Annotated in this window: 48 protein-coding genes and 1 tRNA gene (1 of these 49 running past the window's edge); 31 read left to right on the plus strand and 18 right to left on the minus strand. The window is 62.7% G+C overall.

Features of this window, described 5'->3' with window-relative positions:
* The 3 genes from arfA to ACWGTO_RS20930 all read right to left on the minus strand — a co-directional run.
* Nucleotides 1-1,054: arabinosylfuranosidase ArfA (gene arfA / locus ACWGTO_RS20920; protein ID WP_454576704.1), on the minus strand; the 1,054-nt coding region annotated here is incomplete at its 3' end.
* Between the two features lie 183 nt (nucleotides 1,055-1,237).
* Nucleotides 1,238-2,164: an ArsR/SmtB family transcription factor gene (locus ACWGTO_RS20925; RefSeq protein WP_454576705.1), complete on the minus strand. Its 927-nt coding sequence runs from the start codon at nucleotides 2,162-2,164 to the stop codon at nucleotides 1,238-1,240.
* 224 nt (nucleotides 2,165-2,388) lie between these two features.
* The gene (locus ACWGTO_RS20930) at nucleotides 2,389-3,567 is read right to left on the minus strand and encodes an OpgC family protein (RefSeq protein ID WP_454576706.1); all 1,179 of its coding nucleotides are present in this window, start codon (nucleotides 3,565-3,567) and stop codon (nucleotides 2,389-2,391) included.
* A 212-nt stretch (nucleotides 3,568-3,779) separates the two neighbouring features.
* On the opposite strand from ACWGTO_RS20930, the gene ACWGTO_RS20935 reads away from it, so the two are divergent.
* The 5 genes from ACWGTO_RS20935 (at nucleotide 3,780) to ACWGTO_RS20955 (ending at nucleotide 8,969) form a co-directional block, all read left to right on the plus strand.
* Entirely contained in the window at nucleotides 3,780-4,454 is a 675-nt protein-coding gene (locus ACWGTO_RS20935; protein WP_454576707.1) for an alpha/beta hydrolase, read from the plus strand.
* Nucleotides 4,455-4,575: 121 nt separating this feature from the next.
* Nucleotides 4,576-5,655: a toxic anion resistance protein gene (locus tag ACWGTO_RS20940; protein ID WP_454576708.1), complete on the plus strand. Its 1,080-nt coding sequence runs from the start codon at nucleotides 4,576-4,578 to the stop codon at nucleotides 5,653-5,655.
* Between the two features lie 11 nt (nucleotides 5,656-5,666).
* The gene (locus ACWGTO_RS20945; RefSeq protein WP_454576709.1) at nucleotides 5,667-7,238 is read left to right on the plus strand and encodes a substrate-binding domain-containing protein; all 1,572 of its coding nucleotides are present in this window, start codon (nucleotides 5,667-5,669) and stop codon (nucleotides 7,236-7,238) included.
* Nucleotides 7,239-7,242: 4 nt separating this feature from the next.
* A complete protein-coding gene (locus ACWGTO_RS20950) occupies nucleotides 7,243-7,860 on the plus strand; it encodes a 5-bromo-4-chloroindolyl phosphate hydrolysis family protein (protein ID WP_454576710.1) in 618 nt (205 codons plus the stop codon).
* Nucleotides 7,860-8,969 carry a hypothetical protein gene (locus ACWGTO_RS20955; protein WP_454576711.1) on the plus strand — a complete coding sequence of 370 codons (1,110 nt, stop codon included), beginning with the start codon at nucleotides 7,860-7,862 and terminating at the stop codon, nucleotides 8,967-8,969. The genes ACWGTO_RS20950 and ACWGTO_RS20955 overlap by 1 nt, the downstream gene beginning before the upstream one ends.
* A gap of 9 nt (nucleotides 8,970-8,978) precedes the next feature.
* Here the strand turns inward: ACWGTO_RS20955 and sthA are convergent, their stop codons facing one another.
* Entirely contained in the window at nucleotides 8,979-10,367 is a 1,389-nt protein-coding gene (gene sthA, locus ACWGTO_RS20960; protein ID WP_454576712.1) for a Si-specific NAD(P)(+) transhydrogenase, read from the minus strand.
* Nucleotides 10,368-10,569: 202 nt separating this feature from the next.
* Here sthA and ACWGTO_RS20965 point away from each other — a divergent pair, with 202 nt between their 5' ends.
* From ACWGTO_RS20965 to ACWGTO_RS20980, 4 genes are all read left to right on the plus strand, one after another.
* Entirely contained in the window at nucleotides 10,570-11,262 is a 693-nt protein-coding gene (locus tag ACWGTO_RS20965) for a methyltransferase family protein (RefSeq protein ID WP_454576713.1), read from the plus strand.
* A gap of 106 nt (nucleotides 11,263-11,368) precedes the next feature.
* The gene (locus tag ACWGTO_RS20970) at nucleotides 11,369-11,839 is read left to right on the plus strand and encodes an RDD family protein (RefSeq protein ID WP_454576714.1); all 471 of its coding nucleotides are present in this window, start codon (nucleotides 11,369-11,371) and stop codon (nucleotides 11,837-11,839) included.
* A 138-nt stretch (nucleotides 11,840-11,977) separates the two neighbouring features.
* Nucleotides 11,978-12,742: an arginyltransferase gene (locus tag ACWGTO_RS20975; protein WP_454576715.1), complete on the plus strand. Its 765-nt coding sequence runs from the start codon at nucleotides 11,978-11,980 to the stop codon at nucleotides 12,740-12,742.
* Between the two features lie 143 nt (nucleotides 12,743-12,885).
* Nucleotides 12,886-13,782: a DMT family transporter gene (locus ACWGTO_RS20980; protein WP_454576716.1), complete on the plus strand. Its 897-nt coding sequence runs from the start codon at nucleotides 12,886-12,888 to the stop codon at nucleotides 13,780-13,782.
* On the opposite strand, the gene ACWGTO_RS20985 is transcribed toward ACWGTO_RS20980, so the two are convergent.
* A complete protein-coding gene (locus tag ACWGTO_RS20985; protein WP_454576717.1) occupies nucleotides 13,770-14,984 on the minus strand; it encodes an AI-2E family transporter in 1,215 nt (404 codons plus the stop codon). The genes ACWGTO_RS20980 and ACWGTO_RS20985 overlap by 13 nt on opposite strands.
* A 198-nt stretch (nucleotides 14,985-15,182) precedes the next feature.
* Nucleotides 15,183-17,435: a DNA topoisomerase IV subunit A gene (parC, locus tag ACWGTO_RS20990; RefSeq protein WP_454576718.1), complete on the minus strand. Its 2,253-nt coding sequence runs from the start codon at nucleotides 17,433-17,435 to the stop codon at nucleotides 15,183-15,185.
* A gap of 402 nt (nucleotides 17,436-17,837) precedes the next feature.
* Here parC and ACWGTO_RS20995 point away from each other — a divergent pair, with 402 nt between their 5' ends.
* On the plus strand, nucleotides 17,838-19,028 hold the full coding sequence (locus ACWGTO_RS20995; RefSeq protein WP_454576719.1) for a hypothetical protein: 1,191 nt from the start codon (nucleotides 17,838-17,840) through the stop codon (nucleotides 19,026-19,028).
* Between the two features lie 119 nt (nucleotides 19,029-19,147).
* Here ACWGTO_RS20995 and aspS read toward each other — a convergent pair whose 3' ends face one another.
* Nucleotides 19,148-20,938 (minus strand): aspartate--tRNA ligase, encoded by a 1,791-nt coding sequence (gene aspS / locus ACWGTO_RS21000; RefSeq protein WP_454576855.1) that lies wholly within the window; start codon nucleotides 20,936-20,938, stop codon nucleotides 19,148-19,150.
* Between the two features lie 225 nt (nucleotides 20,939-21,163).
* Between aspS and ACWGTO_RS21005 the strand changes: the two genes are divergently transcribed.
* Nucleotides 21,164-21,583, plus strand: coding sequence for a hemin receptor (locus ACWGTO_RS21005; RefSeq protein ID WP_454576720.1), 420 nt, complete (start codon nucleotides 21,164-21,166; stop codon nucleotides 21,581-21,583).
* On the opposite strand, the gene ACWGTO_RS21010 is transcribed toward ACWGTO_RS21005, so the two are convergent.
* Nucleotides 21,580-22,338: a DeoR/GlpR family DNA-binding transcription regulator gene (locus tag ACWGTO_RS21010; RefSeq protein WP_454576721.1), complete on the minus strand. Its 759-nt coding sequence runs from the start codon at nucleotides 22,336-22,338 to the stop codon at nucleotides 21,580-21,582. The genes ACWGTO_RS21005 and ACWGTO_RS21010 overlap by 4 nt on opposite strands.
* Nucleotides 22,339-22,452: 114 nt before the next feature.
* Here ACWGTO_RS21010 and ACWGTO_RS21015 point away from each other — a divergent pair, with 114 nt between their 5' ends.
* The 3 genes from ACWGTO_RS21015 (at nucleotide 22,453) to rnd (ending at nucleotide 26,336) form a co-directional block, all read left to right on the plus strand.
* Complete coding sequence (locus ACWGTO_RS21015; protein ID WP_454576722.1) at nucleotides 22,453-23,658, plus strand: MFS transporter; 1,206 nt, start codon at nucleotides 22,453-22,455, stop codon at nucleotides 23,656-23,658.
* A 206-nt stretch (nucleotides 23,659-23,864) separates the two neighbouring features.
* Nucleotides 23,865-25,109: an MFS transporter gene (locus ACWGTO_RS21020; protein WP_454576723.1), complete on the plus strand. Its 1,245-nt coding sequence runs from the start codon at nucleotides 23,865-23,867 to the stop codon at nucleotides 25,107-25,109.
* A 75-nt stretch (nucleotides 25,110-25,184) separates the two neighbouring features.
* Entirely contained in the window at nucleotides 25,185-26,336 is a 1,152-nt protein-coding gene (rnd, locus tag ACWGTO_RS21025) for a ribonuclease D (protein WP_454576724.1), read from the plus strand.
* A 56-nt stretch (nucleotides 26,337-26,392) separates the two neighbouring features.
* Here the strand turns inward: rnd and ACWGTO_RS21030 are convergent, their stop codons facing one another.
* Genes ACWGTO_RS21030 through guaB form a run of 3 tightly spaced genes read right to left on the minus strand, consistent with a single transcriptional unit; the run spans nucleotide 26,393 to nucleotide 28,926 of the window.
* Complete coding sequence (locus ACWGTO_RS21030; RefSeq protein ID WP_454576725.1) at nucleotides 26,393-26,812, minus strand: MAPEG family protein; 420 nt, start codon at nucleotides 26,810-26,812, stop codon at nucleotides 26,393-26,395.
* A 22-nt stretch (nucleotides 26,813-26,834) separates the two neighbouring features.
* Nucleotides 26,835-27,404: a hypothetical protein gene (locus ACWGTO_RS21035; RefSeq protein ID WP_454576726.1), complete on the minus strand. Its 570-nt coding sequence runs from the start codon at nucleotides 27,402-27,404 to the stop codon at nucleotides 26,835-26,837.
* Between the two features lie 19 nt (nucleotides 27,405-27,423).
* Nucleotides 27,424-28,926 (minus strand): IMP dehydrogenase, encoded by a 1,503-nt coding sequence (gene guaB, locus ACWGTO_RS21040; protein ID WP_454576727.1) that lies wholly within the window; start codon nucleotides 28,924-28,926, stop codon nucleotides 27,424-27,426.
* Nucleotides 28,927-29,238: 312 nt separating this feature from the next.
* Between guaB and ACWGTO_RS21045 the strand changes: the two genes are divergently transcribed.
* On the plus strand, nucleotides 29,239-30,660 hold the full coding sequence (locus ACWGTO_RS21045) for an MFS transporter (protein ID WP_454576728.1): 1,422 nt from the start codon (nucleotides 29,239-29,241) through the stop codon (nucleotides 30,658-30,660).
* Nucleotides 30,661-30,849: 189 nt separating this feature from the next.
* On the opposite strand, the gene ACWGTO_RS21050 is transcribed toward ACWGTO_RS21045, so the two are convergent.
* Both ACWGTO_RS21050 and ACWGTO_RS21055 read right to left on the minus strand, forming a co-directional pair.
* A complete protein-coding gene (locus tag ACWGTO_RS21050) occupies nucleotides 30,850-31,560 on the minus strand; it encodes an RlmE family RNA methyltransferase (RefSeq protein WP_454576729.1) in 711 nt (236 codons plus the stop codon).
* A gap of 339 nt (nucleotides 31,561-31,899) precedes the next feature.
* Nucleotides 31,900-33,240 carry a Ppx/GppA phosphatase family protein gene (locus ACWGTO_RS21055; RefSeq protein WP_454576730.1) on the minus strand — a complete coding sequence of 447 codons (1,341 nt, stop codon included), beginning with the start codon at nucleotides 33,238-33,240 and terminating at the stop codon, nucleotides 31,900-31,902.
* Nucleotides 33,241-33,525: 285 nt separating this feature from the next.
* Between ACWGTO_RS21055 and ACWGTO_RS21060 the strand changes: the two genes are divergently transcribed.
* From ACWGTO_RS21060 to ACWGTO_RS21100, 9 genes are all read left to right on the plus strand, one after another.
* A complete protein-coding gene (locus ACWGTO_RS21060) occupies nucleotides 33,526-34,458 on the plus strand; it encodes a lysylphosphatidylglycerol synthase domain-containing protein (protein ID WP_454576731.1) in 933 nt (310 codons plus the stop codon).
* A gap of 134 nt (nucleotides 34,459-34,592) precedes the next feature.
* Nucleotides 34,593-34,666, plus strand: a tRNA-Gln gene (locus ACWGTO_RS21065).
* 375 nt (nucleotides 34,667-35,041) lie between these two features.
* Entirely contained in the window at nucleotides 35,042-35,572 is a 531-nt protein-coding gene (locus ACWGTO_RS21070) for a DnaJ domain-containing protein (protein ID WP_454576732.1), read from the plus strand.
* 236 nt (nucleotides 35,573-35,808) lie between these two features.
* Entirely contained in the window at nucleotides 35,809-36,438 is a 630-nt protein-coding gene (locus ACWGTO_RS21075) for a hypothetical protein (RefSeq protein WP_454576733.1), read from the plus strand.
* Between the two features lie 303 nt (nucleotides 36,439-36,741).
* Nucleotides 36,742-37,266 carry a hypothetical protein gene (locus tag ACWGTO_RS21080; RefSeq protein ID WP_454576734.1) on the plus strand — a complete coding sequence of 175 codons (525 nt, stop codon included), beginning with the start codon at nucleotides 36,742-36,744 and terminating at the stop codon, nucleotides 37,264-37,266.
* Nucleotides 37,267-37,606: 340 nt separating this feature from the next.
* Entirely contained in the window at nucleotides 37,607-40,948 is a 3,342-nt protein-coding gene (locus tag ACWGTO_RS21085; RefSeq protein WP_454576735.1) for a M10 family metallopeptidase C-terminal domain-containing protein, read from the plus strand.
* A gap of 191 nt (nucleotides 40,949-41,139) precedes the next feature.
* Nucleotides 41,140-41,532, plus strand: a complete 393-nt coding sequence (locus ACWGTO_RS21090; protein WP_454576736.1) for a hypothetical protein — start codon at nucleotides 41,140-41,142, stop codon at nucleotides 41,530-41,532.
* A gap of 34 nt (nucleotides 41,533-41,566) precedes the next feature.
* Entirely contained in the window at nucleotides 41,567-43,303 is a 1,737-nt protein-coding gene (locus ACWGTO_RS21095) for a type I secretion system permease/ATPase (protein ID WP_454576737.1), read from the plus strand.
* Nucleotides 43,300-44,610, plus strand: coding sequence for an HlyD family type I secretion periplasmic adaptor subunit (locus ACWGTO_RS21100; protein WP_454576738.1), 1,311 nt, complete (start codon nucleotides 43,300-43,302; stop codon nucleotides 44,608-44,610). The genes ACWGTO_RS21095 and ACWGTO_RS21100 overlap by 4 nt, the downstream gene beginning before the upstream one ends.
* 62 nt (nucleotides 44,611-44,672) lie before the next feature.
* Here ACWGTO_RS21100 and ACWGTO_RS21105 read toward each other — a convergent pair whose 3' ends face one another.
* From ACWGTO_RS21105 to ACWGTO_RS21115, 3 genes are all read right to left on the minus strand, one after another.
* The gene (locus ACWGTO_RS21105; protein WP_454576739.1) at nucleotides 44,673-46,106 is read right to left on the minus strand and encodes an aldehyde dehydrogenase family protein; all 1,434 of its coding nucleotides are present in this window, start codon (nucleotides 46,104-46,106) and stop codon (nucleotides 44,673-44,675) included.
* Between the two features lie 149 nt (nucleotides 46,107-46,255).
* Nucleotides 46,256-46,639: an ACT domain-containing protein gene (locus tag ACWGTO_RS21110; protein ID WP_454576740.1), complete on the minus strand. Its 384-nt coding sequence runs from the start codon at nucleotides 46,637-46,639 to the stop codon at nucleotides 46,256-46,258.
* Nucleotides 46,640-46,664: 25 nt separating this feature from the next.
* Nucleotides 46,665-47,129, minus strand: coding sequence for an N-acetyltransferase family protein (locus ACWGTO_RS21115; RefSeq protein ID WP_454576856.1), 465 nt, complete (start codon nucleotides 47,127-47,129; stop codon nucleotides 46,665-46,667).
* A 344-nt stretch (nucleotides 47,130-47,473) separates the two neighbouring features.
* On the opposite strand from ACWGTO_RS21115, the gene ACWGTO_RS21120 reads away from it, so the two are divergent.
* Complete coding sequence (locus ACWGTO_RS21120) at nucleotides 47,474-48,544, plus strand: YeiH family protein (protein ID WP_454576741.1); 1,071 nt, start codon at nucleotides 47,474-47,476, stop codon at nucleotides 48,542-48,544.
* On the opposite strand, the gene ACWGTO_RS21125 is transcribed toward ACWGTO_RS21120, so the two are convergent.
* Nucleotides 48,541-49,038 carry a GAF domain-containing protein gene (locus ACWGTO_RS21125; protein WP_454576742.1) on the minus strand — a complete coding sequence of 166 codons (498 nt, stop codon included), beginning with the start codon at nucleotides 49,036-49,038 and terminating at the stop codon, nucleotides 48,541-48,543. The two genes, ACWGTO_RS21120 and ACWGTO_RS21125, sit on opposite strands and share 4 nt — an antisense overlap.
* A gap of 182 nt (nucleotides 49,039-49,220) precedes the next feature.
* Between ACWGTO_RS21125 and ACWGTO_RS21130 the strand changes: the two genes are divergently transcribed.
* The 6 genes from ACWGTO_RS21130 to ACWGTO_RS21155 all read left to right on the plus strand — a co-directional run bounded on the left by ACWGTO_RS21130 (nucleotide 49,221) and on the right by ACWGTO_RS21155 (nucleotide 57,203).
* Nucleotides 49,221-50,117, plus strand: a complete 897-nt coding sequence (locus tag ACWGTO_RS21130; RefSeq protein ID WP_454576857.1) for a GlxA family transcriptional regulator — start codon at nucleotides 49,221-49,223, stop codon at nucleotides 50,115-50,117.
* A gap of 310 nt (nucleotides 50,118-50,427) precedes the next feature.
* Complete coding sequence (locus tag ACWGTO_RS21135; RefSeq protein ID WP_454576743.1) at nucleotides 50,428-51,732, plus strand: M24 family metallopeptidase; 1,305 nt, start codon at nucleotides 50,428-50,430, stop codon at nucleotides 51,730-51,732.
* Complete coding sequence (locus ACWGTO_RS21140; protein WP_454576744.1) at nucleotides 51,733-52,410, plus strand: isochorismatase family protein; 678 nt, start codon at nucleotides 51,733-51,735, stop codon at nucleotides 52,408-52,410. It begins immediately after the preceding gene.
* An 8-nt stretch (nucleotides 52,411-52,418) separates the two neighbouring features.
* Nucleotides 52,419-53,477, plus strand: coding sequence for an alpha/beta hydrolase (locus tag ACWGTO_RS21145; protein WP_454576745.1), 1,059 nt, complete (start codon nucleotides 52,419-52,421; stop codon nucleotides 53,475-53,477).
* A gap of 277 nt (nucleotides 53,478-53,754) precedes the next feature.
* The gene (locus ACWGTO_RS21150) at nucleotides 53,755-55,395 is read left to right on the plus strand and encodes an ABC transporter substrate-binding protein (RefSeq protein ID WP_454576746.1); all 1,641 of its coding nucleotides are present in this window, start codon (nucleotides 53,755-53,757) and stop codon (nucleotides 55,393-55,395) included.
* A 122-nt stretch (nucleotides 55,396-55,517) separates the two neighbouring features.
* A complete protein-coding gene (locus tag ACWGTO_RS21155) occupies nucleotides 55,518-57,203 on the plus strand; it encodes a hypothetical protein (RefSeq protein ID WP_454576747.1) in 1,686 nt (561 codons plus the stop codon).
* A 33-nt stretch (nucleotides 57,204-57,236) separates the two neighbouring features.
* Here ACWGTO_RS21155 and ACWGTO_RS21160 read toward each other — a convergent pair whose 3' ends face one another.
* A protein-coding gene (locus ACWGTO_RS21160; RefSeq protein WP_454576748.1) for a hypothetical protein crosses the window boundary here: on the minus strand, nucleotides 57,237-57,671 show its 3' end. 444 nt of this gene lie beyond the right edge of the window; only the last 435 of its 879 coding nucleotides appear in the window; its start codon lies off the right edge, out of view; its stop codon occupies nucleotides 57,237-57,239.

The raw sequence follows: 57,671 nt of genomic DNA on the forward strand, positions 1-57,671 counted from the left end.
GCGCCAGGCAGGCAATCTTGACGACATCGGAACGGCGGATGAAGGTGTTGAGGATCAGGCCGACCTGCAGCACGTCCTCGAAATTGTAGATGTCTTCGAGCAATGGCGGGGCGAAGGGCCAGCCGTCATTGCCGCCGAGTATCTTCTTGTCCTGCTGCTTGGAATGGTACCAGACGTTCCATTCGTCGAACGAGATGTAGACCTGCCTGCTGGAACGCTTCTTGGCCTTGATATAGTCGATGACGCCGGCGACCGAGACGATGTAGCCGTCGAGCTTCTCGTTCATGGCGAGGTAGTTCGCCGCATCGTTGGCTTCGTTGTCGAAATACATGTGGAGCGAGATGTAGTCGACCTCGTTGTAGGTATGGTCGAGAACAACCGCTTCCCATTCAGGATAGGTCGCCATTTTGGCATTTGACGAGCCGCAGACGACGAGTTCGAGCGACTGCGAAAAGGCGCGCATGGCCTTGGCGGTTTCATGAGCCAGGCGGCCGTATTCGTCGGCGGACTTGTGGCCGATCTGCCAGGGGCCGTCCATTTCATTGCCGAGGCACCAGAGCTTGACGCCGAACGGCTCCTTGCGGCCGTTGGCGATGCGCTTGTTGCTCCATTCGCTGCCGCCGGGATGGTTGGCGTATTCAAGAAGGTTGCGGGCCTCGTCGAGGCCGCGCGAGCCGAGATTGACGGCGAGCATCATCTCGGTGTTGGCGGAGGTGCACCAGTCGGCGAATTCATGCAGGCCGACTTCATTGCTCTCCGACGTGTGCCAGGCGAGGTCGAGGCGGACCGGGCGCCCCTCCCTGGGGCCAACGCCGTCCTCCCAATTGTAGGCGGACACGAAATTTCCGCCGGGATAGCGCACAACAGGAACATTGAGTTCCCTGACGAGATCGATGACGTCCTGCCGCATGCCGTTGGCATCTGCGGTCGGATGGCCAGGCTCATAGATACCGGTGTAAACCGCGCGGCCCAGATGCTCGATAAAGGATCCATAGAGCCTCGGATCGATTTCCGAGACGACATAACGAGGATGCGCCGTAACTTCTGCCTTCATCATTCCTGCCCTGAATATCAACAATGGTGATTTAAATCACCTTATCCGATATCAGAAGGGAACCAGCAGGCCCTCGTCAAGTCAAAATAGGCAAATGTCTGATAAATCAGATGATTATTTGGAGAGCCTGTGTGCCATTTGGCTGAAATTGCTGCACAATTTTTCAAACCCGATTTTACGATATCAACTGGTTTTGATCCTGAGCAGGATGTCCTGATCGTAATTTCCGAAACCCTTGCCGAAAATGTTGATTCCGCCGGGGCGCAGGGCGTCGTCCTTGACGCCGATACGGACGCGGATCGAATGATGGCCCATGAGGTCGAGGGCAGCGAGGCTGGCTTCGGAAATCCTGACGCCGTCGACATATGTGCCGTCGGTGGAAATTCGCCAGTTCTTCAGCTTGCCATATTGTGAGCCCTTGAGTTTCCACCACGAAGGCGTGAAGACGCCGCGCTTGTCGCCGAAGTCGCCGGGCGAGGTCCAGGTGCCGACATCGACGCCATTGATCGTCAGCGTGATGTCGGAGGGCCAGTCGGCGCTGGTGCCCGGCACTTCCGAGGACAGTTCTATCGCCACCTCAAGCTCGGTGATTTCCGCATTGGCGAGCTTGGCATTGTTGGGAAACTGGTATTCGACAAAGCCGCGCGTGAACCACAAGAGCCCGGCTTTCATGCGGTCCGGATCGAGAAATGTGTTCGGCACGTCGAGCAGGCCGATGATGCCGTCCGGCGAACAGAGGCCGCAGGGCGCGGTGACCTCGAAACCGGTGTAAAGCCCGATCGGCATCGACACTTCGATCGCGTCGTTCCTGACAGCGCGATACTCGCTCTTGAAAACCACGAGCACTTCCTCGGCGGTCGGATAACAGATCTTCTGACTGCCTTTCTTCGCCTTCTGGTTCTCGGTGCGGATCAGTCCTGCATCCTCGAGAACCTGAATATTGGTCGAGACCGTCGATTGCGGCAGCGACAGCACGGCGGCGATTTCGTTGACATTCATCGGCCCCTTCTCATGCAGCAGCTTAAGCATGGAGATGCGCGCCGAAGAGGCCAGCCCCTTGAGAACGGCAATGCCTTCCTCCGGGTCGATCACCAGAAAATTGGGACTCATGCGATTTGCCAGTCTGCGCGAAATCTATATCCGGAATCACATTGTATATCTGGATATTTGATTTAAACAATACGCCTGCCGAACCGCAGGCGCTGCAGCGATCAGCGGCAGGTGACAGGGTCTCGAGGCATCTGGCTGGCGGTTCAGCTATGCGACACGCTGGATGTCTGCCGCTCGAACTTCCATGCGCCTGAGGTTAACCATCCAGAACGGCTGGTCTGAATTCACCTGCTGAGCCTTACCACCGCCGGCGACATGGCGAAAGGCTGCGGAACGGCCGGCGCTTCGGTGCGAACCGGTTTCTTGCCCGACCAGCCGATGCCGGACAGCCATTCGAGATAGAAGGCGAGCGCGAACTGCATGGCGATGCCGGCCGAGATCAGCAGGGCGTCATAAGCAAAGCCGCCCGGATTGATCAGCTTCATCACCTGCGCCGCCATGGCGATCACCGTGCCGGCAAGGAACACCGGCAACGAGCGCTTGCCGAGCAGAGCGAGCGGATGATCGCGGCTGAGGCGGAACAGGTTCGAGAAAGCCGGCAGGGCGACGATCAGATAGCTGACCGCCAGGATATGCAGCAGCCGTGGCAGCGACAGGAATGTCTTGTCGAAGCCGCCGATCACCACAGGCAGGTCGAACCAGCTTATCTGGCCCCAGAGCGGACTGTGTACCCAGACCAGCGCTGCCGCCACATAGGTCGCGGCGGCACCCACCAGCCAGCGATTGACGGGAATTGTGCCGCCGCGCCGGACATGCAGCATGCCGGCCAGGCCAATGTTGAACAGGAACTGCCAGGACAGCGGGTTGAGGAACCAGAAGCCGGGCTCGGGATAGTTCGGCGGCGCGATCTGCCAGATGCCGGCAACGAGCCACAGCACACCAGAGAACACAAGCGCCGGCAGCGGCCGGTAACTGACGAAGAGCAGGAAGAGCGGCGCCATCAGCAACAGCGCCGCATAGACCGGCAGGATGTTGTTGTAGCCGAGCTGGTGGCCAAGCGTGACGATGCCGACCATCACCTCCGGCGTGTTTTTCATCAGCGGCTCGATGTTGATCAGTTTCAGCAGTTCGGGTCGATGGGCGAACACCGCCGCCATGCAGAACAGGGCCATCACCACCATGGTGGTGACGATGTGGGCGGTGTAGAGGACGCCGGCGCGGCGCCACATCTTCAACGTCGCCAGCAGCCGGCCGCCCGACTGGAATTTGTTGCCATAGGCGAGCGCGACCGACATGCCGGAGATGAGCACGAAGGCTTCCGCCGCGTCCGAGAATCCGAAATTCTTGTAGGTCAGCGTTTCGAAGACGGTGCCCGGCACATGGTCGATATAAATGGTCAGGAGAGCGAGCGCGCGGAACACGTCAATGCGCGTGTCGCGCTCATGCGGAACTGGCAGGGTCATCGACAAAAGGCCTCAAAGCGAGAGCAAGGGTGCTCGTGTTGTTCATGCCGGGATGCGACCATCGGCGCACACCGCTTCGATTCCTCCCGCAGGAAGCATATCGGCGCAGAAACGGTCTGAAATGAGCCTGGTTCAATCACATTTCGCGGAGCATGAAAATATTCCGTTTTGAAGCCGGCAAATGAACAATACATCCACAAAATCAAAGAGATATGAGCGTGTCCGAATATAGCGATAAGAACGGCTTTCTGCATCAGGATTTGGCCTTTCCCTACCGCCTGCTCAAGCCGGAAAATGCCGGCGGCGAGTGCCTGTTTTTGCTGCACGGATCGGGTGTCGGCGAAACAACGATGCTGCCGATTGCAAGGCAGATCGTACCCGACGCCACGCTCGTCGCGGTGCGAGGCCGCATCCCCCAGGAGGATGGCTTCCGCTGGTTCGAGCGTATTACCCCGACCCGCTTCGAGCAGGCGAGCATCCGCGCCGAGACCTCAGCCTTTGCCGCTTTTGCCAGCGAGGCGGCAAGGCGGCACCGGCTCGATCTCGCCCGGGCGATCTTCCTCGGCTATTCCAACGGCGCCAATCTGGTGTCCAGCCTGATGCTGCTCAACCCCGGCCTCGTGCGCAAAGCGGCGCTGCTGAGAGCGATGCCGGTGCTTGACGATATGCCGTCAACCGACCTCAGCGGAACGCGTGTGCTGATCGTCGCCGGCGCCGCCGACGAGACCTACGGACCGTTTGCGCCGGCGCTGGTGACGCTGCTTCACGGACGCGGCGCCGAGGTCGACGCCCGCATCGTGGCGTCCGGCCATGAAATCGGCGACCCCGATGCGGCAATCGTCCGGCAGTGGCTGGCGGGACCAGTCGTGGTGGCGGACGCAGGCTGAGCGGCCGGATTCAACGCGATTTCAGGCCGGGACCCGGGCAAGCTCTTCCATTGTCCACAAGGCGGACATATCTCTGTCACACATTGTGTATCGAGATACTGTTCACTTGAGGGGGGTCCGCATGGCCGACAAGAACAGCATCACTCTGCTCGACGACACCTCGAGATTGCCGGCGATCGTGGCCAATCCGTCCGAAGTGGCGAAGATTGAAAGCGCGATCGACGTGCGCGACCGCGCCGGCATTTCGGTCTATGGCGACCGCGCCCAGCAAGCTGTCAGCGACTATGCCGACAAGATTCTGGGACAGTTGCGCAACCGCGATCTCGGCGACACCGGCGATCTCCTCACCGATATCATCATGAAGGCCAAGAACCTCGATCCGGCCGCGCTGAAGGATCAAGGGTTCCTCAGCAACCTGTTCTCCTCCTTCAAGGCGCGGCTCGAACGCTTCAAGGAAAAATACGAGGACGTGGCGGGGCAGATCGATCGCATCGGCCTCGAGCTCGACCGCCACAAGGATACGCTGAGGCGCGACATAGCGGTGCTCGACGATCTGCATGAGCAGACCAAGGATTCCATCGTCAAGCTCGACGCCTATGTGCAGGCCGGCAAGAAGTACGTCGAAAACTACCGCGCCAATGAACTGCCCAAGCTAAAGGCGGCCGCGGACGCTGCCGGCAGCGATGTCGGCGGCACGCTTGAGGCGCAGACCTACCAGGACACCGTCCAGGCTCTCGACCGGTTGGAAAAGCGCATCTTCTATCTCATCCAGGCGCGCCAGCTCGGCATCCAGCAATTGCCGCAGATCCGCATCGTTCAATCCGGCGACGAAACGCTGATCGAGAATCTGCAGGCCACTTCGGCGCTGACCGTGCCGGCCTGGAAGCAGAAGATGGTCATCCTGCTTGGCCTCACCAACCAGAAATCAGCGCTCGACCTACAAAAGACGGTGACCGATGCCACCAATGAGATGATCCGCCAGACGTCCAAGATGATGAAGGACCAGGCCATCTCCATCGAAGAACAGGCGCAACGCGGCATCGTCGATGTCGAGACCCTGGCGCAGGCCAATCGCGACCTCATCGACACGGTGCAAGGCGTCCTGAAGGTGCAGCAGGAAGGCCGCCAGAAGCGCGCCGATGCCGAAAAGCAGATGGACCAGATGACCGTCGATCTCAAGAAGGCGCTGACCCAGGACTGATCGGAACCGCCATGCCGAAGACGCTGACGTCCGTTCTGGTGCTGGCCCTGGCGCTGCTTCTTGCGGCGTGCAGCGGCAGCAATGTGAAATTCTCCATCGTCTCCGGCTCCGAGAACACGGTGCTGGAACCGATCGTGCAGGAGTTCTGCGCCAAGCAGGGCGCCACCTGCACTATCACCTATCAGGGCTCGCTCGACATCGGCCTTGGCCTGCAGAAATCAGGCGGCCTCGACCAGGATGCGGTATGGCCGGCCTCGAGTGTGTGGGTCGATCTGTTCGACAGCGGCCGCAAGGTGCGCAACCTAACCTCGATCGCGCAGATGCCGGTTATCCTCGGCGTGCGCAAATCCAAGGCGGCCGAACTCGACTGGGTCGGCAGGCAAGTGTTCATGAAGGACATCCTTGCGGCGGTGAAGGACGGCAAGCTGAAATTCCTGATGACCTCGGCGACGCAATCCAATTCCGGCGCCAGTGCCTATCTCGCCATGCTGTCCAGCGCGCTCGGCGGCAAGGAAGTGATCGAACCCGGAGACCTCGACAGCCCGGCCGTGCACGACACGGTCGGCGCGTTGCTGCAGGGCGTCGAGCGCTCGTCCGGCTCGTCCGGCTGGCTGGCCGACCTCTATGTCGAATCCGCGCGCCAGGGCACGCTCTATGATGCGATGTGGAACTATGAGGCGACGCTCAAGGAAACCAACGACACGCTGAAGCAACTGGGCGACGAGCCGCTCTATGCCATCTACCCGGCCGATGGTGTCGCTGTCGGCGATTCACCGCTCGGCTTCATCGACCATGGGCGCGGGCCGGAGGTCGAGAAATTCTTCACCGACCTTTTGGCGTTTCTGCAGTCGGATCCGATCCGCAAGCGCATCGCCGACACCGGGAGGCGGCTGCCACTCGGCGGGTCCGCGATCCAGGCGACGGTGGAGCCGGACTGGAATTTCGATCCGGGCAAGCTTGTGACGTCGATCCGCATGCCCGAGCCGGCGGTGATCCGCACGGCGCTCAATCTCTACCAGGAGGCGCTGCGCAAGCCGTCGCTGACGGCGCTCTGCTTCGACTTTTCCGGCTCCATGGAAGATGAGGGCGAAAAGCAGCTGCAGGCAGCGGCGCAGTTCCTGTTCACGCCGGAAAAGGCCAGCGAAGTGCTGGTGCAATGGACGCCGTCCGACCACATCTTCGTGCTGCCTTTCGACAGCACCGTGCGCGACACGTTCGAGGCCAAAGGCGACGCTGCCGGCCAGAGCGAGCTCCTGGCAGATGTCGCCCGGCAGCATGCCGGCGGCGGTACTGACATGTATGCCTGCGCCGAGCAGGCCTTGCAGAAAATCACCGCCACGCCCGATCTGTCGAAATACCTGCCGGCCATCGTCATCATGACCGATGGCCGCACCGACGGCGGTCCCGATTACTTCCTCAGCCAGTGGCGCAGCGCGCCGATTCGGGTGCCGGTGTTCGGCATCACTTTCGGCGATGCTGACAAGAGCCAGCTCGACAGCCTCGCCAAGGGGACCTCGGCGCGGGTCTTCGACGGCGGTCGCGATCTGGCCGGCGCCTTCCGCGCCGCCCGCGGATACAATTAGAACAATGCGCGGCCTGTTCGGCAATGACTGGAACTGGATCGTGGCGGGCGCGGTGTCGGCAGCGCTTTTGCTCGCCCTGAGTTTTCTCACCCATTTTCCATTCCTGGTCTCGGCCATCATCGCCGGCTTGGTCTTTGCCGGACTGGTCTTCGTTCTGGCGCCGCGCCAGCTGTTCGAAGGGCTCGACCTCAGATCGATCAGCGGCAGCCGCGTGGCGTTCGCGCGCGAGTTGCTGGCGCAGGCGCAACCGGCGGCTGATCAGCTTGCCATGGCCGCCTCGTCGATCTCGGACAAGGAGATGAAGGCCAAGGTGAAGGACCTGTCCGACATTGCGGCCGACGTGATCGCCAAGGTCGAGGCAAAACCGGAAACCGCGCCCTCCGTGCGGCGGTTTCTCACCTACTATGTGCCGCAGGCGGCGGAAGTGGCCGAGGGTTATGCGACGCTGGCGAACCGGCGCGCGCCGAGTCGGGCGCGGCTGGCGAATGTCGGCGCGGTCATCACCAAGCTTCAGGACGCTTTCGTGCATTATGCCGACAGCCTGGCCGATAGCGAACTCGGCACGCTCGACGTGGACTTGCGACTCATTCAGGAGTCGCTGAAAGAGGATATCGGTCGCTGATGGCCATTTCGCGCCGCGCTTTCGGACTGGGACTGCTGGGTGCCGCCGCCGCCGGCACCGGCGGCTATCTGACGCTGAAGGACCGCCCCGAGTTTCGCGGCTATCTCGGCAACCGGGCGCATCTGTTCGGCTTCATCGGCGGCGAGAAGCAGGCGTTTCTTGCCGACCCCGATGTCGTCAGCGCGCTTGGCGGTTACGGCCTCGAGCTTGACGCGCGTGTCGCCGGTTCCGTCGAAATGGTACGCGAGCCGGCCCTTCTCTCGCAAAAGCCGCAATTCCTGTGGCCGTCTTCCTCGATCATGGTCGACCTCGCCCGCAAGAGCGGCGTGTCGATCCGCAACGACCAGGTGGTGCTCAACTCGCCGATCGTCGTCTACACATGGGGGCCGGTGGTCGAAGGCCTGAAGAAAAGCGGCCTGGTCACGGTCGCCGCCAAGGGCGGCTACAACCAGCTCGATCTCAAGGCGCTGCTCGACGCCATACTGGCTGGAAAGGCTTGGGCGGATCTCGGCATCGATGAGCTCTACGGCCGTGCCCGCATCGTTTCCACCGACCCCAACCGCTCCAACTCCGGCTTCATGTTCGCCGGCCTGGTGCTCAGCCTGATGAGCGGCGACGTGGCGACACAAGAACTGCTGGTGCAACATGGCGAGCAGGCCAGGGCGATCTTCCGGAGCATGGGGCTGAAATCGTCCTCGTCGGGCAAACTGTTCGACCAGTACATTGCCGGCGGGCTCGGCGCCGAGCCGATGGCGGTCGGTTATGAGAACCAGCTGGTCGAATGGGCGCTGGCCGATCCGGCTCGCTGGCAAAGGGTGCAGGCTGGAACCGGCGCCAAGCCGGAAATCCTCTACCCCCGCCCGACCGTCTATTCGGCGCATCCCATGATCGTCATCGACCCGACCGTCGATCCGCTGCTCGACGCGCTGACCAGCCCGAAGCTGCAGGAACTTGCCTGGTCCAAGCACGGGTTCCGCGGGCCGCTGGGCACCGTCGCCGCTGGAGCCGATGCGGCGATCGCCGGCGTGCGGCCCACCGAAATCGAGGCGGTGCTGCCGATGCCTTCGGCCGACGTCATGTTGTCGCTGCTTGCCCAGATGGAAGGCTAGCGCCAGCGCCTACCCCTGCCCCATCCGGTTCCAGGCATCGAGCCCTGCGATCTTGTAGGCTTCGGCCAGCGTCGGATAGTTGAAGGTGTTGTTGACGAAGAAGTCGACCGTGCCGCCGAGATTGATGACCGCCTGGCCGATATGGATCAGTTCGGTAGCGCCCTCGCCGACGATGTGGGCGCCGAGCAAGCGGCGCGTTTCGACCGAGAACAGCAGCTTCAGGAAGCCGGTGTTGACGCCCATAATGTGGCCGCGCGAGGTCTCGCGAAAACGCGCCACGCCGACCTCATAGGCAGCGCCCCTTTCGCGCACCTGCTCCTCCGACTGGCCGACGGTGGAGATTTCCGGCACGGCGTAGATGCCATAGGGAAAGGTTTCGGGCGGCGGCGGCAGATGCACGCCGAAGGCGTGACAGGCGGCCACCCTGCCCTGCTCCATCGAAGTTGAGGCGAGGCTGGGAAAGCCGATGACGTCGCCCGTGGCATAAATGTTGGGTACGGCGGTCTGGAAGGTCTGCGGATCGACCTTGATGCGGCCTCTGGAATCGGCCTCGATGCCGACCGCGTCGAGGCCGAGGCTGCCGAGATTGCCACTGCGGCCGGCGGCATAAAGCACGACCTCGGAGCGGATGGTCCGGCCGTCGGCAAGCGTCACTTCGGCATAATCCGGCTTCGACACGATTTCCTTGACCGTGCTGCCGAGGCGAATGGTCATGCCACGGTCGCGCATCTGGTGGATGAAGTCGTCGACGATCTCGCGGTCGACGAAATCGAGGATGGTGTTGCGTGGTTCGACCAGCGTCACCGGCACGTCGAGGGCCGAGAAGATGGTCGCATATTCGACGCCGATGACGCCGGCGCCGATCACCGTCAACGTGCGCGGCAGACGGTCGAGTTCCAGCATCTCGTCACTGTCGAAAACGCGGACCTTGTCGAAGGGCACGTCGCGCGGCCGGTGCGGCCTGGTGCCGACGGCAATCAGCGCATTGGCAAAACCGACTTCCGAATAGTCGCCATTGTCCGCCGTCAGGCTGACCTTATTCGGGCCGAGGAATTTCGCCATGGCGCGCGCACTTTTCACTGCATTGCGCATGAACTGGTGCTGCAGCACCTCGACCTCGTGGTCGAGCGTCTTGTGCAGGCGGTCGACCAGGTCGCCTATGGAAATGTCCTGCTTGACCCGGTAGCCGCGGCCGTAAAAGCCGCGCTCGCGCCAGCCGGAGAGGTTGAGCACCGTCTCGCGCAGCGTCTTCGACGGGATGGTGCCGGTGTGCACCGAGACGCCGCCGAGGCGCCGGCCCCTGTCGACTACCAGCACCGATTTGCCGAGCTTGGCCGATTGCACCGCGGCGCGGCGGCCGGACGGGCCGCTGCCGATGACCAGCATGTCGTAATCCATATTTCCCCGTCCCCTCGGCGTCTTGTTGCGCCGCAGCAAGCTAAACTGGGAAGAGTGTCATGTTCAACTGCCCAGACCGCAAACTCGTGCGGTTCGGGCCAACTGTGGATGAATCTTCCGGCGTAATGGGAAAAGTGCTCAAGAGAGCTTAACCCGACGGCAACGCTTGCATGCAATGGTCACCCTCGAGGGAACCACCGGGGTGACTGATTTGACCATTTCCAAAGGCGAGACGCTGTCTGGCGCCGAGGCGGGTTTCTGGTCCAGCCTGCGCAGCCGCGGGACGCTCATCGATCTGCGCGAGGGACTGTTCCGCTTCATAGCACTGGCGGTCGCCGCGCTCTTTGTCTATCGGGGCATCCAGCACCTGCTCGTCGATCCAGCTCGTCTCAACCTGTTGCTGCTGATGATCTCCGACTCGTTGACTTTCATCTGGTTGCTGACGGCGCGGCGGCCCTTGGTGCGCGACTGGAACCCCTTAACCGTCTTTGTCGCTCTGGCAGCCGGTTTCGGCGCCGGATTCGTCTCGATGGATGCCGGTGTTCCCGTCATTCCGCTCTATATCGCGGCACCGATCCAGTTCATCGGGCTCTGCGTCGTCATCTGGGGCAAGATTTCGCTTGGCCGCTCCTTCGCCATCCTGCCCGCCAATCGCGGCGTCGTGACCAGCGGCGCCTACCGGGTCTTGCGGCATCCTATTTACGCCGGCTATTTGGTAGGACACATCCTGTTCCTGCTGTCGAGCTTCTCGATCTATAACTTCAGCGTCTATGCCATCGTCACCCTTTTCCAGATCCACCGCATCCTGCGGGAGGAAGCTATCCTGGCAAGGACGCAGGAATACCGCGAGTATATGGACAGGGTCCGCTATCGCCTTGTGCCCGGCATCTTCTAGCAACGGTCGGCCGAACGCCGGAGTGTCCGTTTCTTGAATTCGCCGCCGCCCTCACCATTTGAAAGGGCGACGGGCATTCCATTGGATGCCATGGCTAGGACACGACATGAACGCGCGCGTACTTGACGGAGAAATCATCACCAGCAGGCTCGACAACGTCAGGGCCTATGACGGTGTGCGCACGCGGCGCATCCTCGCCTTCATCATCGACTATTGCATCGTGGCGCTGCTCACCATTCCGTTCGCGATCCTGGTGGCCGTGCTTGGCCTTTTGACGTTCGGTCTTGGCTGGGCGCTGTATTCCATCCTCGTGCCGACGGTCGCCATTCTCTACATCTGGAACACGCTGGGCGGCCGCAACCAGGCCACATCTGGTATGAGGATGATGGGCATCCGGCTCGATCGCCTCGACGGCAGCCGTATCGACGGGCTCACCGCTGTTGTCCATTCGGTGCTGTTCTGGGCGAGCACCGTCATCCTGACGCCGCTCATTCTTCTGGTGACGCTGTTTTCTGACCGCAAGCGCACGCTGCACGACCTGCTGCTTGGCACGGTTGTCAGCCGCAGCGACCGTTGAACCGGCTTTCGGCTCCTCCCGACCACCATCGGCGCACAAATTGAAGGCGTCCTTTCACGCATGCCTTCACAATCCTGTTGAATTTTTCGCCGGCGAGGCCAAAGGTAGAGCGATTCGCAGGAGTGTTCCCAAGGTTCGATGACGCAGCATCCAACCCAGTCGCCGCAGTTCTTCCTGACCGCGCCATCGCCGTGCCCGTATCTTGAGGGCCAGTTCGAGCGCAAGGTGTTTACGCATCTGGTCGGCGACAAGGCGCCGGAGATGAACGACCTGTTGACGCAAGGCGGCTTCCGGCGCTCGCAGAACATCGCCTACCGGCCGGCCTGCGAGACCTGCCGCGCCTGCGTCTCTGTGCGCATCCTGGCGCAGGAATTCACCGCCAGCCGCAACATGAAGCGGGTGATCCAGCGCAATTCCGATCTCATCGGCGCCATGCACGACGCGCAGCCGTCGACCGAGCAGTATTCGCTGTTCCGCGGCTATCTCGACGCCCGCCACCGCCGCGGCGGCATGTCCGACATGACGGTGCTCGACTACGCCATGATGGTCGAGGACACCCATGTCGACACCAAAGTCATCGAGTACCGTAAGCGCGGCCCCGACAGTTTCATCACCGGCAAGGGCCAGGGTGAGCTGATCGCCGTGGCGCTGACCGACAAGATGGCCGACGGCCTGTCGATGGTCTATTCCTACTTCAATCCCGAGTTCGAGGACCGCTCGCTCGGCACCTTCATGATCCTCGACCATATCGCCCGCGCCAGGGCCATGGGCCTGCCCCACGTCTATCTCGGCTACTGGGTCAACGGCTCGCGCAAGATGAACTATAAGATGCGCTTCATGCCGCAGGAGCACCTCGGCCCGAAGGGCTGGGAACGCTACGACCACGAAGCGGTCACGCGCTGATTTTTCTTTTCCCCAAATCCGGGTCCAAGTCCGGGCCTAAATAGTTTTAACGCAGAAGATGCTGGTCTTTCCGCCTGACGGCGGAGGGTGTGCGATTGCGCAGGCCGGGCATCCTCTCCCGAATTCATTGCGAAAGCCGCTTCATGTCGTCTCACAACGCTCACACCAAAGGACTTCTGCTCACCGCGCTTGGCGGCCTGACGCTGACCGTCGACATTCCGCTGATCCGGCTCGCCCATGGCGAAGCCTGGACGATCCTGCTGCTGCGCACCGGCGCCACCTTCGTCACGGCAATGATCGTCTGGGCGGTCTGGCGGTCGTTCAGCAAGAATACGCCACGGCTCATACCGGGCTGGTCGGGGCTGATCGTTGCCGCCATTTACGGGCTCGGCGCAATCGCCTTCATCACCGGTGTCTACAACACCTCGACCGCCAATCTGGTTTTTATCCTGGCCTTCACCACCATGTTCTCAGCGCTGCTGTCGTGGCTGTTCCTGAAGGAGCGGCCACGGCCGCTGACACTTGCGGCCATGGCGGTGATGATCGTTGGCGTCGGCATCATCGTTGGCGATTCCGTCGGCACCGGACATCTGTTCGGCGACGTGATGGCACTGTGTTCAGCCTTGGCGATCGCCTGCGCCATCACCATCTCGCGCGCCAGCGGCAAGGATATGGGTTTCACCGCGCTGATCGGCGTCGTCCCTCCGTTTGCGTTGGCGGCCTTCATGGTCGCAAAGACAGGCTTTCACGTCGAGGCGCCGGGATGGATCCTCTTCAACGGCGCCATCATCATGCCGATCGCCTTCTTCTGCCTCGCAAACGGACCGAAATACATCTCAGGTCCGGAAGTGGCGATGTTCTATCTCCTGGAAACAGTGCTGGCGCCGGTCTGGGTGTGGATGATTTTTGACGAGACACCATCGCGCAACAGCCTGATCGGCGGTGCGATCCTGATCGTCACACTGGTCGCGCATTCGCTGTGCCAGTTGCATGAGGGGCGCAAGCGCCGGGCAGCGCTCGCCGTCGCTTACCCGGTATGACTTTTCTTCGCCGGGCCGGCGACGATTTCGATCTGCGGCGGCCCGCCTTCGAGTTCGGCCACGGCGGCGGGAACCGTATCCTCGGCCAGTTCCACCTCGCGCAACCATTCGCGCCAGATCGCGACCAGCAGCGCCATCAGAACGGGGCCGATGAACAGGCCGAGAAAGCCCATCGTCTTGACCCCGCCGATCAGGCCGAAAAAGGTCGGCAGGAAGGGCAGTTTGATCGGTCCGCCGACCAGTTTCGGACGCAGGGTCTTGTCGACGATGAACAGTTCCACCGCGCCCCAGATGAACAGCGCCAGTCCGGCCATTGGTGAGCCGCTGGCGGCAAGATAGATCGACACCAGGGTAAAGGACAGCGGCGCGCCGCCGGGGATAAGCGCCATGACGCCGGTGAGCGCGCCCAGCGTCACCGGCGACGGCACGCCGGCCAGCCAGTAGGCGACGCCCAGCACCAGCCCCTCGCCGATGGCGATCACAGTCATGCCGGTGACGGTGGACGAGATGGTCGCCGGCACGACGCGCGAAATCCGCTCCCAGCGTGCCGGCAGGATGCGTTCACCGAGCCGGTCGATCTGGCCGGCGAACTGCTCGCCGTCGCGATAGGCGAAGAACAGCGCGATCATCATGAACAGCAGTGTCAGCAAGAGGCCGAAGGCGCTGCCGCCGGCAGCCAGCACGCCGCGATAGATGCTCCCTATATTAGCGCCGCTGACCAGCTGGATCAGTTCGCCAATGCCGCCGGGATGGCCGAAATTGTCCGTCCATTGTTCGTTCAGCCACTCGCCGACGACGGGCAGCGTGGCGATCCAGTGCGGTGTGACAGCGCCATGCCGGTTGGTCTCGATCGCCCAACCAACCCATTCGCGGACCTCGTTGATGGCATAGGTGCCGGCAAGCGCGATCGGCACCACCAGGAAGGTGAGGATGAACAGGATGGCAAAAGTCGCGGCGATGGTGCGGTTGCCGCCGACGCCGGCAAGCAGCCTGCGATAGAGCGGCCAGCTGGCGAAGGCGATGACCAGCGCCGCGAGCACTGGAAACAGGAAGCCGTGGAAGAAATAGACGCCGGCGGCGACGATCAGCACCAACAGCCAGCGCGCCGCCGACAGCGGCGGAATGACGGCGGCTCTCAGCGGCGTCGACAGGCCGAACAGGCGTTGCTGACGTTCCGGCTTCTGGATCTTCGCTTCCTTCAAACGCCCATCACTCCCAGCCTACCAAGCGCTTATGCACTGTTATAGTGCCGCAATCGTGACGATAGTCCAAATGCGTGGTGGTGAAGCTGCCAATCTCCGCCCTCGTGGGGGAGATGTCCGGCAGGACAGAGGGGGGCGCGAAGGATCGCCGGCGTGGCGCTCGCCCGGAAGACCCAAGAATGCGAGGGGGGAGATTACCTACCCAAACTTCCCCGTCCGCGGGAATCCCTTCGGCACCATCCGCCCGGCCGAGGCCCTGGCGCCGATCCATTCGGCCAGTTCCTCGCGCGACCTGATAAACGTACGGTCGGCCGAATCCTGCCAGGACAGGCCGCTCTCCAGCGTAAAAGGCTTGAGGTCGAGCAGACCGCCATCCTTGTATTTCTGCAGGCGAACGCCCTTGCCGCGGCCCATTTCGGGGATTTCGGACAGCGCGAACACCAGCATCTTGCGGTTCTCGCCAACGATGGCGAGGTGATCGCCGGAAACCGGGACGCAGGCCTTGGCCTCGTCGGGCGCCTTGACGTTCATCACCTGCTTGCCCTTGCGGGTGTTGGCGACGACCTCTTCCTCCGGCACGATGAAGCCGTTGGCGTCGTAGGAAACAAGCAGCAGCTTGCGCTTCGGGTCATGAACGAAAGCGGTGACGATGTCCTGATCATTGTCCATATCGACGATGATGCGGATCGGTTCGCCATGGCCACGCCCGCCCGGCAGCCGGTCGGCGCCGATGGTGTAGAACTTGCCGCCGGTGGTGAAGACCAGGATCTTGTCGGTGGTCTGGGCGTGGAAGGCGAGCTTGAGGCTGTCGCCCTCCTTGAAGGTCAGCGTGGAATGGTCGGCCAGATGGCCTTTCATGGCCCGCAGCCAGCCCTTCTCCGAGACCACCACGGTGACCGGCTCGCGCTCGATCATGGCGTGCGCAATGTCGGTCAGGTCATGCTCCGGCGCGTCGGCGAACTGGGTTCGGCGCTTGCCGAGCTCGGTCTCGGGGCCGAACTTGTCGCGAACCTGCGTGACTTCCCATTTGATGGTCGACCATTGCTTGGCGTCGGATGCGAGCAATGCCTCGATCTGCTTCTTTTCGGTGGTGAGGCCGTCGAATTCCTTGCGGATTTCGAACTCTTCCAGCTTGCGCAAGGCACGCAGCCGCATGTTGAGGATCGCTTCGGCCTGGGTGTCGGTGAGCGACCAGCGGGCCATCATCACCTGCTTGGGCTCATCCTCCTCGCGGATGATCCTGATGACCTCGTCGATGTTGAGATAGGCGATCAGGTAACCGGCAAGGATTTCCAGCCGCTTCTCTATCTCGCCAAGCCGATGCTTCGAGCGGCGGATCAGCACATCGCGCCGATGGTCGAGCCACTCTTTCAGCACGCCCTTCAACGAAAGGACGTTGGGCACCTTGCCACGCGACAGCACGTTCATGTTGAGGGGGAATCGGCTTTCGAGCTCGGTCAGCTTGAACAGCGATTCCATCAGAATGCCGGGATCCACGGTGCGGCTCTTCGGCACGAGCACAATGCGGACGTCCTCGGCGCTTTCGTCCCTGATATCCTCGAGCAGCGGCAATTTGCGGGCGATCAGCAGCTCGGCGATCTTTTCGATCAGCCTGGCCTTCTGGATGCCGTAAGGAATTTCGGTGACGACGATGCTCCAGGTGCCCCTGCCCTGATCCTCCTGGCCCCATTTGGCGCGCACGCGAAACCCGCCGCGGCCGGTCTCATAGGCCTCCAGGATGGAAGCGCGGCTGTCGACGATGATGCCGCCGGTTGGGAAATCCGGTCCCTGGACGAACTCCATCAACTTTGCCACCGGTGCGTCCGGTTGCTCGATCAGATGCAGGGCCGCATCGCAAAGCTCGGCGGCGTTGTGCGGCGGGATGGACGTCGCCATGCCGACCGCAATGCCGGAAGAGCCGTTGGCGAGCAGATTCGGGAAGGCGCCGGGGAGCACCACGGGCTCCTCGTCTTCCTCATTGTAGGTCGGCCGGTAATCGACGGCATCCTCGGTGATGCCGGCAAGCAGATCGCTCGCCACCTCGGTCATGCGCGCCTCGGTATAGCGCATGGCCGCGGCGTTATCGCCGTCGATATTGCCGAAATTGCCCTGCCCGTCGACCAGCGGATAGCGCATGGAGAAATCCTGCGCCAGGCGCACCAGCGCGTCGTAGATCGACTGATCGCCGTGCGGATGGAACTTGCCCATCACGTCGCCGACAATGCGGGCGCATTTGGCAAAGCCCTGGTCGGGGTTGAGCCTGAGCAGCCGCATGGCATGCATGATGCGGCGATGCACGGGCTTCAGCCCGTCGCGCACATCCGGCAGAGCCCGGTGCATGATGGTCGACAGCGCATAGGCAAGATAGCGCTCTTCCAGCGCCTTCTTCAGATCGACCGGTTCGATGTGGTCACCGCCGCCATCTTCAGGCGGCAAAAGCCTTTTTCCCATGCGGGTGGACTAGCCGAGCGGGTGATTCGCGGCAAGGCGGGGCTGCGGAAATCCGCAATTTGTGGCCTTGGGCTGCGAAGCAGGCCCAGGATCCGACGATGGATGTGACGGACTTCATGTTCCAACGTCCCGCTCCTGTGCAACAGCACCGGCAGCAGTGCTGTTGCCAACCAACATCAATCTGTTACACGCCCACTCTAAGGCAGGAGACGGTACGCAGGGGAGCCCGACCTTCATGACATATTCACCGCATCGAGCGAAGGCGCCCGCTCCGATTTGCCTTTCGCCGTGATTTTCGACAAATCTGCGGGAAAGTGCCTTTTTCCCGTCCAGTTCGTCACGGAATGGTGATGGCGTAGAACTCAAGAAAATACTTTTCAGGACTCTCTCAGGGAACTCGCGATGACAATCCAACGCTCAACACTCAAGACACTCGCTTTTTCGACCTTTTTGCTGACGCTGCCGCTGAATGCCGCCTTTGCGCAGGACACTGCGGTTGCCGACCGGCTGAAGGCCGCACTTGCAGTCCAGGGCGTCGATATCACCTGGACCGGCGTTGCCGGCGACAATTCCAGCATGGTGCTGCAGGGCGTGTCGGTGAAGCCGGCGGCCGAAAAGGAAGCGCTGCCGATCGGCGACATCAAGCTTGAAGGCGTGACCGAAGCCAATGGCGGCTTTGATGTCGCGACCATCACGACTTCGGCCTTCGAGCACAGCAAGGACGGTGTCACGCTCAACCTCACCCCCTTCGTCATTCATGACGCCAACATCCCGGCCGAAGGCGCTACGGGTCCGCTCGGCTCGATGATGATGTACAAGTCGGCCGAACTCGAAAACCTGACGGTCAAGGTTGCCGACAAGACCGCCTTCTCGGTGGATGGCGTTGCTGTCCAGATCACACCTCCGGCCGACGGCAAGGCGATGGAATTTTCCGCCACCACGGAAAAGTTCAACGCCGATTTGACCTTGGTTGACGATGCGAAGTCCAAGGAAGCCATCAACGCCTTGGGCTACCAGAACATATCGGGCAACATCGAAATCGGCGGCACCTGGCAGCCGAGCGACGGCAAGATGGACCTGTCGAAATACGACATCTCGGTCGAGAATGCCGGCACGCTCGGCATGACGTTCGGCCTCGGCGGCTACACGGTCGACTTCGTCAAGTCGATGCAGGAGATGCAGAAGAAGCTGGCGGCGCAGCCCGAAGGCGCCGACAATTCGGCGCAAGGCATGGCCATGCTCGGCCTGTTGCAGCAGCTTTCCTTCAACAGCGCCTCGGTCCGCTTCGACGACGATTCGCTGACCGGCAAGGTGCTTGAGTATGTCGGCAAGCAGCAGGGCATGTCGGGCAAGGACATCGCCAACCAGGCCAAGGCGATCGTGCCGTTCGGCATGGCGCAGCTCAACAATCCGGAACTGACGGCCGAAGTGACGGCAGCGGTGAGCACGTACCTCGACGATCCGAAGAGCCTCGAGATTTCCGCCGAGCCGCCGGCAGCGGTGCCGTTCGCGCTGATCATGGCGGGTGCGATGTCCAACCCGCTCGACCTGCCGAAGACGCTCGGCGTCCACGTCAAGGCCAACGAAGACTGATCGAGCGAAAGCTCGAAAAGCAAAAGCCCGGCAGCGAAAATGCCGGGCTTTTTTGTTGGGTTATTGAATCGGAAGAATCGGTTCGGGCGGTTTGTTAAAAGGCCGCTGGAGCTTCGCGATCAAGCGTCCTTCTTCACCGCCGCGACGCGCAGCGACAGCTCGCGCAACTGCTGCGGACTGGCTTCCGAAGGCGCACTCATCAACAGGTCGTAGGCCTGCTGGTTCATCGGGAACATGGTGATTTCGCGCAGGTTCTTGGCGCCCACCAGAAGCATGACGACGCGGTCGACGCCAGCCGCCATGCCGCCATGCGGCGGGGCGCCATACTGGAAGGCGCGGTAGAGGCCGCCGAAGCGCTCCTCGACCGTGGCGCGATCAAGCCCGACCGTCTCGAACGCCTTGACCATGGTTTCCGGCAGATGGTTGCGGATACCGCCGGAGGCGATCTCGAAGCCGTTGCAGACCATGTCGTACTGGAAGGCCTTGATGCCGAGCAGGTCGTCGCCACCCAGCGCCTCGATACCGCCCTGCGGCATCGAGAACGGGTTGTGGGCAAAATCGATCTTCTTCTCCTCCTCATTCCACTCGAAGAACGGGAAGTCGACGATCCAGCACAACTCAAAGCGCTCGCGGTCGACAAGGTTCAGTTCCTCGCCGGCGCGGGTGCGCGCGGCACCGGCGAAGGCGACGAATTTCTTCGGATCGCCGGCGACGAAGAAGGCGGCGTCGCCATCGGCAAGGCCGAGCTGCTGGCGGATCGCCTCGGTGCGCTCCTCGCCAATGTTCTTGGCCAGCGGACCGGCGCCTTCAAGCTTGTCGCCTTCCTTGCGCCAGAAGATGTAGCCCAGGCCCGGCTGGCCCTCGCCTTGCGCCCACGAGTTCATCCGGTCGCAAAAGGCGCGGCTGCCGCCGGTCTTTGCCGGAATGCCCCACACTTCGGCCTTCGGATCGTTGGCCAGGATGTTGGCGAACACCTTGAAGCCGGAATCGCGGAAATGATCGGAGACGGCCTGCATCTCGATCGGGTTGCGCAGGTCCGGCTTGTCGGAACCGTATTTGCGCATCGCCACGTCATAGGGAATGCGCTGGAATTTCTGCGTGACCGGCTTGCCGTTGGCAAAAGTCTCGAACACGCCGCGCATCACCGGTTCCATGGTCGACAGCACGTCGTCCTGCTCGACGAAGCTCATTTCGAGGTCGAGCTGGTAGAATTCGCCGGGCAGACGGTCGGCGCGCGGATCCTCGTCGCGGAAGCAGGGCGCGATCTGGAAATAGCGGTCGAAGCCGGAGACCATGATCAGCTGCTTGTACTGCTGCGGCGCCTGCGGCAGCGCGTAGAAGGTGCCGGGATGGATGCGCGACGGCACCAGGAAGTCGCGCGCGCCTTCCGGCGACGAGGCCGTCAGGATCGGCGTCGAGAATTCGGTGAAGCCGACATCGGTCATGCGCTTGCGCATCTCGGCGATGATCTTGGTGCGCGCCACGATGTTTCGGTGCAGCGTCTCACGGCGCAGGTCGAGGAAGCGGTACTTCAGGCGGATGTCCTCGGGATAGTCAGGCTCGCCGAACACCGGCAGCGGCAATTCCTTGGCCGCCGACAGCACCTCGATCTCGCGGGCGAAAATCTCGATCTCGCCGGTCGGCAAATTGGCGTTGGTGGTTTCCGGAAGGCGCGCCTTGACCTCGCCGTCAACGCGGATGACCCATTCGCCACGCAGCGTCTCGGCGACCTTGAAGGCCGGCGAATCCGGATCGGCGACGATCTGGGTCAGGCCGTAATGGTCGCGCAAATCGATGAACAGCAGGCCGCCATGGTCGCGCACGCGATGCACCCAGCCCGACAGGCGAACGGAAGAGCCGACGTCGCTCTTTCTCAACTGGGCACAGGTGTGGCTGCGGTAACGATGCATTGTCATGGGTTAAAGTCCGGGGTGCTGGGTTGTGAGCCGAGCATCAAAGCCCGGTCCAAAATTTGCGCGAAAAGCGCATGGGAGGCCGGATTTGTCAAGGCGAGCCGGGTCTGGTTCATCTCTGTATGCGATCGTCAGGGTTGAAGTCTTCCGCCAGGCTTGCCGCATTGCCGCCAGAAGTGTTTATCGCGACAGTGCAGTCATCAAGTGATCTGGAGATACTTCATGCCAAAAGCCAAAGTCTCGCCGGGTGTCGGACCACATAATGGCCGTGAGTTGGAACTGATGCTTCAGAGCGACAAACCGATGGCCTTGTTCGCGGCGGAACCGGGTGTGAACGCCGAAGATGTTGGTGACGCGGGATTCAAACCGTTTGTCGAAGAAGGCCGTATCCTGAAGTTCACCCAGATTGATCCTAGAACCTCAGTGGAGGAGCGCCGCTACTGCCTGCCGACAGAAGAATGGCGCTGCAAACTGAGCTCGTTGATCTCCAGAATGTGCCGCAGCGGAGAGGCCTTTGACGTCTTCACATCGAATGATCTGGCGAGGCTTGAAGGAGCCCTTCTCGGGTATTCAAAGGAAGATGTCGAAGTGTTCGTCGCACATGCCGCGTCTTGGACTGCCCGCGCGCCGCGCTCCCTTTAAGCCAAATGGATTTCGGCGCCCTGGCGTTCGAAATCGGCGAGGATCGCGGCCGGCGCTGTCTTTTCGACCACAAGGTGGCGGATCTCCTCTGGCCGGGCGACCCGGTAGGGTGCGGCGGTGGCCAGCTTGTCATTGGTGACGGCGATGACGATGCCTGCACTGTTCTTGGCCATGGCCCGCTTCACCTCGGCCTCTGCCGAATCGAAGGCCGTCACGCCGCGCGAGGCATCGAGACCGCAGGAGCCGAGAACAAACAGGTCCGCGCCAAGCTGTGCGACGGCGGCAAGCGTGTCGGCGCCGACGCACGCGCCGAGGTGACGGTCGAACCGGCCCCCTAGCACAATAAGCTCGATCAAAGCGTGGTTTGACAGGACTGAGGCAACTTCGAGCGAATTGGTGGCGACAGTCAGATCGAGGTCGCGCGGGATGGCCCTGGCTATCGCGGCATTGGTCGAGCCACTGTCGATGAACAGGGTCTGTCCGCGCGAAAGCAATGCCACGGTCGCGCGGGCAAGCCGCGTCTTTTCTTCGACCGCATGGCCGGCGCGCAGGCCGACAGGCGTGGCGGCGAACGGTGCGGCCGCGACGGCGCCGCCATAGACGCGGCGGCATTGCCCGGCCTTGGCGAGTTCCCTGAGGTCGCGGCGAACCGTGTCTTCCGAAACGCCGAAGCGGCTTGCCAGTTCGCCGGCCAGCACCCTTCCCTCGACGGCCAGGCGATCGCGGATGATTTGATGCCGCTCATCGGTCCACATTGCATGATCCTGTTTTCTTCATGCACGTTCTTGCATGATTTGCATGTTTGTGCAAGATGTCGAGCAAATCCAGCCGGTGGCAACCGCCGGCTCCCCTGTCTTGAAAGCATCGTCATGACGTTTGGCATCAGCCTCGCTCCGCAACACCGGGTCTATGCCGGTTTTGCGATCTACTCGTTCGGCATGGGCAACATCTTTCCGCGGCTGCCCGACATCAAGCATGCCATGGGCATCGAGGACGGCACGCTCGGGCTCAGCCTGATCGGGACGCCGATCGGCACCTTGACCGCGCTGACGCTGGCGGCGCCGATCCTGGAGCGCGTCGGCTTCCGCCGTGCATTGCTCGGGCTGGTCCCGCTTTTGTCGGTAGCCTATGCCCTTGCGGTGCATGCGCCTGGGCCGCTCGCGCTGTTCCTGATGCTGATTCCGGTCGGCCTGATGATCGGCAGCGTCGAGATCATCCTCAATGTCGAAGCCGACAGGACCGAATTCCTGCTCAAGCGTCGGATCATGAACCGGGCGCATTCGTTCTGGAGCATCGGCTTTTTCGGCGCCGGCCTGTTCGGCGCGGCACTTGCGCATCTCGGCATATCGCCGCAACTGCACCTGGCGATCGTCGTACCGATGGTGGCGATTGGAATAGCGCTGTTTCTCGGCGGTTACGAACCGGCGCCGAGCCGCTTCGCCGGCAATGACGAGACGGCGCCAAGGCTGGCGCGGCCGACACTGCCGATCCTCGTCCTCGTCGCAGTGACACTGTCGGCAATGCTGATGGAAGGCGCCAGCATCGACTGGTCGGCGATCTATATGCGCACCGTGTTCGATGCAGGCCCGTTCGTCGCCGGCTTCACGGTGGCGCTGTTTGCATTCTCGCAAGCGAGCACGCGCTTCTTCGCCGACAGCTTTGTCGAGCGCCACTCGCCGAGCGGCGTGGCCCGGGTGCTGCTGGCGACGATGGCGGTAGGCGTGCTGCTCGTCTTCTTCTCGCCTGCCCCGCACATATCGATGCTGGGCTTTGCCCTACTGGGCATCGGCAGCAGTGCGATCTTTCCGCTGGCGATCTCGGCGGCCGCCCAGCGGACGGACCGCTCCGCGGCAATCAATGTCGCGGCGCTGTCGCAGATCTCCTTCGTCGCATTCCTGCTCGGCCCGCCGCTGCTCGGCTTCGTCTCCGACCATTGGGGCATCCGCTCGGCCTTCGGCATCGGCATCCCGTTTATCATCCTCAGCCTGCTGACCGCCGGCTCGCTTGGCCGAAGGGCGGCCAGCCCTGTCGCGCCGGCGGCTGGCGAAGCGTTGGCGAGGGCTCACGAAGCTTGAACGGCCGCACCTGAAAGCCACACACCTGTTGGCGGCCGGATAAGCCGCTGGCAATAGCCGCACCGATGGTTCAGAACTGCGGAGCCACCTAGATGAGAATGACGTTTCGTTGAATCGTCATACTCATCTAGCTCTTTGTCGAAGCATGATCTTTTCCGAAAACCGGTTCCCACTTTTCGGGATCATGTTCTAAGCATCGGTTCCGCATGTCCTCGATCCGCCCGCTGATCCCTCTCCTCATCGCCGCCGGCATCCTGCTTGGGGGCAATGGGTTGCAGGGCACGCTGATCGCGTTGCGTGGCGCGCAGGAAGGATTTTCCGCCTCCGACATCGGCCTGATGGGCACGTTCTATTTCGCCGGTTTCCTGCTCGGCTGCCTCGCCGTCACCCGCATCCTCAAGGCGGTCGGCCATGTCAGGACGTTTTCGGCGCTCGCCGCGACCGCCTCGGCCGGCACGCTGCTGCTGGTGCTGGTGATCGATCCCGTGATGTGGTGCGCGGTGCGCTTTGCCGGCGGCTTCTGCTTCGCCGGCCTGTTCACCGTCATGGAAGCCTGGCTGAATTCCGGCGTCGAAAACAAGGATCGCGCGCGGGTACTCGCCATCTACCGCATGGTCGATATCGGCTCGGTGACCGGCGCGCAGTTCCTGATCCCGATCTTCGGCCCCGGCGGCTTTGCCATCTTCGCCATCATGTCGATGATGATCACGCTGTCACTGGTGCCGGTGTCGCTTGGCGACCGCTCCAACCCGACGCCGCCGGAAGACGTCAAGCTCGACCTCGCGCGCGTCTGGCGAATCTCCCCGCTCGGCTGCTTCGGCTGCATCTGCGTCGGCGTCACCAACAGCGCCTTCCGCACGCTGTCGCCGGTCTATGCCGAGCAGATCGGCATGTCGGTGGCCGATGTCGTCACCTTCGTCAGCGTCGGCATCTTTGGTGGCGCGCTGATCCAGTACCCGCTCGGCTCTCTCTCCGACCGCTGGGACCGGCGGGCGGTGCTTTTGGCCACGACCTGCGGCGCGATGCTGGCGGCGCTGGCGCTGGCGTTCGTCGCCGGGGCCAATCCGACCCTCAATTTGATCATCGTCTTCATCTTCGGCAGCTTCGCCATGCCGCTCTATTCGCTGTCGGCGGCGCATTCCAACGACCGCGCCGACAAGGGGGAGTTCGTGCTGATCAACGCTGCTTTGATGCTGTTCTATTCCTTCGGCGCCATTGGCGGCCCCTTCGCGGCGTCGACGGTGATGCAGTATTTCGGACCGGGCGCCCTGTTTGTATTCAGCGCGACGGTCTATGCCATCCTCATCGCCGTCATTGTCTATCGCATGCAGGTGCGTGGCAGCGTGCCGGCGGGCAAGCGCAGCCGCTTCACGGCGCTGCTGCGCACATCGACCGTATTCGCGCGGCTGGCACGCAGGAATGGCGATTCCGACGGATCGACGGATACTTGACCGAAGGGCGGCTTGACGAAAGCGCCCACGGCTGAAATTGAAAGAGAACCTTACCCGTTACTAAAAAGCGATTTGATGCACGTCATCACCACCCAAAATGAGCTCGAGTCCGTTCTCGCCGCTTTTGAAACGTCGGATTTCGTCACCGTCGACACCGAATTCATCCGCGAAACGACGTTCTGGCCTATCCTGTGCCTGATCCAGATGGCGGCGCCCGGCGTCACCGCGCTGATCGATCCGCTATCGCCCGATATCAACCTCGCCCCGTTCTTCCGGCTGATGGCCAATGAAGCAGTGGTCAAGGTTTTTCACGCTGCGCGGCAGGACATCGAAATCATTGTCCATCTCGGCGATCTGGTGCCGCATCCCGTCTTCGACACCCAGGTTGCGGCCATGGTCTGCGGCTTCGGCGACAGCGTTTCCTACGACCAGCTGGTGCAGCGCATCACCGGCGCCCGGCTCGATAAATCCTCGCGTTTCACCGATTGGCGCCACCGGCCGCTGTCCGACAAGCAGCTCGATTATGCGCTGGCCGACGTCACTCATCTGATTGATGTCTACAAGCACCTCAGCGCCGAACTGGAGCGGGAAAACCGCGCCCATTGGCTGAACGAGGAAATGGAGGTGCTGACCTCGCGCGAGACCTACGATCCGCACCCCGAAGACGCCTGGAAGCGGCTGAAGATGCGGCTGCGCAAGCCGCAGGAGCTGGCGATCGTGCAGGCGGTGGCGGCTTGGCGCGAGCGCGAAGCCAGGGAGCGTGACGTGCCGCGCGGCCGCGTGCTCAAGGACGACGCCATATACGAGGTCGCCCAGCAGGCGCCACGCGATGGGGCAGCGCTCGGCAAGCTTCGCACCACGCCGAAAGGCTGGGAACGTTCATCGACGGCAACTGCATTGCTCGGCGCGGTCAACACCGCGCTCGCCTTGCCCCGGGAAGAGATGCCGAAGCTGCCCAAGAGCTTTCAGCCGCCCGAGGGTTCAAGCGCGGCCGCGGAGCTGCTGAAAGTGCTGTTGCGGATCGTCGCCGAGAAGGAAGGCGTCGCCTCGAAAGTGCTGGCGTCCAGCGACGACATCGACCGCATCGCTGCCGAAGGCGAAGCCGCTGACGTGCCGGCGCTGCAGGGATGGCGGCGCGCCGTGTTCGGCGAGGCCGCGCTGAAGCTGGTGCGCGGCGAAATCGGCATCAAGTTCGACAAGCGCAAGATCGCGGTGTTCGACCTGTAGCATCCGCCTTCCCCTCTCCCCTCTCCCATTGTGGAGAAGGCAAAGTCAGCGCCTGCTCAAACCAGGCCGAGCAGGTGCAGCGCGAACCAGATCCAGGCCAGCAAGAGAATGATCGCGCCCAGGTAGAAGGCGCGGCTGCGAAAGCGAAGATTGTTGCTGGTCAGGTGGACCCAGGCATGGCCATAGCGGGAAATCACGAAAATCCACATCAAGGCCAAGGTCAGATAATTGACGCCATTGGTCGCGTGGAGCGCCAGGCACAGCACGTAGAACAGCACCGGCAATTCGAACTGGTTGATGAGATTGTTGGCGACCGTGACGCTGGACGCCGGCTCGGTCGTGCGCACCTTGTATTGGCCAACCTTGGCCTCGCCTGTTTTGACCGCACCGTACCGGCGCCGGCCCATCACGCAATAGACGATATAGACGAGCAGCACCTGCGCCAGCATCGGCCAGAAGATTGCGGTCTGGCTCATGGCGTTGCCCCTGCCTTGTTGTTCATGCCTGTGGACGTCGCCGGCTGGCGACGATGAAGGCCGCGATGACGGCGACAGGTATCGCCAGAAGTACGAATTTGGTGACGATCAGCGACGAGGCGAAGGACAGCGAATCCGGATTGGCCGACAGCGCATCGGACAAAAGCCGTGCCACCGCAATGTTCTGGGCATAATCGGCGCAGGTGTAGGGCAGCACCACAACCAGCGCCAACAGCGACTGTACCTGTACGGGCAGGGCGCGAAAGGGCTTCAGCCGCCGCCCTGTGGCAAGGATCAGGCTGACCATGGTCAATGACAGCAGCGCCGGGAACAGAAGGTCAAAGGTGAGGTAGTGCCAGACGAGGATGATCTCGCTGCCGCGCCGGCCGAGCGCTGTCAGCCAGGCCATGCCCTCATCCGGCGTGAACCCTTCAAAGCGCACATCGAGCGACGACAGGCCGCCGCTCAACTGCCGGAAATAGAAGAATTCCAGCAGCGTCATGGCGATGAAAACCGCCGCGGAGGCAAAACAAAGCGCGCCCGCATGGCGCGCCAGCCGCAGCACGATCGTCGCCTGATGGCGCCAGAGCATGTGCCGCTCTGGCTGCTGGTCAGGCTCCGCCAGGATAATTCGGGCTTTCGCGGGTAATCGTGACGTCATGGGCGTGGCTTTCACGAAGTCCGGCGTTGGATATGCGCACAAAGGTGGCGCGTTCGCGGAAATCGGCGAGATCGCGGCCACCGACATAACCCATAGCGGCTTTTAGCCCGCCTGCAAGCTGGTGCAGCACGCCAGACACAGGTCCTTTGTAAGGCACCTGCCCTTCAATGCCTTCCGGGACAAGTTTCAGCGTGTCGCGCACCTCGGCCTGGAAGTAGCGATCGGCCGAGCCGCGCGCCATGGCGCCGACCGAGCCCATGCCTCGATAGGCCTTGAAGGAGCGGCCCTGATGCAGATAGACCTCGCCCGGGCTTTCATCTGTGCCTGCGAGCAGCGAGCCGATCATGGCTGCACTGGCGCCGGCGGCGAGCGCCTTGGCCAGGTCGCCCGAATATTTGATGCCGCCGTCAGCGATGACCGACACGCCGGATTTGTGCGCCGTCTCGACAGCCGACATGATTGCCGACAGCTGTGGCACGCCGACGCCGGCGACGATGCGGGTGGTGCAGATCGAGCCCGGGCCGATGCCGACCTTGACGGCGTCGGCCCCGGCATCGATCAGCGCCTGCGTGCCTTCGGCAGTGGCGACGTTGCCGGCGAGAATGCGCACCGAATTCGAGAGCTTCTTGGCACGCGTCACGGCATCGAGCACGCGCTGCGAATGGCCATGCGCGGTATCGATGACCAGAAGGTCCACACCGGCATCGATCAGCCGTTCGGCGCGCTCGAAGCCGTCATCGCCGACGCTGGTGGCGGCGGCGGCGCGCAGGCGGCCCTGCGCGTCCTTGGTGGCATGTGGGTTCAGCTGCGACTTCTCGATGTCCTTGACGGTGATCAGGCCGACGCAATTGCCTTGCTTGTCGACGACGACGAGCTTCTCGATACGGTGCTGGTGCAGCAGCCGCTTGGCTTCGTCCTGGTCGACGTTCTCCTTGACCGTGATCAGGTTCTCACGGGTCATCAACTCATAGACCTTCTGCGAAGGATCCGAGGCGAAGCGCACGTCGCGGTTGGTCAGGATGCCGACCAGGCGGCCGATCTTCTGGCCGCCGGTGCCGCCATTCTCGACCACCGGAATGCCCGAGATGGAATAGGTGCGCATCAGCGCCAGCGCATCGGCCAGCGTCGCGTCGGGGCCGATGGTGACCGGGTTGATGACCATGCCCGATTCGAATTTCTTGACCTGGCGCACCTGCTCGGCCTGTTCGGCCGGCGAGAAATTGCGGTGGATGACGCCGATGCCGCCGGCCTGGGCCATGGCAATCGCAAGCCTCGCCTCGGTGACCGTGTCCATGGCGGCCGACAGGATCGGCACATTGAGGTCGATGTCGGTGGCGATGCGGGTGCGGATATCGGTCTCACCGGGCATGACCTCGGAGTGACCGGGCTGCAGCAGCACGTCGTCAAAGGTCAGCGCCAGTGCGCCGGTGGACGTTTCAATGATTTTTGCCATGGCCAGTCCTTCGAATACGAAAAAGCGATGGGAGAATACAAAAAAGCGCTGGACCGCAATGGACAGCGCCGACTCGTTTCTTCCCTTTCAGGATTGGCGCTGGCTGGTACCACGTCGCGATGGCGTTGGAAAGAAGATGATTGCATCTCACCGCAAAGTGTTGCGGTTGTCCTGTTAGCCGCCACCAAGGCTTGCGGTCGCACAAAAGTGACAGCAAATTAATGCGACATCGGGGGAAAGGCGTGATACCGCCCACTTGTATCGGCTTGCCCCCGGCCGGCACGCAATTTTTGACCAGTCCGGACGCGTTCTTTGAACCGCATCATTCCGCTCATCCTTGCGGTCGCCTTGTTCATGGAAAACATGGATTCGACCGTGATTGCGACATCGCTGCCGGCGATCGCCGTCGACATCCACACCAGCCCGATCGCGCTCAAGCTGGCGCTGACCGCCTATCTCGTGTCATTGGCGATCTTCATTCCGATCAGCGGCTGGATGGCCGACCGGTTCGGCGCCAAGAACGTGTTTCGCGCCGCGATCGGGGTGTTCATCGTCGGCTCGATCGCCTGCGCCATTTCCAATTCGCTGCCGGCCTTCGTCGTGTCGCGCTTCCTGCAAGGCATAGGCGGGGCCATGATGACGCCAGTCGGCCGCCTGGTGCTGGTGCGCGCGACGCCAAAGAGCGAACTGGTCGCCGCCATGTCGTGGCTGACCGTGCCGGCGCTGGTTGGGCCGCTTGTCGGCCCGCCGATCGGCGGTTTCATCACCACCTTTTTCACCTGGCACTGGATCTTCCTGATCAACGTGCCGATCGGCCTGATCGGCATCTGGCTTGCCACTCGCTTCCTGCCACAGACCGATGCTGCCGAGACACCGCCGCTCGATTTCATTGGCTTCGTGCTCTCCGGGCTCGCGGCGTCGGGTGTGGTGTTCGGCCTGTCGGTTGTCAGCCTGCCCTATCTGCCGCCGATTATCGGCTTCGCCACCGTGGCCCTCGGCCTGGTGTCAGGCGCGCTGTATCTGCTGCACGCGCGGCGGGCACAAAATCCCCTGCTGGCGCTCGAACTGTTCCGCAACCAGGTGTTCCGCTCCTCCGTGCTCGGCGGCTCGCTGTTTCGCATCGGCATCGGCGCCGTGCCGTTCCTGCTGCCGCTGATGTTCCAGATCGGCTTCGGGCTGACGCCGTTCCAGTCGGGCATGATTACCTTCGTGTCGGCCATCGGCGCCATCGGCATGAAGTTCGTCACCGCGCTGATCTTCCGGCTTGCCGGCTTCCGCCGGGTATTGATCTGGGGCTCGCTGATCGCCGCCGCATCGATCGCCATATACGGCCTGTTCACGCCAGAGACGCCTTACGCGCTGATGCTGGCCACGTTGCTGGTCGGCGGCTTCATCCGCTCGATGTTCTTCACCGGCGTCAACGCGCTCTCCTATGCCGAGGTGTCGGCCGAAGACACCAGCAAGGCGACGCCGATCACGGCGGTGTTCCAGCAGTTGTCGATCGCGCTCGGCGTGGCGCTGGCCGGCGGCATCCTGGAAGTCTCGACCTCGATCCATGGCGGCCCGCTGATGCTCAGCGATTTCCATATCGCCTTCTTCATCGTGGCGGCGGTCTCGGCGGCGGCGTCAATATCGTTCATGCGGCTGGCGCCGGATGCCGGCAACGCGGTGTCGGGACATGGCCGGTTGACGACGCCGAAGACGCTGGAGCCGGCCAGATCACCGGCAGAGTGAGTTTCCAACGCTGGCGGGACAGCACCCCCCTCTGGCCTGCCGGCCATCTCCCCCGCAAGGAGGGAGATCAGATGCCGTCTCGGCCTTCGCCAATCTCCAACACCTGAAGGCTGGCGAAGCGTTGAAACCGCCAATCTCCCCACGGGGGAGATGTCCGGCAGGACAGAGGGGGTGTGCCGGATCACAACCTTATTCTAGGCCGTCCCGCCCTTTGAAGTCTTTCGCCAGCAGATACAGTTCCACCGACTCATCGCGCGACGCCGGCGGCTTGACGTGGTGCACCGAACGAAAATTCTTCTTGAGCATGGAGAGCAGCTCGTTTTCGGCGCCGCCCTGAAAGGTCTTGGCGAGGAAATGTCCGCCCGGTTTCAGCACCGACAGCGCAAAATCGGCAGCCACCTCGCACAGATGCATGGTGCGGATGTGGTCGGTTCGCTTGTGGCCGGTGGTCGGCGCGGCCATGTCGGAGAGCACGACATCGGGGTCACCGCCCAACGCTTCGGCGAGCTTTTGCGGCGCCTCTGGGTCGAGGAAGTCCATCAGCAGCACCGGCGCGCCGGGCACGGCATCCATTTCGAGATAGTCGATGCCGACGACATGTGGGTTTTCCGCGGTGGATTTCGTCCGCGCGGCCGCCACCTGGCACCAGCCACCGGGGGCCGCACCGAGGTCGATCACCTTCATGCCGGGCTTCAGCAGATGATGCTTGTCGTCGATCTCGATCAGCTTGTAGGCCGCGCGCGAGCGGTAGCCGTCGGCCTTTGACCTCTGGACGTAGGGGTCATTGATGTGGCGCTGCAGCCAGCGGCGCGACGATTCCTTCAGGCCGCTCTTCTTCTTGATCCGCGTCTTCAGCACGCGAATGCTGGCAGAACCTGGTTTTTCCGGTTTTTTGGTCATTGCCTGATTTCTTGCCCGAGCGTGATCTTTTGCGAAAACCGACTTTTCGCCTCGATTCTGTAATTGGGGATCAGAATTTCTGATCCGGGTTTTGTCGCTCGCGTCGTCGTTCCTATTTTTCTGCGGCCGTGGGTTTCATGAACGCCTTCCCCCACTCCGTCGCCGCTTCGCGGCGCCACCTCTCCCCCCTCCGGAGGGAGAGGAAAGGCGCCAGCCCGCATAGGTTCGCGCCCTTGCATAAGCTTCCGCCGTTCCTCTCCCCCGTCGAGCGGGGGAGAGGTGTCGAGCGAAGCTCGACGGAGTGGGGGTCGACCATTCACCAACATGGCACAGCTAGCTTCACGCTCGGCCTCGCCCACTGTTGCGCCAGACGCCGTCGTCGGCCATCAATTCGCTCAGAATCCCCTCGCGCAGGCCGCGATCGGCAACGCGCAGGCGCTCCGATGGCCACACGGCGCGAATGGCTTCGAGGATAGCACAGCCGGCCAGCACCAGATCGGCGCGGTCCGCGCCAATGCACGGGTTGGCGCAGCGCTGCTGGAAATCCCAGCCGACCAGCTTTTCGACCATGCGGTCGACGCTGTCGCGGTCCATCCACAGTCCGTCGACGCGGCGACGGTCGTAGCGTTCGAGATCGAGATGGACGCCGGCCAGCGTCGTCACTGTTCCGGACGTCCCCAGCAGATGGAATTTTGGGCTGGCCAGCACATGGCTCAGCCGGTCGCGGCCGTCGAAGGCTTTCAGTCGCACGGCGACATCGTCGACCATGGCGGCAAAGATCTCGCGGGTCACCGTGCGGCCGCCGAAGCGCTCGGCCAGCGAGACCACGCCGACCGGCAGCGATGTCCACGACACGATGTGGTTGGCCAGCCGCGGCGAGCGCTGGCCAGTGAGGTCGATCAGCGCGATTTCAGATGAGCCGCCGCCAATGTCGAACAGCACAACGCCTTGCGTGTCGCGCTCGACCAGCGAACCGCAGCCCGACACCGCAAGGCGGGCCTCGGTCTGACGGTCAATGATCTCGAGTTTCAGCCCTGCCTCGCGCTCGACACGTTGCAGGAATTCTACGCCGTTATCTGCGGTGCGGCAGGCCTCGGTGGCGATCAGCCGCGCCTTCCTGATCTTGCGGTTGCGCAATTTGTCACCGCAGACCTTCAGCGCCTCGACGGCGCGGTCCATCGCCGCCTGGCTCAGGTGGCCATTGGCGGTCAGCCCCTCGCCCAGCCTGACGATCCGCGAGAAGGCGTCGATGACGCGGAACTGGCCATGACGCTGCGGCACCGCGACCAAAAGCCGGCAATTGTTGGTGCCGAGATCGAGCGCGGCAAAGACCGGCAGTTCCTGCATTGGCGGCCGCTGAGTGGGCTGTTCTGGCCTGGGCTGCGGAGCCGGAGGTGCGACCAGAGGCGGGGCAGCGACGCTGACGGCCGGCGGGCCGGCTGCAACAAGGTGCGTCGATACCGCCAACTCATCGCGTGCAAAAACCTTGCGTCCGCGCCGGCGCTTGCGCCGCTTTCTCGTCTTGCCTCGCTGATGCTGGGCGTCGCCGGCCTGTCCGTCACCGGACTGAGGCCCCGCCTGGCGGGGCCGCCCGGCGGAGGGGCTCGGCCGACCTGACGGCGGCGAAGCCCTGGACACGCCCACTTCCGGCGCGCCTGCGCCGGTGTCGTGGTCTTCCACTTCGGGTCCTTCCGGCGCCGCGCGAACCGGAAACCGGACGCAGCAGGCACCTAAATGTTTTAAGTTGCCGCCAGAGTATCAGTGCCGGACCGGATCACCAAGAGCAGCGGGTCAAATTTTGCCGGCATCATGCAGCGGCAATGCTTTTGGGGTGGAATAGCGCGGCTTGTCCGGTTGAATAGCCGGCTTCAATGAGGCATTTCTGAAATGAGGGGTAGTGTTGGTGAATCGCGGGTTTTTTCGCGCCCGCCTGGGCGATGGGCAGCAACGCATGACGAGAACTCCATGAACTGGAGGCGCTATCTGTGGCCGGTCATCGGCATTGCAGCGGTGATCTTCTCGCTGCTTTTGCTGTGGCATGAGCTGCGCGGCATTTCGCTCGACGATGTCTGGGACGGCATCGTCGCCATCCCGACGCGCGGCTGGGTGCTGGCGGCGCTGAGTGCGGTGGTCGCCTATGCCTCGCTCGCCGGTTACGACCACATCGCGCTGCTGCACATCGGCAAGAAGGTGTCGTGGCTGTTCGTCACCTTCTGCTCCTTCACCACCTACGCGCTGTCGCACAACATTGGCGGCTCGGTGTTGTCGGGCGCCGTGATCCGCTACCGCGCCTATGGCACCAGGGGGCTCACCGGCCAGGATGTCGGCATATTGGTGGCGATCTGCTGGATCACCTTCGTGCTCTCCAGCCTGCTGGTCGGCGGCCTGGTGCTGGTGTTCGAACCGCAGATCATCGGCCGCTTCTCCGGCGCACCCCATCACGGGCTGTCGATCGCAGCCGGCCTCGCTTTGCTCATTCTGGTCGGCTCCTATGTCTTCGGCAGCTGGCTGCATCTGAAGCCGCTGAAAATCGCCGGCTTCCAACTGCACTATCCGGCGCTGCCGATCGTGGCGCGGCAATTGCTGATCGGCCCAATCGAACTTTTGGCAGCGGCTGCGATCATTTTCTTTGCCCTGCCCGTCGCCGGCAATCCCGGCTATTTCGTCATCCTCGGCGTGTTCCTGGTGTCATTCTCCGTGGCGCAGATCTCGCATGCGCCGGGCGGGCTCGGCGTGTTCGAGGTGGTGTTCCTCGCCGGTCTGTCCCAGATGGACCCGGTTGGCGTGCTGGCGGCACTTCTAGTGTTTCGCCTGTTCTACCTGATCATCCCGCTGCTGATCGCGCTTGGCGTGGTGCTGTTCTTCGAGCACTCGCAATACAGCCGTGGCGAGACGTAGCGCCCTGCCCGCCCGAATGGACGCACAAACCAAAAGCCCGTGATTGAAACGCAGCGCAGGCTTGACTATTTTCCGGCGGCGGCTACAAGGCACGCGCGGCTGCTTCGGCGGCCCACCAGCGCGACAGCGCCTGCTGGGGAATAGGTTAACGGTAGACCCACGGACTCTGACTCCGTTAGTCCTGGTTCGAATCCAGGTTCCCCAGCCAAACCATCTCCTTGAATTTCCTGCAAAACTTCCTCTGAGAAAACTCGGAAGAACAGGAACACGCTATGGACATCGGACGCACTGAAACCGGCACAGCCAAGGCTATCACTTCGTCGGCTTCCGCAATGACCGCTATTTTGCTGCCGCGTTCATCCATTGGAACACCATTCGGCCGGCCGTCTGCCGCTGATAACTAGGCCAGCGCGTTTATTGCCTTGCCGGTACCGGCTTAGCCCGGGACCAAAGTCCGGCTTGTGGCTGGCCTCAAGCCAGCGCAACATCACTGAGAAACCCGACGGTTGACGGCCTGGATCGCAACAGATAAGGCGGCCCAGGCTTTTGGTTTTTCGGGGGCGATGTTTGAGGGAGCAGCGCATTGTTCGTCGATTACTACGAACTGTTGGAGATCAGCCCGAACGCCAACTCGGAGACGCTTGAGCGAATATTCCGCTATTTTGCGATGCGCTATCATCCTGACAATCAGCAAACCGGAAATGAAGCCCGCTTCAGTGAAATAGTGGAAGCACACAACGTCCTGAAAGATCCGGTCAAGCGCGCCCAGTACGACATCTCCTATCGAGAGCATGCCGGTCTGCACATTCAATTGGTGGAGGAAGCAAGCGACGCCAAGGGCGTTCAGAAGGACGCCGTGGTCCAAGCCAAACTGCTTTCTCTGCTCTATGTGAAGCGCCGCCAGGATGTCAGCAACCCCGGCATTGGCGACGTCGAAATCGAACGCTTGTTAGGCTGTCCGCGGGAGCATCTCGAATTCCATCTCTGGTACATGAAGGCGAAGGGGTGGATCGCAAGAATTGAGAACGGGACAATCGCGATCACGGTTGAAGGCGTCGACCGCGCCGATTCCGAACTGCGTCGCGATACCAGCGTGCGGCTCCTGGGACCGTAGAACACTGAACCGTTGACCCAGGCTACTTGCAGGTCCGGCGGGACCGCAGCGAGGCTGTGTTCAAACAGGGATTCACATCGTCGATACCGGTTCGATCCAGAACCTGGCATGGAGGCGCTATTCGATGATCTCTCGAACGCCTTGAGCTTGCCAAGAGTCCCAGAGCGAAGAAGATCGGTGGCCGCTGGTGCGTGCACTGGCTAAGCTTCGTACAGCTTCCTGCACAAGGCCACGTCATGCCCACCGATAGCCAGTACATTTTCGAGAGCGTCGCCCAAGGATGCGTGACGCTTTCCGATGACGAGTTCGTCATCGACAGGCTGGTGAAATATGTCGGCAATGGCAGGATCCGCTGGCACGTCGAACTGCGTGGGCATCGCGTCGAGCTGACCACCGGGCAGATCAAGAAACAGCCGACCTTCCGCAGGAAAATCCTCGAACAGGCTGGTGTGCTGCCGCCCCAGCGTGCCGGCGCCGACTACCGGCGATGGGCGCTCGATCTGAGGAGGAGCGCCATCGAGCTTCCCTGGCGCGACAGGCCGGTCGATGCCGGTTTTGCCATCGACAGGCTCGCCAGCCACGGGGATGGGCGCTGGACGGTTGAATACCAGGGCAAGACCATCAAGTTCACGACGACCAAGCTGCGCAGGCAAGTCAGTTTCCGCAAACGCATGCTGGCCAAGGCCAAGGTGCTGCCGCCCGAACTGGCCCCGGCTGCCTATCGAAAGTGGATGGACTGGCTCATTCAAAACGCCACAGAGGCGGCACCGCAGGCCGGCGAAACCTCGGTCACAGAGAAGAGCTGGCTTGACGACCTGCCGGAGCTGGCGGGCTGGGAAGATGAAGCGCCGCAAGGGACCGACTAGGGCAGCGGCATATCGGAATGCCCACCAAAACTGCCCAGCGATAAGCGCCTGTTTGGCCAGGCATTCCTGCGCAGGAATTTGGTCGCCGGCCAAGCCGGCGGCCGGCGCCGCTCATCCAAGAGATTGCCTGAGAAGGCGCCGGCCCGGCGGGCATTGGGGTACCCGCCGCCGCTACATTAGCACTGGCGCATGGATCTGACATGGAGCGAACGCGGAAGCCGGCAGCCGCGGCATTACAGCAATTTTTCCCAAGACCCTGAGCCCGCAACGCTGCAGTGATTGTGGCGCCGACGTTGCAGCGTTTTGGCGCAGCTTGCCGTGGAGACAATCATGACGACGTTTCTCACCGCTCTCGGATCTGAAGGTCCCCCGGCCGACCGGGCAAAAGATATGGATCTGTATGGCTGGTTGATTGGCAGCTGGGACATGGACACGGTCCACCACCGCGACGACGGCACAATTCAGAAATGGGATGGCGAATGCCATTTCGCCTGGGTGCTCGAAGGCCGCGCCATTCAGGACATCTGGATCAGGCCCAGGCGCCCTGCCCCCTCCACCATGTATGGCACGACCTTGCGCATCTTCGATCCCGGGATCGGCGGCTGGCACATCATCTGGAGCGATCCGCTCAACCAGGACTATTCGCGCCAGATCGGGCGGGCCGAGGGCCAGGACATTGTCCAGATCGGGGCCGACTCGCGCGGTCTGCAGGCCCGGTGGCGGTTCACCGAGATCACTTCCGACAGCTTTCACTGGATCGGCGAGGAGAGACGCGCGGAGAGCGACCCCTGGCGCGTGACGTATGAGCATTTCGCGCGCCGTTCCTGAAGCACGGCTGCGCGTTCGCCGCCAGCTGTATCAGCCGGCCGTCTGGTGCCCAGCACCTTGGCCTTGCCGGTTGGGCTGAGATCGGGCGAGGTACAAAACATATATTAGCGCGAGCGCAACTAAAACCAAGCGAGTATCTCAAAGTCCGCCGAGAGAAGTGCGCCCAATAATCTCATATGTACTGAGCGCGAACAGAGGCTAGACAAGCGAAGATTCCAATAGCATTGTTGTCAATGGGACGGGGCTCGACCGGCAAGCGCAAACGATGCTTGTCGGTGGTTGGCACAAGCTAAACCGTACAGCCGTAATTGCCACGGTTGTAAGACAAGGAGTCCCAACGATGCCGAACCCAAGCCAGACCAGCGATCAATGGTGGGTCAACGACCAGACGCCGGACAATCCGTATGGCAAAAGCGAAGATTACGGCGCCTTCCTCGACTACCTCGGAGCGCTGGACCGGTCGCTGACGCCGGCGATCGCGGCGGGAACGCTTCGGATCAATGTCTCTGACCTCAACGACCATCCCGAGTACAAGGCCGCCGCGATCGGCGCCTTGCAGATGTGGGCCTCGGTCACCCCTCTGAAGTTCGAAATCGTCGACAATGCGCCATACAATAGCGCAACGGACTGGATGCAGGTTGTCAGCCCGGAACTGGGCGAGGAGGACGACGGCAGCGCCTATTCCAACGACCGCTATGTCAGCATAGGCCAGCGTTTCCACGACACCGAGCACAACAAGACCGATATTGGCGGCTATGTGTTCGATTCCTTCATCCATGAATTCGGTCATGAGTTCGGCCTGAACCATCCCGGCCTCTACAATTACAGCGGTCCCGGCGGCGTACAGATCAATTACCTGAACAATGCGACCTGGACCTACGACCGTCAGCAATACAGCGTCATGTCCTATTTCGACGGGATCGATGTCGGCGAACCCACCCGCTGGTCGGCGGCAACGCCGATGATGGCCGACATCGAAGCCGTCATCCGCCGCTTTTTCTCGACCGTCGACGAGAACGGAGTGCGCACCTACCAGCATATCGACCTCAACACGGGCGACAACGTCTACGGCTTCGGCAGCACACAATATGGCTACCAGCTGACCTCCTCGGGCATGCAGCACGATGTCGGTTTTGTGATCCATGACACCGGCGGAACCGACACGATCGACTTCTCGGGCTCCACGGCCGGCACGATCCTTGACCTGCGGGCGGGACAGTTCTCCAGCGTCAACGGCCACAGCAACAATGTGTCGATCTTTGCCGGCCACAACGCCGATGGCACTGACTATTACATCGAGAACGGCATCGGCAGCAGCCATGACGACGTCCTGATCGGCAATGACGGAGACAACGTGCTGGATGGCCGCGGCGGCGGCGACCGCATGGCCGGCAATGGCGGTGACGACACCTACTTCGTCGATTCCCTCGACGACATCGTGCGCGAGGAAGCCAATGGCGGCGACGACACGGTCATCCTGATGTCCAGGAGCCTGCGGATCGGCAACATCGCCAACGTCGAACACATCATCTACGCCGACGAGTCGACACCCCAGCCGGGAGATGGCGGCGGCGAAACGCCTCCCATCATCGGCGACAACACGATGACCAGCGTCATCATCGGCGACAATGGGAACAATTCGCTCGACGGCGGCGCCGGCAACGACACGATCTTCGGCCAGGGTGGCGATGACCTCATCATCGGTGGCCGCGACTCGCTCGCCAGCCGCGACATCAACAACACCATCGACGTCGCCGACCTTCCCGACCAGACCGAGAGCGACGACGGCAACGACACGCTCTATGGCGGCAATGGCAACGACACCATCCTCGGCGGCCAGGGCAACGATATTCTCGACGGCGGCAACGGCGACGATACGCTGAGCGGCCAGGACGGCGTCGATATATTCAGGGGCGGCGCGGGCGTCGACACGGTCGACTACAGCAAGGAAAGCCCGTTCCAGTTGCTCGTCAACCTCGAGACGAACGTTGCCAATGGTGGCACCGGCACGGGCGACACCTTCTACAGCATCGAGAACCTGATCGGGTCTGATGACCGCATCGACCGTTTCATAGGCACGTCCGCGGCAAATCATTTCTGGGGCCGGGGCGGCGGCGACTACTTCAATGGCGGCGCCGGCAACGACATACTTGATGGCGGCAACGACGGCGACATCCTCTACGGTGAAGGCGGCAACGACACGATCATCGGCGGCGCCGGCCAGGACTATCTGGATGGCGGCGCCGGTATCGACACGGTCGTCTACGAAGGCAGTTCCTCGGGTGTGACGATCGACCTCGCCAATGGCACGGCCAATGGCGGCGACGGCGATGGCCCGGTGCAGATCGTCGGGCGCGGCACCGTTATCCGGCACGACATCCTCGTCGGCTTCGAAAATGCCGTCGGTTCATTCTTCGATGACCATCTGATCGGCAACGCCCAGGCCAACAATCTCTCCGGCGGCGCGGGCAACGACACGCTGACGGGCGGCGGCGGCGCCGACACATTGAATGGCGGCGCCGGCAGCGACACGGCGGACTATGCCGACGCGACCAGTGGGCTCAGCCTCAAACTGGGTGGCGGCAAATCCGGGGGCGACACCTATATATCGATCGAGAATCTGGCCGGTTCGGGCTTCAACGATCACCTGACGGGCGACGGCTCGGCCAATGTGCTGACCGGCCAGGGCGGCGCCGACAAGATCGACGGCGGCGGTGGCGATGACACCCTGCTCGGCGATTTCGCCTATCAGGGCGATGCTCCGCCACGCCCGGGTATGGGCACCGGCTACGCCACGCTCGGACCGGACGCGACGAACAATTCGACCTCAACTGCCTTCGACATCTCGAACAACTTCTCGCTGGCCGCCGACCCCGACATTTTCGATTCGACGACCACGCTTCACACGACCGTCAACGCCACCGGAAACGGCCTGGGCGCGTATTACAGCGTCAACCTGGCGGCCGGCACGATCATCACCATCGACATCGATGGAATTGCCGACCCCAACGTCCATGACAGCATCGTCAGGCTGCTGGACAGCGATGGCAATGTCGTCGCCCAGAACGACGATGGCGGCGACGACCCCGGCTCCACAAATGGCAGGGATTCGAGCACGAGCTTCATCGTCCAGGAGACCGGAACCTACTATATTCTGGAAGGCCGCTGGTCGGACACGGCTCCGGGGGATGGCTGGGTGGAAGAGGTGCCGGTGGGCTCGACATACAAGGTGAACGTATCGGTCGAATTCCCGCCCGCGCCGGCTCAGCCGGGCGTTGCGGGCGCCGACACGCTCAACGGTGGCAGCGGCAACGACCTGCTGGATGGCGGGCTGGCTGCCGACACGCTGACCGGCGGCGCGGGCCAGGACTATTTCCGCTTCTCGACAGAACTCGGGAACGGCAATATCGACTGGATCAAGGACTTCAAGGTCGCCGACGATACGATCCTGCTGGACAACCTCATCTTTGCCAGTGTTGGCGGCGATGGCGCCCTCGCCCTGGGCTCATTCTACAAGAGCGCAGCCGGTGCTGCTCATGATGCCGACGACCGCATCATCTACGACACCGACAGTGGAATATTGTCTTACGACGCCGATGGTTCCGGACAGGAAGCAGCCATTCAATTTGCGCACCTGAACACAAACCTGGATCTTTCGGCTGCAGACTTCATTGTCATCTAACGCGTTACCAGGAGGGGTGCTGCCAGGCTCCCTCCTGAACAGCGTCGCGTTGAAACGGATAGAGGCGACGCGTTTTTAGTCTTCGGTTTTGTGCATGCCACGGGTCCACGTTTGGGCAACATGCATTGGTACGACGCTGGTCACCCCTGTGCAGCTGGCAGAGGTAACGCAGCGAAAAAGGGAGAGTACGGATGACCGACCGCCGCACAGTATTGATGGCCGCCGGAGTCGCGGCTGTCGCTGCGGCCGCCGGGGCAGCGGCTGCGCAATCGACCGATATTCATGGCGCGGTCACCTTCGTGGGCGGCAAAACTATCCCGGAAGGCCATCTCGAGATCTACCTCGAGGACCCCGCCATTCAGGACAGTGCGCGACATCGCGCCGCGAAAACGAGCCTCAAAAGCGAGGGCGACTCAAAGACGATAGAATTTTCGTTGCCCCTGCCCGCAAGCTCGACTGCTTCACCAACGCTGCAGGTCGTTGCGCGCCTGGAGCGTGCGGACGGCTGGCTGCTCGCGCGAGGCAGCGCACAGTTCGAGGCGGGCTTGCCCGTCCATGTCATACTCAAGGCAGTTATGTATTGAGGGGCGAGATGCCATATTCTGATTGCGAGCCTGCATGCAGCTGACGCCATCGCCGCCGCTTACGCTGGTCGGAATTCTGTCGTCCTTTCGACGTGCTTTTTCGGGCATTGTCCTGATGAGCGGGGTCGTCAACGTGCTGACCCTGACGGGCTCGTTCTTCATGTTGCAAGTCTATGACCGGGTCGTTCCGGGCCGCAGCGTGCCGACGCTGGTCGGCCTGGCGGTGCTTGCGGGAACGCTGTTCGTGTTTCAGGGGGTGCTGGAGCTGATCCGCTCTCGCCTGATGGTGCGACTGGGACAGGGGTTGGACGCAAAGCTGAGCCCGTCGGTCTATTCGGCGCTGATGCGCCTGCCGCTGCGCGCCAAGCCTTCCGGTGACGGACTGCAGCCCTTGCGGGACCTGGACCAGGTTCGCGCCTTTATCGGCAGCGCCGGACCGACCGCGCTGTTCGACCTGCCATGGATGCCGCTCTATATCGGCATCTGCTTTATCTTTCATTTCTGGATCGGCGTTACCGCGCTTGCCGGCGCTGTTGTCCTGTTTGCGCTGACGCTTCTGGCCGAATTCCGGACCCGCGGTCCGACAAGGATCGCTGGACAGCACGCAGCCGTCCGAAGCACGTTGGCCGAGGCGACAAGGCGCAATGCCGAAGCCATGCAGGCCATGGGTTTTGGCGGGCGTATCGCCGAGCGCTGGCATGTCGTCAATGCCGAGTACCTGAACGCCCATGCGGCGGCCAGCGATGTGGCGGGAACGCTTGGCACGATTTCCAAGATCCTGCGATTGATGCTGCAATCCGCCATGCTGGCGATCGGCGCTTATCTGGTGATCAAGCAAGAGGCGACCGGCGGCATCATGATCGCAAGCTCGATCATGATGGGCAGGGCGCTGGCTCCGATCGAACTGGCGATAGCGCATTGGAAGGGTTTCATTGCGGCGCGGCAAAGCTGGGCACGCCTGAAGCAGCTGTTGGCTGCGCTGCCGGAAGGCGCAACCGGCGTAACCCTGCCCGCGCCGGTCAGCGCGCTGGTGGTTGAGAATGTCAGTGTCGCGCCACCGGGCGAACAGAAGCCGGTGGTGTGGGATGCCAGTTTTTCACTGGCCAAGGGATCGGGCCTGGGGGTCATCGGTCCGAGCGCTTCCGGCAAATCGTCGCTGGTGCGTGCGCTTGCGGGTGTCTGGCTACCGGCGCGGGGCGCCGTGCGGCTGGACGGCGCGACGCTTGACCAGTGGCCGAGCGAGGAGCTCGGCAAACATATCGGCTATCTGCCGCAGGATGTGCAGCTGTTCGACGGATCGATTGCGCAGAACATCGCCCGCTTCGACCCGGATGCGTCATCCGACATGGTGCTTGCGGCGGCCAAGGCCGCCGGCGTGCATGATCTCGTGGTGCATCTGGCCGACGGTTACGATACAAGGGTCGGCGAAGCTGGTGCTTCGCTGTCGGCCGGGCAACGGCAGCGTATCGCCCTTGCGCGCTCCCTCTATGGCGATCCGTTCATGGTCATCCTGGACGAGCCGAATTCCAATCTCGATGCGGACGGTGAAGTGGCCTTGTCCGCCGCCATCCAGGGCATCAGGGACCGCGGCGGAATCGTTATCGTCGTCGCGCACCGATCCACTGTCCTGGCCAATGTCGATACGGTGCTGGTGATGGCCAATGGGCATGTGCAGGCCTTCGGCCCGAAAGATGAGGTGCTGAACAAGGTTTTCCGAACGGCAGCACCGCTCAAGGTCGTTGCCGCCGCGGAGAGAGGCATTCCGGCATGAGCGAGGACAGAAGCGCTTTGCATCATAAGCAGGTCCACCGCTATCTCGTGGCCGGGGTTGCTACCTGTCTGCTGCTTGTCGGAGGTGTTGGCGGCTTGGCGGCCGTGACCAAAATGTCGGGTGCGGTGATCGCAGCTGGTCGGCTGGTGGTCGATTCCAATGTAAAGAAGGTTCAGCATCCGACGGGCGGCGTGGTCGGCGAGATCAGGGTGCGTGAAGGCGACCGGGTCAAAGCCGGCGATATTCTGGTGCGCCTGGATGAGACTACAACGCGCGCCAATTTGGCGATCGTCTCAAAAGGTCTGGACGAGTTTTATGCACGGTTGGCGCGCCTGGAGGCGGAGCGTGACGGCAAGGACACGATCAGCTTTCCGGAGGTTTTGACATCGCGGCGCGACGAAGCTGGTGTCGCCGCATCGATGGCCGGAGAACAATCACTGTTCGATTTCCGGCGCCAGGCGCGATCCGGCCAGCGATCGCAATTGCGCGAACGGATCGCCCAGTTGACGCAGGAGACCGCCGGCCTGACCGAGCAGTTGCAGGCCAAACGCCGCGAGATCGAGCTGATCCAGATCGAGTTGGAAGGCGTGCGGTCGCTCTGGCATCGCAAGCTGATAGGGATCGAGCGCATGACGGCGCTGGAACGGGACGCGGTGCGGCTCGAAGGCGAGCATGGGCAGTTGACGGCGGGAATTGCCCAGGTGAAAGGCAAGGCGTCCGAGATCGAACTGCAGATCATCCAGATCGACCAGGATCTTCGCAGCGAGGTCGCGAACGACTTACGCGAAGCGCAAGGGAAGATCTCCGAGTTCGTCGAACGCAAGGTGGCGGCCGAGGACCAGCTGAAGCGCATCGATCTGCGCAGCCCGCAGGATGGCGTGGTGCTGCAGCTGGCCGTGCATACGATCGGCGGGGTCATCACGCCCGGCGAACAGGTGATGCAGATCGTACCGGTTACGGACGACCTGACCGTTGAAGCGCATATTGCACCGCAGGATATCGACCAGGTGACGATGGGCCAGAATGCGATTTTGCGCCTGTCGGCCTTCAACCGGCAAACCACGCCGGAACTGACCGGAACGCTGTCGCGGATCTCGGCGGATCTCACCACCGAAGAGCGCACCGGAGCAGCCTTCTATGTTGCGCGGGTGACGCTGCCGAAAACCGAGGTCGCCAAGCTGCGCGGCCTGGCGTTGGCGCCGGGCATGCCGGCCGAAGTGTTCTTCCCGACGGGCGATCGGACGATGCTTTCCTATCTGGTGAAGCCGCTGTCGGACCAGATCGAGAAAGCTTTCCGGGAAGAATGAAGCCGCACCCTTGAGAGCTGGAGCACCGGGACCGGCTGGCTGCCGGTCCCGAAGGGTTAGCCCTACTCTGCCGCCTCGTAGCCCGCTATGCCCTTGATCTCAAGGAAATCCTCGAGCCCGTATTCGGCATATTCGCGGCCGTTGCCGGATTGCTTGTAGCCGCCGAAGGGCAGGCCGGCGTCCCACTGGGGATAGTTGATGTAGACGTTGCCGGTGCGCATGCGGGCGGCGACCTCGCGGGCCTTCTGGATGTCCTTGGCCTGGATGTAGGAGGCCAGCCCATAGACAGTGTCATTGGCGGTGCCGACCGCCTCTTCGACGGTGTCATAAGGCATGATTGCCAGGACCGGCCCGAAGATTTCTTCCCTGGCGATGCGCATGTCCGGCGTGACGTCGGCAAACACGGTCGGGCGGACGTAATAGCCGCGGTTGAGCTCGGCCGGGCGGCCGGGGCCACCGGCGACCAACGTCGCACCTTCGTCTATGCCGGCCTGGATCAGGTCCTGAATCTTGTCGAACTGAAGCTGGCTGACCACCGGGCCGAGCTTGGAACCGGCGGCATCAGCGGGGCCAACGGTGAATTTTTCCGCCGCCGTTTTGGCATAGGAGGCCGCCTCGTCATGGCGGTCGCGCGGCACGAACATGCGCGTCGGCGCGTTGCAGGACTGGCCTGAGTTGCTGAAGCAGCCGGCGACGCCCTTGCTGACGGCCTTTTCCAGATCGACATCGGGGAACAGGATGTTGGCCGACTTGCCGCCAAGTTCCTGATGCACGCGCTTGACCGTGTCGGCGGCCGCCTTGGCAACCAGAATGCCGGCGCGGGTCGAGCCGGTGAACGACATCATGTCGATGTCGGGGTGGCTGGACAGCGCCTGGCCGACGCCCGGGCCGTCGCCATTGACGAGGTTGAAGACGCCCTTCGGCACGCCGGCCTCGTCGATGATCTCGGCGAAGATGATGGCGTCGAGCGGCGCGATTTCCGACGGCTTCAGCACCATGGTGCAGCCGGCGGCGAGTGCCGGACCGACCTTGCAGGTAATCTGGTTCAGCGGCCAGTTCCACGGCGTGATCAGGCCGACGACGCCGATCGGCTCCTTGACGATCAGGTTCGGGCCCTTGACGTGGCGGAATTCGAACGACTTCAGCACTTCGGCGATCTTTATGAGATGCGCCAGCCCGATACCGACCTGGCTGTCGAGCGCCATCTGGCGCGGCGCGCCCATCTCGCGCGACACGGCCAGCGCCAGATCGGCGCTGCGCTTCTTGTAGACCTCGATGACGCGGTTGAGGATGTCGAGGCGCTCTTCGGCCGAGGTGAAGCCGTATGTATCGAAGGCGCGTTTTGCCGCGGCCACTGCCTTGTCGACATCGGCCTTGGAGCCGAGCGAAATCTGCGCGAAGGCATCCTCGTTGGAGGGGTCGATGACATCGAAACTGTTGGGCACGACCGGATCGACCCAGGCGCCATCGATATAGAACTGCAGATTGTGAGACATGGACTTCTCCCTGGGGTCGCCAGCAAATGTGGGGTGATCGTCGTATTCTTCTAGAGATAACGATGCGCAAACGGTGCTGTCAAACGCCAGCGCCAAATGCAAGGGGCCAAGCGATTGAGCCAGACCTGAGGCGGTCGGGACTGCAAGCGCTAAAGCAGTGTATGGCCGGCGTCTGTCAGAAGAACGGCGGCCCTTGGCGCATCAGCGGCCTTCACCAGCAGATGGTCGCCGTCGAAGGTCGATACCAGGAAAATGCCCAGTTCGTTTTCCGACAATGGCTTTATCACCGACAGCACGATGCCTGTTTCGTCGAAGGCAAAGGGACCCTGGAGTTTCAGGGCGACCCAGTCCCTGTCGTGCTTCACGCCGTCCGGAACCCGCTCCTGAAGGCAAACGACCGAAAGCTCGTCCTCGGTCCTCGTGATGCTGACGAAGCCCGGCCCGTCGGCCCAGCCGGGAATGCTGTCTTTTGCTTCGAGGCGCGAAACCGCGTACCGCCCCGGGAGTGGTTTCAACCGGACCCTGATTGCCATCCGAACCTCCCCTCTTTGTCGGCGATCACGCCAGCCGCTTGCTCATATAGACCGTCATGCCGTTCATGAACGGCTCTTCGCGGTCGATCGTGTAGCCGTGCTTGCGGTAGAGCGACACATTGGCCTCGAACGCGCCGTTGGTCAAAAGGCGCAATTCGCGGCGGCCGGCCGTGCGTGCCTTCTCTTCGGCCCGTTCGAGCAACAGCCGGCCGATCCCCCTGCCCTGCGCGTGCGGTGCGACGCAAACATTCTCGATCCACAGGTGATCGTCCTCCAGCATGGTCTCGATCATGCCGACGATGCGGCCGTCCTCGACAGCGAGATCGAAGGGATGTTCCGCAATTGCCTTGTCATAGTCGGCGCGCATCGGCATCGGCTCGCGGCCGATTACCGGCACCCATCTGGCATAGGCGGCGCGCACGATGTCCCTGATCGCGGCGGCATCGGTGGGCTCGGCCGGCCGAAACCGGATGGAAGAATCCATAACAATGCTCCAGACATGAAAAACCCCGCCGGTGGACGATGCGGCGGGGCTGGAAACGAACGAACCGGACTTATCGTGCCGGCCTTTGTCGTCGCGCAATCAGCTTGCCGCTCCGCACCGTGCAGAGGCGACGTCGCTTGGCGATGGCGAGCGAGAAAACGAACATGGCGCCAAGCTGGAGCAGGAACATCGGCGCGTCAAGATTTTGGAATTGGCCCAGCCTGTCCGACACAGTGGCACTTGGTCAAGGCCAATCGTTCGAAAAAATCGATCATTATGACCAAAACAATTCGTTGGTAAGATTGATTCTGGAATGGCATTCCTCCGGCGTACTCGCTTGGAGCATCGCATTGTCTTCCGTCACCCACATCGCGAACGAAATTCCGAAAAGCCTGATTTCCGCCGATCTGGCCGCGGGCCGCAAGCGGCTCGACCAGGTGTGGAACGGCATCATTCCCGGCATCGTGCTGGTGGCGATGATCACGGCGGTCGCCTTCTCCGCTCACAATGTCTCCGGCTTTGCGCTGTTCAGCCCGATGATCCTCGCCGTCGTCGCCGGCATGATCTATTCCAACGTGCTCGGCACGCCCGCGCATGCCAAGGCGGGCATCGCTTTTTCGCAAAAGCGCCTGCTGCGCTTTGCCATCGTGCTGCTCGGCTTCCAGCTGACGCTTGGCCAGGTCGTTTCAATCGGCGCCAGCGGCGTCGGCATCGTGGCGCTGACACTCGGCGCAACCTTCGTCTTCACCATCACGCTCGGCCGCCTGCTCGGCGTCGATCGCAAGCTGGCGCAGCTGATCGCCGCCGGCACATCGATCTGCGGCGCTTCGGCCATTGTCGCCACCAACATCGTCACCGATGCGCGCGACGAAGACGTCACCTACGCCGTCGCCTCGATCACGCTGTTTGGCACAATCGCCATGCTCGGCTTTCCGCTGCTGGCGCCTCTGCTCGGCCTCGACCAGCATGCGTTCGGCCTGTGGGCCGGCGCCTCGATCCACGAGGTGGCGCAGGTCATCGGCGCCGGTTTCCAGAACGGCGCCCAGTCCGGCGAGATCGCCACCGTCGCCAAGCTCACCCGCGTCGCCATGCTGGCGCCGATGGTCATCGCGCTCGGCATGATGGCGCGGCGCAAGAGCAACCGGTCAAGCGATCAATCCGGGGCGCGGCCGCCGATGCCGTGGTTCGTCGCCGCCTTCATCGCCGTCGTGGCGCTGAACAGCCTGGTCACGGTACCGGCCGAAGTGAAGTCGGCGATGGCGCTCGGCACCACCATGATGCTGACCATGGGGCTCGCCGCCATGGGCCTGCAGGCCAACATTTCGCAGCTGCGCTCGCGCGGCCTGCGCCCGCTGGCGCTCGCCTTCTCGGCCTTCCTGTTCATCGGTTGCTTCAGCCTGATGCTGGTGAAGTTCGCTTAATCCTCGAACGAACTCGCCGCGACATAGATCGCGGCCAGCGCCTCGATGCCGGCCTGGTCTTCCTTGTCGAAGCGGCCGGGCATCGGGCTGTCGAGGTCGATCAGGCCGAAGACACCGTCATTGTCCCTGAGCAGCACGACCAGTTCCGAGCGCGACTCCGCGTCGCAGGCGATATGGCCGGCAAACTCGTGCACATCCTTGACCAGCATCGACATTTCGAGATCGATCGCGGTGCCGCACACGCCCTTGCCGACGGCGATGCGCACGCAGGCCGGCTTGCCCTGGAACGGCCCGAGCACCAGCTCCTCGTCGGAGGCCAGGAAATAGAAACCGGCCCAGTTGAGATCGGGCACCATCTGGAAAATCAGCGCCGATGTGTTGGCGGCATTGGCGACCGAGTCGCTCTCGCCCTCCAGCAGCGCCTTCAACTGGGTGGCCAGTTCGCGGTAGAAGGCCGGCTTGTCGGTGCTGTCGATGGCCTGGGCCGCAAACATTTGATGTCTCCGTTGCCGGCGGGCCAACAGGCCCGCTATATCTCCTGTCTGCCACCAATGAGGCGATTGGGAAATACACAATTGTGAATACCACCCTTGCCAGCCGAAGACAGGACCGGGTGCAACCGGCAGCGAGCGAAAGCCCCCTCACCTTCGCCGTGCTAGTCTTTCCCGGCTTTCCGATGATGGCGTTCAGTTCGGTGATCGAGCCACTGCGCGCCGCCAATATGCTGGCCAAACGGGATTGTTATCGCTGGGTGATCGTCGGCGCCGACCAGGGCACGGTCGAAGCGTCCAACGGGGTTGTCATACAACCGGGATTCTCAGCCTCCGGCGCGCCCAAGGTCGACCGCATCGTCGTCTGCTCGGGCGGCAATGCGGACTTGCTTGTCGCCGACGACGCGGTTGCCTGGATGCGCAAGAGCCTGCGGGGCGGCGCCCATATTGGCGCGGTGGCCGACGCGGCGTTCTTCCTCGCCAGGGCCGGCCTGCTCGACGGCCATGCCTGCACCTTGCACTGGACCAGCCAGGCGGCCTTCACCGAGGCCTTTCCGGACATCGAGTTGAGGCGTGATCTCTACGTCATCGACCGCAAGCGCTTCACCTCGGCCGGCGGCGTTGGCAGCCTCGACATGATGCTGGAGATCATCACCAAGGACTATGGCGCAGAACTCGCGGCCGGCGTCGCCGAATGGTTCGTGCACAGCCCATTGCGCTCGAGTGTCGACCGCAAGCTGATGCCCCTCAGACTGCGCACCGGCGTCCAGAACGAGCTGGTGTTGTCGGCCATCGCCATCATGGAGGATGCGGTCGAGGAACGGCTCGGCATGGCGGAGCTGGCGGCAAGGCTCGGCGTGTCGCCCGACAAGCTCGAGCGCAATTTCCGCGCCGAACTCGGCATCTCGCCCAATGGCTACTACCGGCGGCTAAGGCTGCGGCGCGCTGCGGATTTGCTCGCGCATTCGACGCTGATGGTGCGCGACGTGGCGCTGGCGTGTGGGTTTGCCTCGATGTCGAGCTTTGCCCGGGCGTTTCGGGAGGAGCACGGACACGCGCCGAAGGCGATGCGGCGGCATTAGCTCTTCGATTTGTCGAATATTGAAACGCTGGCGGGACAGCGCCCCCCTCTGTCCTGCCGGACATCTCCCCCACTTGGGGGGAGATCAGATGTCGCCTCGGCTTTCGCCAATCACCAATGTTGCAGAGCGAGCGGGACGCGAAAGCTGCTAATCTCCCTCCTTGTGGGGGAGATGTCCGGCAGGACAGAGGGGGGCGCGAAGGATCGCGACATGCTCTTTGTACCCCGCGGCATTTCGCACGACATCTGCGGATTTCCGCACAGCCTTTGCCCAATGCCCAGCTATGTTCGAGCCTTCAGGAGGCGCACCCATGAGCATCGTCGTATTCGACCCCGACAGCACCGAGGATGTGGATTTTAGGGATCGCATGCGCCACCCGGCCGCGGCTGATTCTGCCGGCGGCATGTGGCTGTCGGACACCGAGCCGTCCTTCATCGATGCCGACGCGCTGCGCAAGGGAAGGCTGGCCAAGCTGCGCGGCTGGATGCGCGAGGCCGGCTATGGCGGCGTCGTGCTGTTCGATCCCTACAACCAGCGTTACGCCACCGGCTCGCGCAACATGTTCGGCTATTTCCTGCGCAACTCGACGCGCTATTTCTTCATCCCGACCGAAGGGCCGATCGTGCTGTTCGAGTACCCGCAGAGCTACCATGTCTCGATGGTGCTCGACACGATCGACGAAGCGCGGCCGTCCAAGCTGGTGTGGTCTTCGGTGTCGGGCCGCGACGACGAGACCGCCGGCCCCTTCGCCGACGAGATCGCCGAGCTCCTGAAGAAGCACGGCGGCGGCTCGATGAAGCTCGGGCTCGACCGCTGCAGCCATCTGCAGGCGCTGGCATTGGAAAAGCGCGGCTGCGAGGTCAGGGATTGCCAGGGCGAAATCCTGGCGGTGCGGGCGGTGAAGACGCCGGAGGAAGTGAAATGCCTGCAGGTGTCGATGGCCGGCGCGGAAGCCGCAGTCTACGCCGTGCGCGAAGCGATCAAGCCCGGCGTGTCCGAAAACGAGCTGTTCGCCATCATGTATGGCGAGGTCATTCGGCAAGGCGGCGAGTTCATCGAGACCCGGCTGCTGACCTCGGGACAGCGCACCAATCCGTGGTTCAACGAGGCCAGCGGCCGCAAGATCCGGCCGGGCGAGCTTCTTGCCCTCGATACCGACACGATCGGCTGCTACGGCTATTATTCGGACTTCTCGCGCACCTTCCGCTGCGGGCCGGGCAAGCCGACCGACTACCAGAAATCGCTCTACCGGATGGCGCACGACCAGGTTCAGCACAACATTTCGATCGTCAAGCCGGGCATGGCGTTTCGCGAGATCGCCGAAAAGGCGTGGAAAATCCCGGACCGTTTCGTCGACCAGCGCTATACCTCCGTCATGCACGGCGTCGGCATGCATGGCGAAACGCCGTTCATTGCGCACGCCATGGACTACGAGACTTACGGTCGCGACGGCATTATCGTGCCCGGAATGGTGGTCAGCGTGGAAAGCTATATCGGCGAGAAAGGCGGCCGCGAGGGCGTCAAGCTGGAGGACGAGATCCTGATCACCGAGACCGGCACCGAATTGCTGTCGCGCTTTCCCTATGAGGACGAGTTTCTGGCAGGGGCCGCCTAGATGAAGGCACCGATCTCGATCAGACGCGGCACGGTGGCCGCGGTGTTCATCGACCTCCAGGAAGAACATCGGCAGGACAAGCGCTATCTGGTCGAAGGCTATGGCGAGGTGCTGGCCAACGTCCAGCGCCTGCAGGCGGCGGCGCGGCGCAACTTCGTGCCGCTCTACCACTGGGCCTATATCGTCGATACCGCCAAGGCGCGGCCGTTCCACCCGCTCGATGCCGACGGCAAGTCCGCCTTTTCCGACAAGAGCGATCCGCTGACGGAGATCTGCCGTGAGGTGGCGCCGGCCAATGGCGAGGCGTTGCTGATCAAGGCAGAGGCCAGCGCCTTCCGTTCGGGGCCGGCTGCCCGCGACCTCAAATCCGGCGGGATCGAGTGGCTGATCGTCGCCGGCGTGTGGACCGAGGCCTGCGTCGACGCCACGGTGAAGGACGCGGTGGCATCCGGCTTTCGCGTGCTGCTGGTCAAGGATGCCTGCGGCAGCGGCAGTGCCGCCATGCACCAGACCGCCATCCTCAACCTTGCCAACCGGCTCTATGGCGGCGCCGTCACCAACACACTCGATGCCTGCCGGCTGATGGCGGGCGACACGGTCGATGCATGGCAGGTCGAGGGCTCGGTGCCGCTGCGCTTCACCTTTGAAAACGCCGGCCGGCTCTACGACGAGCTCTGAGGCACAGGATGGGCACGGTCCACAAGCTCAAGACAGCCAGACAGGGAAAATACGCCACGAGGCTGGACCCGGCGCTGTGGGATTATATCGACCTGGTCAACGACTGGTTCCCGCCCGAGATCGCTGAATTGCCGATCGCCGAGCAAAGATCGGTCTATGACGCGATGTGCCGCGCCTTCCATCAGGGTTATCCCAAGGGCGTTTCGGCCAGCGACCGCATCATTGCCGCCGATGCAGGATATATCATCCCGATCCGTTACTACCGGATGGCGGGCAAGCCGGCGCGCGCAATCATCGTCTACTATCATGGCGGCGGGTTTGTGCTGGGCGGGCTCGAAAGTCATGACGACATCTGCGCCGAGATTTGCGCCGGCACCGGCTTCGACGTCGTCTCCGCCGACTACCGGCTGGCGCCGGAACATCGCCATCCCGCCGCCTTCGAGGATGCGCTTGCCGCCTTCGAATGGGCGGCACAAACGACTGATCTGCCGATCGTGCTCGTCGGCGAAAGTGCCGGCGGCAACCTTGCCGCCGCGGTCGCGCATGCATCGCGTCGCCACCCGCGCCATGCCGTCGGCCAGGTGCTGATCTACCCCGGCCTCGGCGGCGACGAGACTGCCGGCTCTTACGTCGAACACGCGCAGGCGCCGCTGCTGACGCTGCGCGACATCGAGACCTATCGCACCATCCGCACCGGCCCGGCGCAGTCGCGCGACGACCCGACATTCTCGCCGCTTACGGACAGCGATTTTTCCGGCCTGCCGCCGACGGTCATCGTCACCGCCGAGTGCGATCCGCTGTCGTCGGACGGCGAGACCTATCGCGACCGCATCCTCGTCGCAGGCGGCCGCGCCTGGTGGTACGAGGAGCCGCGGCTGGTGCACAGTTTTTTGCGCGCCCGCAAAAGTGTTCCGCGCGCCGGCGAGGCGTTTTTGTGCATCCTTGCGGCCATCGCCGCTGTCGCCGTGCTCGGCAAGAACGACGACGTGCTGATCTCCCCCCTCGTGGGGGAGATGGCCGGCAGGCCAGAGGCGGGCGCGAAGGATCGCGGCCCTTCAATCTCCTAAATCAACGCGACGATTGCCCTGCGAAGGCACCCCGTTCACAAGAAGGGCCGGCGGGACAGCGCCCCCCCTCTGTCCTGCCGGACATCTCCCTCACAAGGGGGGAGATTGGCTGTACTCCGCGCTGCGGAGCAGCGCACAAGAATTGCGGAAACCCGAACATTTCCCGGTATCGGCCCGCTTTATCATCACCTGCTCAGGCAACGGCACCCCGACGGTCACATCCGCCCCCAAGCGGAGGTGACCTGTCGGGGGCGCTCAACAAAAAGAGGGAACGACGATGAAATTCATGCTGACCGACAGAGAACTGCACCCGCAAGCGAAACCCGTTGCCGATGATTTCAGGAAAGGCGGCGTCAACCGGCGCGAATACTTCGCCATCATGGCCGGCTTCGGCGTCAGCGCGGCCGGAGCGCTGGCGCTGGGCGGCCTTGCCGCCACGCCTGCCCGGGCCGAGGAGCCGAAGCGCGGCGGCACCTTGCGCGTCGCCATGAACGTCAAGGGTTTCAAGGATCCGCGCACGTTCGACGGCGTCGAGATGTCCAATGTCGCGCGCCACTGCAACGAATATCTGGTGCGCTGGAACCGCGACTTCACCTTCGAGCCCTGGCTGCTCGAAAGCTGGGAAACCAGCGACGACGCCAGGACAATCACCCTGCATGTGCGCAAGGGCATCGCCTGGTCGAATGGCGATACCTTCAACGCCGACGATGTCATCCACAATCTCAACCGATGGTGCGATGCGTCGGTCGCCGGCAATTCGGTCGCCGCGCGCATGGGCGCGCTGGTCAATGCCGACACCAAGAAGCCGGTCGACGGCGGCATCGAGAAGGTCGACGACTTCACTGTCAAACTCAACCTGCCCAAGCCCGACATCTCGCTGATTGCCGGGATGGCCGACTATCCGGCGCTGATCATGCACCGCTCCTATGAGGGCGGCGACGACCCGATGAAGGCGCTGGCGATCACCACCGGTCCCTGCGAACTAGTCAGCTGGAATGCCGAGACAAGTGCTGAGGTCAAGCGCAAGGAGAAGCCTTGGTGGAAAGGCGACTTCTATCTCGACGGCATCAAATGGGTCGATTACGGCTCGGACCCCAACGCCATGCTGTCGGCGTTCGAATCCGGCGAGATCGACACCGACCACGAGACTGCTTCCGACGCCGTGTCGCAGACCGAGAAAATGGGGCTCGAAAATTCCGAGATCGCCACCGGCTCGACCATCGTTGCGCGCTTCAATGTCGGCAACGCACCCTATGATGACGTCAAGGTGCGCCGAGCCGGACAGCTTGCCGTCGACAATTCGGCCGTGCTGACGCTTGGCCTCGGCGGTCGCGGCAAGCCCGCCGACAACCACCATGTCGGCCCGATGCATCCTGAGTTTGCCGATATCGGCCCGGCCAAGCGCGACGTGGAGCAGTCGAAGAAACTGCTTGCCGAGGCGGGCAAGGCCGACCACGAATTCGACCTCATCTCCGTCGATATCGAATGGCAAAAGAGCACCGGCGACGCGATCGCCGCGCAGATGCGCGAGGCCGGCCTGAAGATCAAACGCACCGTGCTGCCGGCCGCAACCTTCTGGAATGACTGGAGCAAATACCCTTTCTCCACCACCGAGTGGCTGGGCCGCCCTCTCGGCGTCCAGGTGCTGGCGCTGGCCTACAAGTCGGGCGCCGCCTGGAACGAAAGCGCTTATGCGAACAAGGACTTCGACGATCTTCTCGACAAGGCGCTGGCAACGCCCGACGCCGCCAAGCGCAAGGACATCATGGCCAAGATCGAGCAGAATCTGCGCGACAGCGGCATCATCATCCAGCCCTACTGGCGCTCGGTCTACCGCACGTTTCGCAAGGGCGTGCATGGCTGCGAGCAGCACCAGTCGCTGGAACAGCACTTCGAGAAGGCGTGGGTTGAGAGCTGATCCCCCGGACTGTGGGTCGGCGCAGTTCGGAAGGGCTGCGCCGGAATGCTGTTTGCCATGTGCATGAATTTCGGCACAGATTGCGCCTGACCGACCTTCGGCTCAGCGAGAACCAATCAGGCATGGATCACTTCGACCTCGGCACCTATCGCCGCCCCATCTCCACATCCTCGGCCGAGACGCAGCGCTGGTTCGATATCGGGCTGAACTGGTGCTACGGCTTCAACCATGAGGAAGGCATAAAGTGCTTCGAGAAGGCGCTGGTATCGGATCCTGATTGCGCCTTCGTCCATTGGGGCATCGCCTATGCCGCCGGGCCTTTTTACAATCTGACCTGGAAAGAGCATGGCAAGGACGAGGCGAACCGCGCGGCCAAGCGCTGCTTCGATCATGTGCAGTTGGCACGCGCCAATGCGGCCAATGCCAGCCCCGTCGAGCAGCGGCTGATCGAGGCTTTGGCCGCCCGCTTCCAGCAACCGTATGGCGTGAGCCCAGCGGAATTCGAACAATGGGACAATGCCTATGCCGCCGCGATGCGGCAGGTTTATCGCGACTTTCCCGACGATCATGATGTGATGGCGCTTACCGTCGAGGCGCTGATGATGCGCACGGTCAGGCGGCTGTGGGATTTGAAGACCGGCAGGCCGGCGCCCAATTCGGATGTGCTGGAGGCGCTCGAGGTTTGCGAGCGCTCGATCCGGCTGTCTGACGAAGCCGGCACGGCGCCCCATCCGGCGATCCTGCATCTGCATATCCATCTCTTGGAAATGTCGACGCAGCCGGAACGCGGTGTCCGCTCGGCGGAATTGCTTGGAACCATGTGCCCCGATGCCGGCCACATGAACCACATGCCGGGGCATATCCATGTGCTGTGCGGCGACTATGAGAAAGCAAAGCTCGCCAGCGAAAAGGCGGTGCGCGCCAACGACCTTTATCTCGCCTATGCGGCCGAGACGACCTACTATCTGCTCGGCTGCTGCCACGATCTGCACCTGATGATGTTCACCTGCATGTTTCTGGGCCAGTATCAGCCGGCGTTGTGGGCCGCCAACAAGGTCCGCAGCCTGGTCGCGCGCGACGTGGTCGCCATCCCCGACCGGCCAAAGCTCACGCAAACCGTGGAGGGCTATCACGCCATGCGCGCGCATGTGCAGGTGCGCTTCGGCCACTGGCAGGAGATCATCGACGAGCCGATGGTGGCAGAGCCGGAACTCCACGTGCTGACCACCGCCATGCAGCACTACGCCAAGGGCGTCGCGCACGCCACGTTCAAGCAATTTGCGGCCGCCGACCGCGAGCGCGAAAATTTTTGCAGGCATGTCGAGGCCATCCCGCCGGAGCGGCGCTTCCTCAGCAACCCGACGCGGGCCTCGCTGGCCGTTGGTGCGGCGCTGCTCGACGGCGAACTCGCCTATCATCAGGGCCGGCATGACGAGGCCTACGGGCATCTGCGGCAGGCGGTCGAGCTCGACGACAATCTGTCCTACACCGAGCCGTGGGCCTGGATGCACCCGCCCCGCCATGCGCTGGCGGCGCTGCTGCTCGACCAGGGCCACGCCGGCGAGGCCGAACAGGTCTATCGCGACGATCTGGGCCTCAGCGGCAAGGTGCAGCGTTGCGCCCAGCACCCGGACAATGTCTGGGCATTGCACGGGCTGGTCGAGTGCCTGAAGTGGCGCGGCGAGAGCCTGGAGCTGCCGGGGCTGCAGGCCAAGCTTGCCTCAGCACTTGCCAGGGCGGACGTGCCGATCACCTCGTCATGCCTCTGCCGGACGAGTATGCAGTCAGGACAAGGATGCTGTCATTGACATACGGTCGGCCCAAGCGGCTGACGGCGGCGTCTACGAGAATATCTCCGCCAGCTCGTCGACGCTGGTGCCTTCCTTGACCTGGCGCAGTTCGACATAGGTGACTGCAATCGTCACCGACAGCACCGTCGAGAAGATGGTCGACACCAGGCTGCTGCCGATGGCCCCGACAATCACCCCGGCACTCGTTATGCTGCCGGTGGTGGCGATAACCACCCCAAACAGCACGGAGAATACTATCTGCAGAAGAATCGCCGCCACACCGACGATCAGCAGCAGCCAGAAAATCGACCAGCGGCTTCCCTTGGTCAGGGCCCGGCTGCGCGAAATCGAACCGAAGACGCCAAGCCTCTCCTGAACCGCTATCGGCACGGATACAGAGACGGAGAGCAGCCACATAAGGGCTGGAATCAACGCCAGCCCCAGCCCGATCAGCAATCCGGCAATCGGAATGAGCCAGCCGATGAA

Source organism: Mesorhizobium sp. PL10 (assembly GCF_053714315.1).

What these genes read in the sequence shown, in the direction of transcription:
- ACWGTO_RS20925 (WP_454576705.1), bottom strand. Translation starts at nt 2,164, where the DNA reads ATGAGTCCCAATTTTCTGGTGATCGACCCGGAGGAAGGCATTGCCGTT.
- ACWGTO_RS20930 (WP_454576706.1), bottom strand. Translation starts at nt 3,567, where the DNA reads ATGACCCTGCCAGTTCCGCATGAGCGCGACACGCGCATTGACGTGTTC.
- ACWGTO_RS20935 (WP_454576707.1), top strand. Translation starts at nt 3,780, where the DNA reads ATGAGCGTGTCCGAATATAGCGATAAGAACGGCTTTCTGCATCAGGAT.
- ACWGTO_RS20940 (WP_454576708.1), top strand. Translation starts at nt 4,576, where the DNA reads ATGGCCGACAAGAACAGCATCACTCTGCTCGACGACACCTCGAGATTG.
- ACWGTO_RS20945 (WP_454576709.1), top strand. Translation starts at nt 5,667, where the DNA reads ATGCCGAAGACGCTGACGTCCGTTCTGGTGCTGGCCCTGGCGCTGCTT.
- ACWGTO_RS20950 (WP_454576710.1), top strand. Translation starts at nt 7,243, where the DNA reads ATGCGCGGCCTGTTCGGCAATGACTGGAACTGGATCGTGGCGGGCGCG.
- ACWGTO_RS20955 (WP_454576711.1), top strand. Translation starts at nt 7,860, where the DNA reads ATGGCCATTTCGCGCCGCGCTTTCGGACTGGGACTGCTGGGTGCCGCC.
- sthA (WP_454576712.1), bottom strand. Translation starts at nt 10,367, where the DNA reads ATGGATTACGACATGCTGGTCATCGGCAGCGGCCCGTCCGGCCGCCGC.
- ACWGTO_RS20970 (WP_454576714.1), top strand. Translation starts at nt 11,369, where the DNA reads ATGAACGCGCGCGTACTTGACGGAGAAATCATCACCAGCAGGCTCGAC.
- ACWGTO_RS20975 (WP_454576715.1), top strand. Translation starts at nt 11,978, where the DNA reads ATGACGCAGCATCCAACCCAGTCGCCGCAGTTCTTCCTGACCGCGCCA.
- ACWGTO_RS20980 (WP_454576716.1), top strand. Translation starts at nt 12,886, where the DNA reads ATGTCGTCTCACAACGCTCACACCAAAGGACTTCTGCTCACCGCGCTT.
- parC (WP_454576718.1), bottom strand. Translation starts at nt 17,435, where the DNA reads ATGGGAAAAAGGCTTTTGCCGCCTGAAGATGGCGGCGGTGACCACATC.
- ACWGTO_RS20995 (WP_454576719.1), top strand. Translation starts at nt 17,838, where the DNA reads ATGACAATCCAACGCTCAACACTCAAGACACTCGCTTTTTCGACCTTT.
- aspS (WP_454576855.1), bottom strand. Translation starts at nt 20,938, where the DNA reads ATGCATCGTTACCGCAGCCACACCTGTGCCCAGTTGAGAAAGAGCGAC.
- ACWGTO_RS21005 (WP_454576720.1), top strand. Translation starts at nt 21,164, where the DNA reads ATGCCAAAAGCCAAAGTCTCGCCGGGTGTCGGACCACATAATGGCCGT.
- ACWGTO_RS21010 (WP_454576721.1), bottom strand. Translation starts at nt 22,338, where the DNA reads ATGTGGACCGATGAGCGGCATCAAATCATCCGCGATCGCCTGGCCGTC.
- ACWGTO_RS21015 (WP_454576722.1), top strand. Translation starts at nt 22,453, where the DNA reads ATGACGTTTGGCATCAGCCTCGCTCCGCAACACCGGGTCTATGCCGGT.
- ACWGTO_RS21020 (WP_454576723.1), top strand. Translation starts at nt 23,865, where the DNA reads ATGTCCTCGATCCGCCCGCTGATCCCTCTCCTCATCGCCGCCGGCATC.
- rnd (WP_454576724.1), top strand. Translation starts at nt 25,185, where the DNA reads ATGCACGTCATCACCACCCAAAATGAGCTCGAGTCCGTTCTCGCCGCT.
- ACWGTO_RS21030 (WP_454576725.1), bottom strand. Translation starts at nt 26,812, where the DNA reads ATGAGCCAGACCGCAATCTTCTGGCCGATGCTGGCGCAGGTGCTGCTC.
- ACWGTO_RS21035 (WP_454576726.1), bottom strand. Translation starts at nt 27,404, where the DNA reads ATGCTCTGGCGCCATCAGGCGACGATCGTGCTGCGGCTGGCGCGCCAT.
- guaB (WP_454576727.1), bottom strand. Translation starts at nt 28,926, where the DNA reads ATGGCAAAAATCATTGAAACGTCCACCGGCGCACTGGCGCTGACCTTT.
- ACWGTO_RS21050 (WP_454576729.1), bottom strand. Translation starts at nt 31,560, where the DNA reads ATGACCAAAAAACCGGAAAAACCAGGTTCTGCCAGCATTCGCGTGCTG.
- ACWGTO_RS21060 (WP_454576731.1), top strand. Translation starts at nt 33,526, where the DNA reads ATGAACTGGAGGCGCTATCTGTGGCCGGTCATCGGCATTGCAGCGGTG.
- ACWGTO_RS21075 (WP_454576733.1), top strand. Translation starts at nt 35,809, where the DNA reads ATGCCCACCGATAGCCAGTACATTTTCGAGAGCGTCGCCCAAGGATGC.
- ACWGTO_RS21085 (WP_454576735.1), top strand. Translation starts at nt 37,607, where the DNA reads ATGCCGAACCCAAGCCAGACCAGCGATCAATGGTGGGTCAACGACCAG.
- ACWGTO_RS21090 (WP_454576736.1), top strand. Translation starts at nt 41,140, where the DNA reads ATGACCGACCGCCGCACAGTATTGATGGCCGCCGGAGTCGCGGCTGTC.
- ACWGTO_RS21095 (WP_454576737.1), top strand. Translation starts at nt 41,567, where the DNA reads ATGCAGCTGACGCCATCGCCGCCGCTTACGCTGGTCGGAATTCTGTCG.
- ACWGTO_RS21100 (WP_454576738.1), top strand. Translation starts at nt 43,300, where the DNA reads ATGAGCGAGGACAGAAGCGCTTTGCATCATAAGCAGGTCCACCGCTAT.
- ACWGTO_RS21105 (WP_454576739.1), bottom strand. Translation starts at nt 46,106, where the DNA reads ATGTCTCACAATCTGCAGTTCTATATCGATGGCGCCTGGGTCGATCCG.
- ACWGTO_RS21110 (WP_454576740.1), bottom strand. Translation starts at nt 46,639, where the DNA reads ATGGCAATCAGGGTCCGGTTGAAACCACTCCCGGGGCGGTACGCGGTT.
- ACWGTO_RS21125 (WP_454576742.1), bottom strand. Translation starts at nt 49,038, where the DNA reads ATGTTTGCGGCCCAGGCCATCGACAGCACCGACAAGCCGGCCTTCTAC.
- ACWGTO_RS21130 (WP_454576857.1), top strand. Translation starts at nt 49,221, where the DNA reads ATGATGGCGTTCAGTTCGGTGATCGAGCCACTGCGCGCCGCCAATATG.
- ACWGTO_RS21135 (WP_454576743.1), top strand. Translation starts at nt 50,428, where the DNA reads ATGAGCATCGTCGTATTCGACCCCGACAGCACCGAGGATGTGGATTTT.
- ACWGTO_RS21140 (WP_454576744.1), top strand. Translation starts at nt 51,733, where the DNA reads ATGAAGGCACCGATCTCGATCAGACGCGGCACGGTGGCCGCGGTGTTC.
- ACWGTO_RS21145 (WP_454576745.1), top strand. Translation starts at nt 52,419, where the DNA reads ATGGGCACGGTCCACAAGCTCAAGACAGCCAGACAGGGAAAATACGCC.
- ACWGTO_RS21150 (WP_454576746.1), top strand. Translation starts at nt 53,755, where the DNA reads ATGAAATTCATGCTGACCGACAGAGAACTGCACCCGCAAGCGAAACCC.
- ACWGTO_RS21155 (WP_454576747.1), top strand. Translation starts at nt 55,518, where the DNA reads ATGGATCACTTCGACCTCGGCACCTATCGCCGCCCCATCTCCACATCC.